This window comes from Kitasatospora sp. NPDC004723 (assembly GCF_040609255.1).
GTDB lineage: Bacteria > Actinomycetota > Actinomycetes > Streptomycetales > Streptomycetaceae > Kitasatospora.
This window is the reverse complement of sequence record NZ_JBEXJT010000023.1, coordinates 56,870-112,545: the sequence shown is the minus strand read 5'-3', so window position 1 is coordinate 112,545 and position 55,676 is coordinate 56,870. Positions and strand designations below refer to the sequence as shown.

The 55,676-nt window shown below is 73.5% G+C and carries 49 protein-coding genes and 2 tRNA genes (1 of these 51 cut by a window edge); 25 read left to right on the top strand and 26 right to left on the bottom strand.

Going from position 1 to position 55,676, the window contains the following annotated elements; all coding sequences use genetic code 11:
• The first annotated feature begins 13 nt into the window (after positions 1-13).
• Entirely contained in the window at positions 14-1,192 is a 1,179-nt protein-coding gene (locus ABZW10_RS22275) for a PP2C family protein-serine/threonine phosphatase (protein ID WP_355368595.1), read from the top strand.
• A gap of 20 nt (positions 1,193-1,212) precedes the next feature.
• Here the strand turns inward: ABZW10_RS22275 and dhaL are convergent, their stop codons facing one another.
• Together dhaL and dhaK are read right to left on the bottom strand one after the other, a co-directional pair.
• Positions 1,213-1,881, bottom strand: coding sequence for a dihydroxyacetone kinase subunit DhaL (gene dhaL, locus ABZW10_RS22270; RefSeq protein ID WP_355368593.1), 669 nt, complete (start codon positions 1,879-1,881; stop codon positions 1,213-1,215).
• Between the two features lie 23 nt (positions 1,882-1,904).
• Positions 1,905-2,900 (bottom strand): dihydroxyacetone kinase subunit DhaK, encoded by a 996-nt coding sequence (gene dhaK, locus ABZW10_RS22265; RefSeq protein ID WP_355368591.1) that lies wholly within the window; start codon positions 2,898-2,900, stop codon positions 1,905-1,907.
• Between the two features lie 126 nt (positions 2,901-3,026).
• On the opposite strand from dhaK, the gene dhaM reads away from it, so the two are divergent.
• The gene (dhaM, locus tag ABZW10_RS22260) at positions 3,027-3,419 is read left to right on the top strand and encodes a dihydroxyacetone kinase phosphoryl donor subunit DhaM (protein WP_355368589.1); all 393 of its coding nucleotides are present in this window, start codon (positions 3,027-3,029) and stop codon (positions 3,417-3,419) included.
• Between the two features lie 4 nt (positions 3,420-3,423).
• On the opposite strand, the gene ABZW10_RS22255 is transcribed toward dhaM, so the two are convergent.
• Entirely contained in the window at positions 3,424-5,139 is a 1,716-nt protein-coding gene (locus ABZW10_RS22255; RefSeq protein WP_355368587.1) for a bifunctional 3'-5' exonuclease/DNA polymerase, read from the bottom strand.
• Between the two features lie 273 nt (positions 5,140-5,412).
• Between ABZW10_RS22255 and ABZW10_RS22250 the strand changes: the two genes are divergently transcribed.
• Complete coding sequence (locus ABZW10_RS22250; protein ID WP_355368585.1) at positions 5,413-7,437, top strand: M3 family metallopeptidase; 2,025 nt, start codon at positions 5,413-5,415, stop codon at positions 7,435-7,437.
• A gap of 78 nt (positions 7,438-7,515) precedes the next feature.
• On the opposite strand, the gene ABZW10_RS22245 is transcribed toward ABZW10_RS22250, so the two are convergent.
• Both ABZW10_RS22245 and ABZW10_RS22240 read right to left on the bottom strand, forming a co-directional pair.
• Entirely contained in the window at positions 7,516-8,970 is a 1,455-nt protein-coding gene (locus tag ABZW10_RS22245; RefSeq protein WP_355368583.1) for a cellulase family glycosylhydrolase, read from the bottom strand.
• 148 nt (positions 8,971-9,118) lie between these two features.
• Positions 9,119-9,745 carry a TetR/AcrR family transcriptional regulator gene (locus ABZW10_RS22240; RefSeq protein WP_355368581.1) on the bottom strand — a complete coding sequence of 209 codons (627 nt, stop codon included), beginning with the start codon at positions 9,743-9,745 and terminating at the stop codon, positions 9,119-9,121.
• A gap of 123 nt (positions 9,746-9,868) precedes the next feature.
• On the opposite strand from ABZW10_RS22240, the gene ABZW10_RS22235 reads away from it, so the two are divergent.
• A complete protein-coding gene (locus ABZW10_RS22235; protein ID WP_355368579.1) occupies positions 9,869-11,086 on the top strand; it encodes an acyl-CoA dehydrogenase family protein in 1,218 nt (405 codons plus the stop codon).
• Positions 11,087-11,167: 81 nt separating this feature from the next.
• Here ABZW10_RS22235 and ABZW10_RS22230 read toward each other — a convergent pair whose 3' ends face one another.
• From ABZW10_RS22230 to ABZW10_RS22220, 3 genes are all read right to left on the bottom strand, one after another.
• Positions 11,168-11,755, bottom strand: coding sequence for a hypothetical protein (locus tag ABZW10_RS22230; protein ID WP_355368577.1), 588 nt, complete (start codon positions 11,753-11,755; stop codon positions 11,168-11,170).
• Positions 11,756-11,864: 109 nt separating this feature from the next.
• A complete protein-coding gene (locus ABZW10_RS22225) occupies positions 11,865-12,677 on the bottom strand; it encodes an enoyl-CoA hydratase/isomerase family protein (RefSeq protein ID WP_355368615.1) in 813 nt (270 codons plus the stop codon).
• Between the two features lie 56 nt (positions 12,678-12,733).
• Complete coding sequence (locus ABZW10_RS22220) at positions 12,734-13,414, bottom strand: TetR family transcriptional regulator (RefSeq protein WP_355368575.1); 681 nt, start codon at positions 13,412-13,414, stop codon at positions 12,734-12,736.
• Positions 13,415-13,590: 176 nt separating this feature from the next.
• On the opposite strand from ABZW10_RS22220, the gene ABZW10_RS22215 reads away from it, so the two are divergent.
• The gene (locus ABZW10_RS22215) at positions 13,591-15,069 is read left to right on the top strand and encodes an MFS transporter (RefSeq protein WP_355368573.1); all 1,479 of its coding nucleotides are present in this window, start codon (positions 13,591-13,593) and stop codon (positions 15,067-15,069) included.
• A 74-nt stretch (positions 15,070-15,143) separates the two neighbouring features.
• Here ABZW10_RS22215 and ABZW10_RS22210 read toward each other — a convergent pair whose 3' ends face one another.
• On the bottom strand, positions 15,144-15,704 hold the full coding sequence (locus tag ABZW10_RS22210; protein ID WP_355368571.1) for a GNAT family protein: 561 nt from the start codon (positions 15,702-15,704) through the stop codon (positions 15,144-15,146).
• Positions 15,705-15,837: 133 nt separating this feature from the next.
• On the opposite strand from ABZW10_RS22210, the gene ABZW10_RS22205 reads away from it, so the two are divergent.
• Complete coding sequence (locus tag ABZW10_RS22205) at positions 15,838-16,488, top strand: TetR/AcrR family transcriptional regulator (RefSeq protein WP_355368569.1); 651 nt, start codon at positions 15,838-15,840, stop codon at positions 16,486-16,488.
• A gap of 165 nt (positions 16,489-16,653) precedes the next feature.
• Here ABZW10_RS22205 and ABZW10_RS22200 read toward each other — a convergent pair.
• Positions 16,654-16,729 (bottom strand) — tRNA-Arg (locus ABZW10_RS22200).
• Positions 16,730-17,375: 646 nt separating this feature from the next.
• Here ABZW10_RS22200 and ssb point away from each other — a divergent pair.
• The 5 genes from ssb to ABZW10_RS22175 all read left to right on the top strand — a co-directional run bounded on the left by ssb (position 17,376) and on the right by ABZW10_RS22175 (position 23,011).
• Entirely contained in the window at positions 17,376-17,957 is a 582-nt protein-coding gene (ssb, locus tag ABZW10_RS22195) for a single-stranded DNA-binding protein (RefSeq protein ID WP_355368567.1), read from the top strand.
• 362 nt (positions 17,958-18,319) lie between these two features.
• Entirely contained in the window at positions 18,320-19,810 is a 1,491-nt protein-coding gene (locus ABZW10_RS22190) for a Cys-Gln thioester bond-forming surface protein (RefSeq protein ID WP_355368565.1), read from the top strand.
• 228 nt (positions 19,811-20,038) lie between these two features.
• Positions 20,039-21,703: an energy-dependent translational throttle protein EttA gene (gene ettA, locus ABZW10_RS22185; protein ID WP_355368563.1), complete on the top strand. Its 1,665-nt coding sequence runs from the start codon at positions 20,039-20,041 to the stop codon at positions 21,701-21,703.
• A gap of 113 nt (positions 21,704-21,816) precedes the next feature.
• Positions 21,817-22,257 carry a thioesterase family protein gene (locus tag ABZW10_RS22180; RefSeq protein ID WP_355368561.1) on the top strand — a complete coding sequence of 147 codons (441 nt, stop codon included), beginning with the start codon at positions 21,817-21,819 and terminating at the stop codon, positions 22,255-22,257.
• A gap of 64 nt (positions 22,258-22,321) precedes the next feature.
• The gene (locus ABZW10_RS22175) at positions 22,322-23,011 is read left to right on the top strand and encodes a hypothetical protein (RefSeq protein ID WP_355368560.1); all 690 of its coding nucleotides are present in this window, start codon (positions 22,322-22,324) and stop codon (positions 23,009-23,011) included.
• A gap of 38 nt (positions 23,012-23,049) precedes the next feature.
• Here the strand turns inward: ABZW10_RS22175 and ABZW10_RS22170 are convergent, their stop codons facing one another.
• From ABZW10_RS22170 to ABZW10_RS22125, 10 genes are all read right to left on the bottom strand, one after another.
• Positions 23,050-23,454, bottom strand: a complete 405-nt coding sequence (locus tag ABZW10_RS22170) for a globin (protein ID WP_355368559.1) — start codon at positions 23,452-23,454, stop codon at positions 23,050-23,052.
• Positions 23,455-23,543: 89 nt separating this feature from the next.
• Entirely contained in the window at positions 23,544-24,707 is a 1,164-nt protein-coding gene (locus ABZW10_RS22165; RefSeq protein WP_355368558.1) for an ABC transporter permease, read from the bottom strand.
• Positions 24,704-25,621, bottom strand: a complete 918-nt coding sequence (locus ABZW10_RS22160) for an ABC transporter ATP-binding protein (RefSeq protein ID WP_355368556.1) — start codon at positions 25,619-25,621, stop codon at positions 24,704-24,706. The genes ABZW10_RS22165 and ABZW10_RS22160 overlap by 4 nt, the downstream gene beginning before the upstream one ends.
• A 92-nt stretch (positions 25,622-25,713) precedes the next feature.
• Positions 25,714-26,919: an FHA domain-containing protein gene (locus ABZW10_RS22155; protein ID WP_355368554.1), complete on the bottom strand. Its 1,206-nt coding sequence runs from the start codon at positions 26,917-26,919 to the stop codon at positions 25,714-25,716.
• A gap of 139 nt (positions 26,920-27,058) precedes the next feature.
• Positions 27,059-28,411: a VWA domain-containing protein gene (locus ABZW10_RS22150; protein ID WP_355368552.1), complete on the bottom strand. Its 1,353-nt coding sequence runs from the start codon at positions 28,409-28,411 to the stop codon at positions 27,059-27,061.
• 130 nt (positions 28,412-28,541) lie between these two features.
• Positions 28,542-29,912, bottom strand: coding sequence for a PP2C family serine/threonine-protein phosphatase (locus ABZW10_RS22145; protein ID WP_355368550.1), 1,371 nt, complete (start codon positions 29,910-29,912; stop codon positions 28,542-28,544).
• Between the two features lie 3 nt (positions 29,913-29,915).
• Positions 29,916-32,579 carry a tetratricopeptide repeat protein gene (locus tag ABZW10_RS22140; protein WP_355368547.1) on the bottom strand — a complete coding sequence of 888 codons (2,664 nt, stop codon included), beginning with the start codon at positions 32,577-32,579 and terminating at the stop codon, positions 29,916-29,918.
• Complete coding sequence (locus ABZW10_RS22135; protein ID WP_355368544.1) at positions 32,579-33,979, bottom strand: hypothetical protein; 1,401 nt, start codon at positions 33,977-33,979, stop codon at positions 32,579-32,581. The genes ABZW10_RS22140 and ABZW10_RS22135 overlap by 1 nt, the downstream gene beginning before the upstream one ends.
• A gap of 106 nt (positions 33,980-34,085) precedes the next feature.
• Positions 34,086-35,093 carry a glutamate ABC transporter substrate-binding protein gene (locus tag ABZW10_RS22130; RefSeq protein ID WP_355368541.1) on the bottom strand — a complete coding sequence of 336 codons (1,008 nt, stop codon included), beginning with the start codon at positions 35,091-35,093 and terminating at the stop codon, positions 34,086-34,088.
• Positions 35,094-35,109: 16 nt separating this feature from the next.
• Positions 35,110-36,462 carry a hypothetical protein gene (locus tag ABZW10_RS22125; protein WP_355368538.1) on the bottom strand — a complete coding sequence of 451 codons (1,353 nt, stop codon included), beginning with the start codon at positions 36,460-36,462 and terminating at the stop codon, positions 35,110-35,112.
• 406 nt (positions 36,463-36,868) lie between these two features.
• Here ABZW10_RS22125 and ABZW10_RS22120 point away from each other — a divergent pair, with 406 nt between their 5' ends.
• The 3 genes from ABZW10_RS22120 to ABZW10_RS22110 all read left to right on the top strand — a co-directional run bounded on the left by ABZW10_RS22120 (position 36,869) and on the right by ABZW10_RS22110 (position 39,631).
• Entirely contained in the window at positions 36,869-37,444 is a 576-nt protein-coding gene (locus ABZW10_RS22120) for a nucleosidase (protein WP_355368535.1), read from the top strand.
• Between the two features lie 50 nt (positions 37,445-37,494).
• Positions 37,495-38,016 (top strand): DinB family protein, encoded by a 522-nt coding sequence (locus tag ABZW10_RS22115; RefSeq protein WP_355368532.1) that lies wholly within the window; start codon positions 37,495-37,497, stop codon positions 38,014-38,016.
• Positions 38,017-38,164: 148 nt separating this feature from the next.
• Complete coding sequence (locus tag ABZW10_RS22110; protein WP_355368529.1) at positions 38,165-39,631, top strand: hypothetical protein; 1,467 nt, start codon at positions 38,165-38,167, stop codon at positions 39,629-39,631.
• Positions 39,632-39,735: 104 nt separating this feature from the next.
• Here the strand turns inward: ABZW10_RS22110 and ABZW10_RS22105 are convergent, their stop codons facing one another.
• On the bottom strand, positions 39,736-40,359 hold the full coding sequence (locus tag ABZW10_RS22105) for a cysteine hydrolase family protein (RefSeq protein ID WP_355368526.1): 624 nt from the start codon (positions 40,357-40,359) through the stop codon (positions 39,736-39,738).
• 101 nt (positions 40,360-40,460) lie between these two features.
• Between ABZW10_RS22105 and ABZW10_RS22100 the strand changes: the two genes are divergently transcribed.
• The 3 genes from ABZW10_RS22100 to ABZW10_RS22090 all read left to right on the top strand — a co-directional run bounded on the left by ABZW10_RS22100 (position 40,461) and on the right by ABZW10_RS22090 (position 45,234).
• Positions 40,461-41,426: a helix-turn-helix domain-containing protein gene (locus ABZW10_RS22100; RefSeq protein WP_355368524.1), complete on the top strand. Its 966-nt coding sequence runs from the start codon at positions 40,461-40,463 to the stop codon at positions 41,424-41,426.
• A gap of 88 nt (positions 41,427-41,514) precedes the next feature.
• Positions 41,515-44,568, top strand: a complete 3,054-nt coding sequence (locus ABZW10_RS22095; protein ID WP_355368522.1) for an ATP-binding protein — start codon at positions 41,515-41,517, stop codon at positions 44,566-44,568.
• 12 nt (positions 44,569-44,580) lie between these two features.
• A complete protein-coding gene (locus ABZW10_RS22090) occupies positions 44,581-45,234 on the top strand; it encodes an SLATT domain-containing protein (RefSeq protein WP_355368519.1) in 654 nt (217 codons plus the stop codon).
• On the opposite strand, the gene ABZW10_RS22085 is transcribed toward ABZW10_RS22090, so the two are convergent.
• Positions 45,231-46,160 carry a GntR family transcriptional regulator gene (locus ABZW10_RS22085; RefSeq protein ID WP_355368516.1) on the bottom strand — a complete coding sequence of 310 codons (930 nt, stop codon included), beginning with the start codon at positions 46,158-46,160 and terminating at the stop codon, positions 45,231-45,233. The genes ABZW10_RS22090 and ABZW10_RS22085 overlap by 4 nt on opposite strands.
• A gap of 204 nt (positions 46,161-46,364) precedes the next feature.
• On the opposite strand from ABZW10_RS22085, the gene ABZW10_RS22080 reads away from it, so the two are divergent.
• The 3 genes from ABZW10_RS22080 (at position 46,365) to ABZW10_RS22070 (ending at position 49,690) form a co-directional block, all read left to right on the top strand.
• Complete coding sequence (locus tag ABZW10_RS22080; protein WP_355368513.1) at positions 46,365-47,468, top strand: FAD-dependent monooxygenase; 1,104 nt, start codon at positions 46,365-46,367, stop codon at positions 47,466-47,468.
• 138 nt (positions 47,469-47,606) lie between these two features.
• The gene (gltX, locus tag ABZW10_RS22075) at positions 47,607-48,980 is read left to right on the top strand and encodes a glutamate--tRNA ligase (RefSeq protein ID WP_355368613.1); all 1,374 of its coding nucleotides are present in this window, start codon (positions 47,607-47,609) and stop codon (positions 48,978-48,980) included.
• 203 nt (positions 48,981-49,183) lie between these two features.
• Positions 49,184-49,690, top strand: a complete 507-nt coding sequence (locus tag ABZW10_RS22070; protein ID WP_355368510.1) for a cupin domain-containing protein — start codon at positions 49,184-49,186, stop codon at positions 49,688-49,690.
• 54 nt (positions 49,691-49,744) lie between these two features.
• On the opposite strand, the gene ABZW10_RS22065 is transcribed toward ABZW10_RS22070, so the two are convergent.
• Complete coding sequence (locus tag ABZW10_RS22065; protein ID WP_355368507.1) at positions 49,745-50,038, bottom strand: hypothetical protein; 294 nt, start codon at positions 50,036-50,038, stop codon at positions 49,745-49,747.
• A 143-nt stretch (positions 50,039-50,181) separates the two neighbouring features.
• Positions 50,182-50,715, bottom strand: a complete 534-nt coding sequence (locus tag ABZW10_RS22060; RefSeq protein ID WP_355368504.1) for a hypothetical protein — start codon at positions 50,713-50,715, stop codon at positions 50,182-50,184.
• A gap of 124 nt (positions 50,716-50,839) precedes the next feature.
• Between ABZW10_RS22060 and ABZW10_RS22055 the strand changes: the two genes are divergently transcribed.
• Together ABZW10_RS22055 and ABZW10_RS22050 are read left to right on the top strand one after the other, a co-directional pair.
• Positions 50,840-51,823 (top strand): DJ-1/PfpI family protein, encoded by a 984-nt coding sequence (locus tag ABZW10_RS22055; protein ID WP_355368501.1) that lies wholly within the window; start codon positions 50,840-50,842, stop codon positions 51,821-51,823.
• A 166-nt stretch (positions 51,824-51,989) separates the two neighbouring features.
• A complete protein-coding gene (locus ABZW10_RS22050; protein ID WP_355368498.1) occupies positions 51,990-53,270 on the top strand; it encodes an MFS transporter in 1,281 nt (426 codons plus the stop codon).
• A gap of 184 nt (positions 53,271-53,454) precedes the next feature.
• On the opposite strand, the gene ABZW10_RS22045 is transcribed toward ABZW10_RS22050, so the two are convergent.
• On the bottom strand, positions 53,455-53,916 hold the full coding sequence (locus tag ABZW10_RS22045) for an ATP-binding protein (protein WP_355368495.1): 462 nt from the start codon (positions 53,914-53,916) through the stop codon (positions 53,455-53,457).
• A 185-nt stretch (positions 53,917-54,101) separates the two neighbouring features.
• Between ABZW10_RS22045 and ABZW10_RS22040 the strand changes: the two genes are divergently transcribed.
• The 3 genes from ABZW10_RS22040 to ABZW10_RS22030 all read left to right on the top strand — a co-directional run bounded on the left by ABZW10_RS22040 (position 54,102) and on the right by ABZW10_RS22030 (position 55,261).
• The gene (locus ABZW10_RS22040; protein WP_355368492.1) at positions 54,102-55,037 is read left to right on the top strand and encodes a helix-turn-helix transcriptional regulator; all 936 of its coding nucleotides are present in this window, start codon (positions 54,102-54,104) and stop codon (positions 55,035-55,037) included.
• On the top strand, positions 54,994-55,134 hold the full coding sequence (locus ABZW10_RS22035; protein WP_355368489.1) for a DUF397 domain-containing protein: 141 nt from the start codon (positions 54,994-54,996) through the stop codon (positions 55,132-55,134). Before ABZW10_RS22040 ends, ABZW10_RS22035 begins: the two co-directional genes overlap by 44 nt.
• A 43-nt stretch (positions 55,135-55,177) precedes the next feature.
• Positions 55,178-55,261, top strand: a tRNA-Leu gene (locus ABZW10_RS22030).
• Between the two features lie 50 nt (positions 55,262-55,311).
• On the opposite strand, the gene ABZW10_RS22025 is transcribed toward ABZW10_RS22030, so the two are convergent.
• Positions 55,312-55,676: the end of a serine hydrolase domain-containing protein gene (locus ABZW10_RS22025; RefSeq protein ID WP_355368485.1), read on the bottom strand. The gene runs 778 nt beyond the window's last position; the window shows 365 of its 1,143 coding nt (coding positions 779-1,143); its start codon lies beyond the right edge, outside the window; the stop codon is at positions 55,312-55,314.

Genomic DNA, 55,676 nt, shown 5'->3' with positions numbered 1-55,676 from the left:
TTATGTTCGATATGTGTCACCGATCCGCCGCCGCGCCCAGTCGCCGTCCGTCCCGACCGGCGTCGGGCAGCCACCGGCCAGGCGGCGCAGCGCGCTGCTCGCCGTCGACCTGCTCGGCCTCCCGTTCTGGCGCCGGGCCACTCCCGCGCTGATCGCGATCGTGCTGGTCGGGATCGCCGACCTGTACTCCGGCCAGGACCGCTACCTCGCGCCGCTGATGACCGTCGTCCCCAGCATCGCCGCCCTCACCCTGCGGCCGCTCGAACTGCTCGGCGTCTGCTCGGTCGGCCTGCTCACCGTCTTCGGCCTCAGCCACTACGACCAGGTCGACAACATCAACGACGCCCGCTTCCTGTGGGGCGCGATGGTCAGCTACCTGCTGCTCTCCGTCTTCTCCGCCTGGGTCGCCAGGATCCGGATGCGCCGGGCCGCCGCCTACGCGGCGGTCAGCTCCGTCGCGGAGGCCGCGCAGCGCGCGCTGCTGCGGCTGCCCGGACCGGTCGTCGGGCCGCTGAACCTCGCGGTGCGGTACGTCTCCGCCGCCGACGCCTCCAGGATCGGCGGGGACCTCTACTCCGTCCTGGAGACGCCGCACGGCACCCGGGTCGCGGTCGGTGACGTGCGCGGCAAGGGGCTCGGCGCGGTGCAGACCGCCGCCGTGGTGCTCGGCGCCTTCCGGGAGGCCGCGTACGACGAGGCAGGGCTGCGCGGGGTGGCCGCCCGGATCGAGGCCAGCGTCGAGCGGCACGTGCCAGACGGCGAGTTCACCACCGCGCTGTTCGCCGAGTTCCGCCGGCCCGGCGTGGTGCAGCTGCTCCAGTACGGGCACGTGCCGCCGATCCGGGTGGACCCGGACGGCCGGGTGCACGTCCTGGAGGCGCCCGACCCGTGGGTGCCGCTCGGCCTCGGCCGGCTGGCCCACGGCGAGCCGAGCACCTGGGACCAGCCGTTCGGGACCGACGACGTGCTCGTGCTCTGCACGGACGGCGTGATCGAGGCCAAACACCGGCACAGCGGCGTGTTCTACCCGCTCGCCGAGCGGGTCGGCCCGCTGGTGCGGGGCGCGGCCCGCTCCGCGGCGGAGCTGGAGGCGGCGGTCGGGCGGGTCTACGCCGACCTGCTGGCACACACCGGCGGCGAACTGCGGGACGACGCGCTGCTGCTGCTGATCACCCGCACGGACACGGCCTGAGACGCACGCCGGCCTCCGGCTCAGAGCGCCCCGGAGGCGAGTGGGCGGCCGGCGGCCTCGGCGAGGGCGCGGAAGAGCAGGGCGGTGGAGGTGGCGCCCGGGTCCTGGTGGCCGGTGCTGCGCGGGCCCAGGTAGGAGGCGCGGCCCTTGCGGGCCTGCAGCGGCACGGTCGCCAGGGCGCCCCGCTCGGCGCCCTCGGCCGCGGCCGCGGTGGCCTCCGGCAGGCCGGCGCCGGTGGCGACCGCCGCCCGGTAGGCGTCCAGGGCGGGCGTCCAGGCGTCCACGATGGTCTTGTCGCCGGGTTCGGCCTTGCCGAGCTCCCGCACCGCCCGCAGGCCGGCCGCCAGCGCCTCGCCGAGCCCGACCGCGTCGGCGGGTGCCTCGCCGGGCTGCGGCAGCGCGGCGCCGATCGCCCGGAACGCCTTGCCGTAGAGCGGGCCGGAGGCGCCGCCGACCTTGGAGATCAGCGTGGTGCCGGTCCTGGTCAGCAGTGCGCCGGGCCCGGCGGGGGCCGGGGCGTCCGGCGCGTCCAGGGCGGCCAGCACGGCGGTGAAGCCGCGCCGCAGGTTGCTGCCGTGGTCGCCGTCGCCGATCGCGGAGTCCAGCTCGGTGAGCCGCCCGTGCTCCCGCTCGACGGCGGCGGCCAGCGCGCGGACCCAGGCCTCGGCGAGGCGGGTGTCGACGTCCATGTCGGTGCTCCTGTTCGGCCGGGTCAGCCGCGCTTGAGGGCGGGGGTGTCCACCGGGGCGTCCCACAGCTCCAGCAGCGGGCCGTCGGCCTTGGTGAGGGTGAGCGAGAAGCCGGCCATGTCCAGGCTGGTCACGTAGTTGCCGACCAGGCTGCGGGCCACCGTGATGCCCTGCTCGGCCAGCCGGGCGGCGACCTCGCCGAAGACGATGTACAGCTCCATCAGCGGCGTCGCGCCCAGGCCGTTGACCAGGGCGATCACCTCGTCGCCGGCGGTCAGGTCATGGTCGGCGAGGATCGTCTCCACCACCTCGGCGACCAGTTCGCGGGCCGGGCGCAGCCGCTCCCGGCGCCGGCCGGGCTCGCCGTGGATCCCGACGCCGACCTCGATCTCGTCCTCGGCCAGCTCGAAGCCTGGCTTGCCCGCCGCCGGCACGGTCGCCGCGCTCAGCGCGATGGCGAAGGAGCGGGAGGCCGCGTTGACCCGCGCGCCGAGGGCGGCCACCTCGTCCAGCGGCGCGCCGCGCTCGGCCAGCGCGCCCGCGATCTTCTCCACCAGCACCGTCGCTCCGGTGCCGCGCCGTCCGGCCGTCCAGGTGGAGTCCTCCACGGCGACGTCGTCGTTGACCAGCACCGTGCGGACCTCGACGCCCTCCTCGGCGGCCAGCTCCGCGGCGAGTTCGAAGTTCATCACGTCGCCGGTGTAGTTCTTGACGACGAACACCACGCCCGCGCCGGAGTCCACGGCCTTGGCGGCGGCCAGCATCTGGTCCGGGACGGGGGAGGTGAACACCTCGCCGGGGCAGGCCGCGTCCAGCATGCCGGGCCCCACGAAGCCGCCGTGCAGCGGCTCGTGCCCGGACCCGCCGCCGGAGACCAGCGCCACCTTGGGCGCGGCCGGCCGCACGGCCCGGGTGATCACCCGGTTGGTGAGGTCCACCGCCAGCTCCGGATGGGCGGCGGCCACCCCGGCCAGCGCGTCCTCCAGGACGGTCTCCGCGTCGTTGATGAGCTTCTTCACGGCGTACGCGCTCCCCTCGGCAGACGGTGCTGCCCCGACGCTACGCCAGACGGGGGGCCGGGGCACGGAAACCGACACGCCGGGAGTGACTCACCCGGGTGGAGCACACGCTCTAGGGTCGGCGGTATGAGTGGACACGTGGGCATCGTTCTGGTCTCGCACAGTGCGGCGCTGGCCGGCGGGTTGAAGGACCTGCTGGCCGAGCTCGCCTCGGACGAGGTGCGGGTGGTGGTGGCCGGTGGGACCGAGGAGGGCGGGCTCGGGACCAGCTACGAGCTGATCGCGCGGGCCGTGACCGAGGCGGACGGCGGGGCGGGGGTCGCGGTGCTGCCGGACCTCGGGAGTTCGGTGCTGACGGCGGTGACCGTGCTGGAGGACGAGCCGCGCCCCGGCGTGGTGCTGGTCGACGCGCCGTTCGTGGAGGGGGCGGTGGCCGCGGCCGTGACCGCCTCGACCGGGGCCCCGCTGGCCGAGGTGGTGGCGGCGGCCGAGGAGGCGCGCGGCTTCCGCAAGCTGTGACGGCTCACTTGGCGTCGGCGTAGCACTCCACCACGGCGGTGCTGAGCGGGAACCGCACCGGGGTGTCGCCGAAGACCAGCCGGCGGGCCTCGTCCGCCGCCGCGTCGACCAGCGCCGCCACCTCGTCGGCCAGGTTGGCCGGGGTGTGCACCATCACCTCGTCGTGCTGGAAGAACACCAGGTGCGGGCGGTCGGCCGCGGTGGCCACCGGGAGCTCGGCGAGCCGGCGGCGCAGCGCGGCCAGCAGGGCGAGCGCCCAGTCGGCGGCGCTGGCCTGGATGACGAAGTTGCGGGTGAACCGGCCGCGGGCGCGGGCGGACCGGCCGCCGGCGTCGCCCGCCGTCTCGGGTGCCTCGGTGAGGTCGAGGAAGTCGGCCGAGGCGGGCGGGCAGGGGCGGCCCAGCCGGGAGGCGACCACGCCGCCGTCCTCGCCGGTGCGGGCGGCGGCCTCGACGTAGCCCATCGCGGCCGGGTAGCGGCTGCGCAGGGTGGCCAGCAGCGGGCCGATGTCGCCGCTGGTCTGGCCGTACATGGCGCCGAGCAGGCCGAGCTTGGCCTTGTCGCGGTCGCCGTGGAAGGCGGTGGCGGCCAGTGCCTCGTACAGGTCGCCGCCGGCGGCGGTACGGGCCAGCCCGGCGTCCCCGGAGAGCGCGGCGAGCACCCGCGGCTCCAGCTGGGCGGCGTCGGCGACCACCAGCAGCCAGCCCGGGTCGGCGACCACGGCGCGGCGCAGGATGCGCGGGATCTGCAGCGCGCCGCCGCCCCGGCTGGCCCAGCGGCCGGAGACCACACCGCCGACCACGTACTCGGGGCGGAACCGGCCGCCGCGGGCCCAGGCGTCCTGCCAGGCCCAGCCGTGCGCGACGTGGATCCGGGACAGCTCCTTGTAGCGGACCAGCAGCCGGGCCGCCGGGTGGTCGATCGTCTTCAGCTCCCAGGAGCGGGTGGAGCCGAGCGGGATGCCGGCGTCGGCGAAGGCGCGCAGCACCTGGCTGTGCGAGTCGGGGTTGAACGGGCGCCCGCCGAGTGCCCGCTGGAGCTCGACGGCGAGTTCGGCGAGCAGCCGGGGCTGGGTGCCGGGGACGGTGGGGCGCGGGCCGAGCAGCTCGGTGAGCAGCCGGTCGTGGACGTCGACGCTCCAGGGCAGGCCGTCGTGGGCCATCTCGGCGGCGGCGAGCGCGCCCGCCGACTCGGCGGCGGCCAGCAGCCGGAACCGGGCGCGGGCGGCCGGGTCGGTGATCGCGGCGAGCCGGCGCTGCTGTTCGGCGTGCACGGCGACCACGGCGGCCAGCGGGTCGGTGCCGGGCGGCAACTGGAGCCGGTCGGGGGCGAACAGGGTGTCCTGGCCGTCGCCGGCCTCGGCGGAGCCGGGCTCGGGCAGATCGGCGGGGACCGGCAGACCGCGCAGCCGGGCCCAGCCGGCGCCGAGCGAGCGCGGGGCGCCGAACCGGCCCTCGTGGGCGAGCAGCAGTGCCTCGACCAGCCGGAGGTCGTGGCAGCGGGCGAGCCGGTCGGGCAGCCGGGGGAGCAGTGGAGCGTACCCGGAGTCGGCGGCGGCCCACACCCATCGGGGGTGCTCGGCGGCCTCCCGGGCGGCGACGGCGGCGGCGAGGTCGGCCGTGGGTTCGGGCGGGCCGAGCGGGGCGCCGGCGTCGTCGAGCGGCTGGAGCCGGCCGCCGGGGCCGTGCGGATCGGGGGCGAGGGCGATCCGGGGTGCCATGGGGGGCTCCTCCTCCCGTGCGGGCGCTGTTCGGGCTCGGTGCGGACTGTGGGCGGGCTCTGCGTGCGGACTCCGGTGCGGACCGTGGCCCGGTCGGGCCGTCCGGGGGCGTACGGTCGGCCGGTGTCGACGGTAGCGGGAGGGTACGACAACCGGAGCCGCGCCGTCCGGAGCGGGCCGCGGGACGCCCCCCGGCGCGTGCCGCCGCGGGTGCGCCGGACGGTGCCGGAAAGGGTGTGGGCAGCGCCGATGACAGCGCGTAAGGTCGGCGAAATGACCGAGAACCCGTTCTTCAGGCCCAGCACCCTGGCCTACGAACTGCCGCCGTTCGCCGAGATCCGGCCGGAACACTACCTGCCCGCCTTCGAGCGCGGGATGGCCGAGCAGCTCGCCGAGATCGCCGCGATCACCGCCGACCCGCAGCCGCCGACGGTCGAGAACACTCTGCTCGCGCTGGAGCGCTCGGGGAGGCTGCTGCACCGGGTCAAGGTGGTCTTCGAGAACCAGTCCGCCGCCGACACCACCCCCGAGGTCGACCGGATCGACGCCGAGATCAGCCCCCGGCTGGCCGCCCACCGGGACGCGATCCACCTGGACGCCGCGCTGTTCGCCCGGATCGAGGAGCTGCACGCCGGCCGCGCCGAGGCGGACCTCGACCCGCAGACGCTGCGGCTGCTGGAGCGCCGCCACACCGCGTTCGTCCGGGCCGGTGCCCGGCTGGGCGCCGAGCAGCAGGCCCGGCTGCGCGCGATCAACACCGAACTGGCCGCCGCCTCCTCGGAGTTCCGGCAGAACGTGTCCGCCTCCTCGCAGGCCGGGGCGCTGGTGCTGGACTCCGCCGAGCAGCTGGCCGGCCTCTCGGCCGACGAGATCGCGGCCGCCGCCGAGAACGGCCGCGCGCTCGGGCACCCGGACACGTACGTGCTGAGCCTGAAGAACTTCTCCAACCAGACCGAACTCGCCTCGCTGACCGACCGCTCGGTGCGCGAGCGGCTGCTCGCCGCCTCGCTGGACCGCGCCGCCGACACCAACGGCCCGCTGGCGATCCGGATGGCCGCGCTGCGCGCCGAGCGGGCCCGGCTGCTCGGCCACGACACCCACGCCGCCTACGTGGTGGCCGACGAGACGGCCGGCACCGTCGAGGCGGTGGACGCGCTGCTCGCCCGGCTGGTGCCGCCGGCCGTGGCCAACGCCCGCCGGGAGGCCGAGGAGCTGGCCAAGGTCGCCGCCGCCGACGGTGTCGAGGAGATCGCCGCGCACGACTGGGCGTACTACTCGGAGCAGGTCCGGCAGACCTCGTACCAGGTGGACGCGGCGGCGCTGCGCCCCTACTTCGAGCTGGAGCGGGTGCTGCGGGACGGCGTGTTCTTCGCCGCCGGCCTGGCCTACGGGGTGACCTTCACCGAGCGGCCGGACCTGGTCGGCTACCACCCGGACACCCGGGTCTTCGAGGTGTTCGACGCGGACGGCTCGGCGCTGGGCCTGTTCCTCGGCGACTTCCACGCCCGGGCGTCCAAGCGCGGCGGCGCCTGGATGGACGAACTGGTCAGCCAGTCCGGTCTGCTGGGGCAGCGGCCGGTGGTCTACAACAACCTGAACATCGCCAAGCCGGCGCCCGGCGAGCCGGTGCTGCTCTCCTGGGACGAGGTCCGCACGCTGTTCCACGAGTTCGGGCACGCGCTGCACGGGCTGTTCTCGGACGTCCGCCACCCGTACGTGGCGGGCACGGCGGTGCCGCGGGACTTCGTGGAGTTCCCCTCGCAGGTCAACGAGATGTGGATGGTGTGGCCGGAGGTGCTGGCCAACTACGCCCGGCACCACGAGACGGGCGAGCCGCTGCCGGCCGAGCTGGTCGAGCGGATGGCCGCGGCGGAGTCCTTCGGACAGGGCTTCCGGACCGTCGAGTACCTGGCGGCGGCACTGCTGGACTGGGCCTGGCACACCTTGCCGGAGGGTCAGGAGATCGTGGACGCCCGGGAGTTCGAGGCGGCGGCGCTGGCGGGGGCCGGGCTCGCGGTGGCGGCGATCCCGCCGCGCTACCGGACCACCTACTTCGGGCACATCTTCGCGGGCGGGTACAGCGCGGGCTACTACGCGTACATCTGGTCGGAGGTGCTGGACGCGGACACCGTGGAGTGGTTCAAGGGCGACGGCCGGAGCGTGCGGGAGAGCGGCGAGGTGTTCCGGCGCGAGCTGCTGGCGCGCGGCGACAGCCGGGACGCGCTGGACTCCTTCCGCGCGGTGGTCGGACGCGACCCGGAGACCGGGCCGCTGCTGGCCCGTCGCGGGCTGGTCTGAGCCCGGGCGGCCGGTCCGGCTCTCGGGGGCGGGTACGGCCCGGCGGCACGGTCGGTGCCGCCGGGTCGCGCCCACGCCTCAGCGCGGCTCGACGGTGACGGTGACCGGGGCGCCCGGGCGGGCGTGCGGCAGCCGGACCCGGACCCGGCCGGCGCGCTCGCCGCTCGGCTGCCCGACCTCGGCGAGGGCGCTGTCCGGGCGGACGATGACCCTGGCCCCGGTGGGGAACCCGGCGGCGGGCAGGGCGAGTTCGGTGGACCGGCCGGTGCCGTCGGCCTGCCAGCGGACGGTGTGCCGGGTGCCGTCCGCGCCGGTGCGGACGGCGCTGCCGGCGACCGCGACGGGGTACGGGCCGAAGGCCGGTCCGTCGCCCGGGGCGGGCCGCCCGGCGGGGTCGAGCACGCAGTAGCCGCCGTTGCCCCGGCACCAGTACCACATCGTCCAGCCGGCCGCGAAGCCGTCCATCGCGTCGACCTGGCGGCGCACCAGCAGGGTGTTGCCGGGGGTGCGGGAGTCGGGCGGGCCCCACTCGCCGACCAGGACCGGCAGCCGGTGCGCGGCCGGGTAGGCGGTGACGGCGGCGGTGTAGCGCTCGACGAAGCCGCCGGACGGGTCCCAGTCGGCACCGGACTCGACGGCGGTGTCGTAGAAGTGCGGCGCGTAGCCGAGCCGGGGCGCGCCCGGGCGCGGGTCGGCGAAGCCGGGCAGCCGGGTCGGGACGCCCTGGCCGACCAGGACCGTCGGTTCGACGAACAGCCAGGCACGGGCGTCCACTCGGCGGACGGCGGCGATCAGCCGGCGGTACATGGCGGCGAGCCGGCCCTGCTCCAGTTCGGCGGCGGAGCGCGCCAGCACCTGCGGGTCGGCCGGGTCGCCGTCCACCGGGCCGAACGGTTCGTTGAACAGGTCGTAGCCCAGCAGCGAGCGGTGGCCGCGCAGTTCGCGGGCCAGCCGGGTGTAGAAGTCGGCCTGCCAGGCGCGCAGGTCGGGGTCGTCGTAGAGGTGCCGGAAGGCGGCCTGGACGGCGGGCTGGAAGTAGCCGGCGAACCAGTCGTCGGGGTCCGCCTCGAAGGGCAGGCCGTCGTCGCGGGTGGCCCAGGGCGGGACGCCGTTGGTGCCGCCGACGAACCGCGGGCCGTAGACGTCCTGGTGGAAGTCGACCAGGACGAGCACGCCGTAGCGGTCCGCCCAGCCGAGCAGCGCTTGCAGCCTTCGCAGTTCGGCGGGGTCGAGGTGGCCGCGGACGGGCTCCAGCCTGGTCCAGGAGACGGGCAGGCGGATCAGCGTGAAGCCCTGGGCCGCGATGGACCGGACGTCCCCTTCGGTGGCCTCGGCGTACTTGTCGAGGTTGAAGCCGCGCAGCCGGAGCCGGCGGCCGGCGGCGTCGGTGAGGTCGGTGCGGCCGTCCGGGGCGGTGGCCGTCCCGGTGGGGAACGCCGGTGCGGGGGAGGGGGATTGGGCCCGGGCCGGGACGGCCGGGAGGGCTAGGGCGGCGGCGAGCAGGAGGGTGGCGGCGGTGCGGCGGGGGCGCATCGGGACCTCCGGGGCGGGCGAGGGTGGGGCCCGATGATGCCGGGGCGGGCACGGCCGCCACAAGAGCGCGGTGCCGGGCGGCCGTTCGAAAAGCCCGCCCGGCGGCCCTCGGCCGGTGCCCTCGGCCGGTGCCCCTCAGTCGGTCGGCTCAGTCGGTCGGCTCCGGCGCCGGGCCGGCGGGCAGGACGGCGCTCGGCAGGTCGGCGGCGGCGGCCAGCCGGCCCCAGAGCAGGTCGGCGAGGGCCTGGACCATCCGGGTGCGCGAACAGGGCCGGGACTCCAGCCACCAGTCGCCGGCCGCCAGCACCATGCCGGTGATGGCCCGGCCCCAGGCCTCGGCGAGCAGTTCGCGGTCGGCGCCGAGGTCGATCTGGGCGGCGACGGCCCGGGTGATCTCCTCGGCGATCTGCTGGAGCGCCGGGGCGAGCGCGTTGCCCGCGCCGCTGGGGTCGCCCGGCTCGGGGTGGGTGAGCAGCCGGTAGACCTGCGGGCGGGCCTCGATCCCGGCGAGATAGGTGTCCAGCACGTGCTCGACCCGGTCGCGGCGTTCCAGCGGTTCGGCGAGCGCCGCCCGGACGGCGGCCAGCAGCCCGCCGGTGTGACGCTCGGTCAGAGCCCGGACCAGGCCGTTCCGGTCGCCGAAGTGCCGGTAGAGGATCGGCTTGGTGATGCCGGCCTCGGCGGCGATGGCGTTCATGCTGGCGCCCGGGCCCTCGCGCTGGATGACCCGGTCGGCGGCGTTGAGCAGTTGTTCCCGGCGGGGCTCTGGATCCATGCGCGGTTCCCTCGTTTCGTGCGTACGGGCGTTGACACCGGTTACCAAGCAGTAGCAGACTCCGACGATGTTACCGGCGGTAACACCCCGGTCGGTCGCACCCTTCCTCGGAGGCCCCCACCCATGAGCACCTTCTCGCTGGACCCGGGTCCGGACCAGATCGCCGTCCGCGACTGGCTGCACGGCTTCGCCGCCGACGTGCTGCGGCCCGCCGCCGCGGAGTGGGACGAGCGGGAGGAGACCCCCTGGCCGATCATCCAGGAGGCCGCCAGGATCGGCGTCTACTCGCTCGACTTCTACGCCCAGCAGTACTTCGACCCCTCCGGCGTGGGCATCCCGATCGCCATGGAGGAGCTGTTCTGGGGCGACGCCGGGCTCGGCCTGTCGATCGTCGGCACCACCCTCGCCGCCGTCGCGGTGCTCGCCAACGGCACCGACGAGCAGATCGGCACCTGGGCGCCGCAGATGTTCGGCACCCCGGACGACGTCAAGGTGGCCGCGTTCTGCTCCTCCGAGCCGGACGCCGGCTCCGACGTCTCCGCGCTGCGTACCCGGGCCCGGTACGAGGAGGCCACCGACGAGTGGGTGCTGAACGGCACCAAGACCTGGGCCACCAACGGCGGGATCGCCGCCGTGCACGTGGTCGTCGCCACCGTCGACCCGGCGCTCGGCGCGCGCGGGCAGGCCTCCTTCGTGGTTCCGCCGGGCACGCCCGGCCTCGGCCAGGGCCAGAAGTTCAAGAAGCACGGCATCCGGGCGTCGCACACCGCCGAGGTGGTGCTGGACTCCGTCCGGGTGCCCGGGCACTGCCTGCTCGGCGGCAAGGAGAAGCTGGACGAGCGGCTGGCGCGGGCCCGCGAGGGCGTCCGCAAGGGCGGGCGGAACGCCGCGATGGCCACCTTCGAGGCCTCCCGGCCGGCCGTCGGCGCGCAGGCGATCGGCATCGCCCGGGCCGCCTACGAGGTGGCGCTCGACTACGCGAGGACCCGGGTCCAGTTCGGCCGCCCGATCATCGACAACCAGGGTGTGGCCTTCCAGCTGGCCGACATGCGGACCCGGATCGACGCGGCCCGGCTGCTGGTGTGGCGGGCCTCCTGGATGGCCGCCACCCAGCAGCCGTTCACCGCGGCCGAGGGCTCGATGTCCAAGCTCTACGCGGGCGAGACGGCGAAGTGGGTCACCGCGCAGGCGATGCAGATCCTCGGCGGCAACGGCTTCACCCGGGAGTACCCGGTCGAGCGGATGCACCGGGACAGCGCGATCTACTCGGTCTTCGAGGGCACCAGTGAGATCCAGCGGCTGGTCATCGCCCGAGCGATCTCCGGACTGCCGATCCGCTGACCGCCGCCGCTCCTGCGGGCCGCCGCCGGCGGGTGACCGCTGTGGGGTGACTGCTGTCGGGTGACCGCTGTCGGGTGACCGTTATCGGGCGGCCCAGAAGGTGAGCCCGGCCGAGAGGGCGCCCACCGCCGTGCCGACGACCGTCTGCGCGACGGTGTGGTCCCGCAGCACCACCCGGGACCAGCCGATCACCGCGACCGGCGGGAGCAGCAGCAGCCACCACGGCCCGAGCGCGACGGCCAGGCAGACCACCGCGCCGCTCGCCACGGCGGTGTGCACGGAGACCTTCCACCAGGCGGTGATCACCAGGATCGGGACGAGCGAGGCGAACATCGCCAGCACCACCGCGGTGAGGTCGCGCGGCGCGTGGGCGAGGAACATCCCGGTGAGGCCGATCGCGACCGAGACCATGATGAGCGGGAAGAGCGTCAGGCGCCGGCTGCGGCTGCCGACGTGCCGGTCGTCCACGGTGCCCCGGCGCATCCCGTACTGGATGAGCAGGGTCGGGATCACGGCGGTGAAGAGGGCGGCGAACGCCGCCCAGGCGAGGCCGGTCCAGCCGTAGCGGGCCCCGCCGAGCAGGAGCAGCATCGCGATGATGACGTTCTTCGGCTCCAGTCCGTCGGTGATCCGGCGGGCCCAGGACGTCGCGGGCGTGGGGGCGGTCATCGCGTGGTGCTCCAGGGGACGGCGGTGGGTCGGTCGTATTCGATCGGGTGATCGTACCGACCTGCCCCGCGCCGCCGTCCCCCGGTGAGGGCGCGGAACGGACGAGGGTTCAGAACCGGGGCGGGCGGCGTTCGAGGAAGGCGGCGAGGCCCTCGCGGACGTCCGGCGTCTCGCGCGAGCGCCGCTCCCAGGGGGCGAGCGCGGCGGCGGCCTGCTCCGGGGGGACGGCCAGGGCGGCCTTGACGGCGCCGATGGTCTGCGGCGAGCGGGTGGTCAGCAGCCGGGCGAACTCCAGGGCCGCCGCGTCCAGTTCGGCGGCCGGCAGGACGCGTTCGGCCAGGCCCAGCGCGGCGGCCTGCGGCCCGGGCAGCAACTCCCCGGAGAACAGCAGGTACTTGGCGCGAGCCGGGCCGACCAGCCGGGCCAGCCGCAGGGTCGGCACCGCCGGGTAGACCACGCCCAGCTTGGCCGGGGTGATGCCGAGCCGGGCGTCCTCGGCGACGAACCGCAGGTCGCAGGCGAGCGCCAGCTGGCAGCCGCCGCCGACGCAGGCGCCGTGCACCACGGCGAGGGTTGGGTGCGGGAACGCCGCCAGCGCCTCCTCGGCGGCGACGTTGACCGCGTGGTAGGCGTCGGCGCGGTCCGGATCGCCGTAGACACCGGCGAGTTCGTCGATGTCCGCGCCGGCGCTGAAGGTGCCGCCGGCGCCGGTGACCAGCAGGGCGCGCACCCCCGGTTCCCCGGCGAGCCGCTTCAGCACCTCGGGCAGCGCCTGCCAGATCGCCAGGGTGACGGCGTTGCGCCGGTGCGGGCGGTCGAACTCCAGGACCGCGACGCCGTCCTCGCCGACATGGGCGTTGAGGCCGTCGGTCCCGGTGGGCAGCGGGACGCGCTCGCGGGTCAGCAGCGGCCGGGTGGCCATGGGCACCTCCGGGAGGGTGTGGGTGCGGACACTCTCGCAGAGCGCGGCGGTGCCGGTCAGGGCCGGGTGGCGCCGTAGTCGCCGAGTCCGCGCTCGACCAGCGCGAAGGCCCGGTGGGCGTCCGCGAGGGCCTCGGGCAGGACGTCCGCGGCCCGCTCGCCGGCCAGCATCCGGCGCTGGTTCTTCTCCGTCAGCATCAGCCGGATGCCGAGCAGCTGGGAGGCGGCGGCCTTGGCGGTCAGCGGGTCGTGCTCCGGGTCCTGGGCGAGCAGTTCGGCGGCGAGCTCCGCACGGGCCTTGGCGTCGAAGCCGGCGGACGCCCGCAGCGCCAGCACCGGGGTGCGGTGGATCAGCCGGATCACGTCGATCACCTGCTGCTGGTCGCTCAGCCCGGTCGCGGGGTCGAAGGCGGCGAGCGCGGCGACGTAGTGGGCGTGCAGTGCGGCCACCGCCGGGACCGCGGGGTCCTTCTCGCGCATGACCCGGGCCGGCTCGTCGATGTGCTGCTCCATCGGCCCGAGGACGAGGTCCTCCTTGGTCGCGAAGTAGTTGAAGACGGTCATCTTGGAGACCTCGGCGGCGGCGGCGATCTCGGCGACCGAGACCTCGTCGAAGCCGCGCTCGGTGAACAGCGCGATGGCGGTCCGCCAGATCCGCAGTGCGGTCTGCCGCTTCTTCCGCTCCCGCAGGCCCAGCCCGGCCTCGTCGCCGTCCCCGCCCTGCGCGCTTCTCGTCATGGGAAGACTGTACCAGGGACAAAGATGTACCGGGCTTAAGAATTGACCGAGTCAAAAAATCCTGCCATCGTGGTTCCGCGCCGCCGGACCGGCTCGGCGCCGGGCCGTCAGCTGCCCGAACTCCGCTTTTCCCGGGGGGACTTGCGATGGAAACGAGGGAGCCGGCAACGGCCTCGATGACGGAGCCCCAGCGCCGGCTGGGCATGCTGCTCTGCCTGGTCACGATCATCCTGGCGGTGCTCGACATGAACATCGTGTCGGCCGCCACCGTGCCGATCGTCCGTGACCTCGACCCGGTGCACGGCGTCGACCGGATGCCCTGGCTGGTCAGCGCGTTCGCCCTGGCCACCACCGCGCTGCTGCCGCTCTACGGCCGGCTCTGCGACGTCTACGGGGCCGGCCGGACGCTGATCGGCGCGGTCGGCACCTTCCTGCTGGGCTCGGCGCTCTGCGGGGCCGCCCAGTCGATGGGCCAGCTGATCGCCTTCCGGGTCGTTCAGGGCCTCGGCGGCGGCGGACTGATGAGCGTGACCATGGTGGTGATGGCCCAGCTCAAGGACCCGGACGAGAAGAACGGCGGCAGGGGCGGCGCGGTGGGCGGCATCGTCGCCGGCGGCGGCATGGCCGTCGGTCCGCTGATCGGCGCGCTGCTCGCGGAGCACCTGAGCTGGCGCTGGATCTTCTACGTCAACCTGCCGATCGGCCTGCTCGTCCTGGTCGGCGCCGCGCTGGTGCTGCGGCTGCCCGCCTCGGCCGGCCGCCGGGGGCTGGACTTCCCCGGCGCGGCGCTGGCCGCCGCCTTCGCCACCGGCCTGCTGCTGGTCACCGAGTGGGGCGGCAAGACGTACGGCTGGACGTCCCCGCAGCTGCTCGGCCTGGCCGCGGCGACCCTGCTGGCGCTCGGCCTCTTCCTGTGGCGGCAGGCGACGGCCGCCGAACCGGTGCTGCCGCTCTCGCTGTTCCGGATCCCGGAGATCCGGATCGGCTTCGCGGTGCAGGGCCTGGTCGGCATGGGCCTGACCGGCGCGATCATGTACGTGATGCTCTACCTGCAGGTCGCCCGGGGCGTTGCCGCGACCTCGGCCAGCCTCTTCCTGCTGCCGATGGCAGTCGGGATGACCGCGATCGGCCTGGTGGTCGGCCGGCTGACGGCGCGCGGCCGGCCGGTCCGCACGGTGCTGGCCGCCGGTTCCGGCTGCACCGCGGCGGCGCTGCTGCTGCTCGGGCTGAGCGGGCCGGGGACGTCGCTCTGGCTGGTGGGGGCCGAGCTGGCGCTGCTGGGGGTCGGGCTCGGCCAGCTGATCGGTCACCTGATCACCGTCGTCCAGCTCGCGGCGCCGCCGCACCAGTTGGGCGTGGCGACCACCGGCATCCGGTTCTTCCAGACGCTGGGCGGTGCGCTGGGGGCGGCGCTGTTCGGCACCGTGCTGGCCCGGGTGTTCGAGCGGTACGAGCCGGGCGTGCCGCTGGGGGCGGTCGGCGCCCTGAGCGGCGCGGCCCGGGAGCACGCGGTGACCGGGTTCGTGGGCGCGGTGGACGCCGTCTTCCTCTCGGCGGCCGGGGTGATGGCGCTGGCGGTGCTGCTCACGCTGCGGCTGCGGAAGCCGGCGGCGCCGGCGGAGCCGGTGTCCGGGGAGCCGGCGCCGGCCGCCTGAGCGGGGCACGGGCCGGGGGAAGCGGGGGAGCGGCGGGGTCGGGTGGGTTGTCCACCGGCCCCGCCGCCGTGCCGTCAGGAGGCCGGGGTGCCCTGCGGCTTCCACTCGTGGGTGAGCAGCGACCAGACCTCGCCGTCGTGGTGCACGCCGCCGTGCAGGTAGCTCTCCCGCATGACGCCCTCCAGCGTGAAGCCCAGGCGCTGGGCCACCGACCGGCTGCGGACGTTCTCCGGCCGGTTGTGCCACTCGATCCGGTGCATGCCCCGGACGGTGAAGGCGTAGTCGATCAGGTGCCGGACGGCGGTGGTGACCAGGCCGTGGCCCTGGCCGGCGGGCTCGGTCCAGACGCCGATCTCGCAGTTGCCGCTCTTGGCGTCGAACTGCACGAACATCACGCCGCCGACCAGTGTGCCGTCCAGCCAGATGCCGTAGAGGCGGGCGCTGTCGGCGGCCTGCCGGTCGGCGTAGCGCTGCAGCACGGCGCGGGCCGAGTCGAGGTCGGTGGCCAGGGCGGCCCAGCCGATCCAGGCGTCGATGTGGGCACGGCCGCGCTCGATGTGCTCCAGGTACTCGGGTGCCTGCCAGGGCTCCAGCGGGCGGAGCTCGGCGTTCTCGGCGAGGGGGACGGCGAACATGGGCGGGCCTTTCGCGGCGGGTCGGTGGTGCGGCGGTGGTGGTGCGGCGGTGGTGCGGTGGTCGTGGTGCGGGCGGCGGTGCGGCCGGTGCCTCGGACATCCGTAACAAACGTTTGGTACGTAAGATAACCCCATGACACCCGCCCGTGGAGATCACGAAGCCCGCCGGACCGAGGTCTCCGAGGCCGTCTGGCGGGTGCTGTCCACCCGGGGTTTCGAGGGGCTCACGCTGCGTGCGGTGGCCGCCGAGATGGGGGCCACCACCGGGCTGTTGACGCACTACTTCCCCAGCAAGAAGGCGCTGGTCGCGCATGCGCTGGAGGTACTGGACCGGCGCTCGCTGGCCCGGCCGCGGCGGCTGGCCCCGGCCGACGGGGCGGCGCCGCCGCCCGAGGGGCTGGCGCGGCTGCGGGCGGCACTGCTGGACGTGCTGCCGCTGGACGGGCCGGGCCGGGCGGGCAACCGGATCTGGGTGGGCTCCTGGGACGTCGCGCTGGCCGATCCGGAGCTGGCCGGGGCGCACGCCGCGCGGTACGCGCGGGCCCGCGGCATGCTGGCGGAGTGCGTGGAGGCCGCCCGGCGGCTCGGCGAGCTCCCGGCCGGCCCGCCGGCGGCCGAGGTCGCGGTGGCGGCGCAGGCCTTCGTCCTGGGACTGGTGGTGCAGGCGCTGTTCGCCCCGGCGGAGTTCCCGGCGCGGCGGCAGACGGAGTTGGTGGACGCCTACCTGGCGCGGCTGGCGGCGGGCGGGGACGCCGACGGGGGCGCGGGCGGTTCGTCGGCATAGCGCGCACCGGTCCGGTGTTTCCGGTACCGGAATTCCCCGCTCGGGTCTTTTCGGGGAGTGCATGACACGGATGGTCACGGGTTATGCGCGCTCGGTGCCGGGCGGAAATGCGCACGGTGCGCGAAGTGCGCGAAGTGCGCGGCGCCGTGAGGGCGCGGTGTCGGGTGGTGCCCCCAGCAGGATTCGAACCTGCGACCTACCGCTTAGAAGGCGGGTGCTCTATCCGCTGAGCTATGGGGGCGGGACGGGCGGCGCCCGGACGGGCGCGACCGTTGCCGGGATCGGGCGGTGGGCGCGTGGCGCCCGCTGTCCGTCCCCGTACCGTGAGGGTGGGGTGTGGGCGTTGGCGGGTCCCTGCCCTGTCGGGGACAGGATAAGGGTGTCCCGTTCCTCGGCCGGGTGTTGCGACACCGTCGCTGGTGTGTCGGCCTCGGTGGAGCGGTCCGATAATCGCAGGTGGAGGCCGTGAGTGCAGCGGTCTGGCGGTGTTCCGCGCCGGACGTTGTGCACTCGTTACGGGGCTGTCTGCCCACCCGTTATGGATTCGGCACGGAGAAAGCGCCGCGGCCGAGGCCGGCATCGACGCGGGTGGGGGGCCGCATTCGGGTTCGTTCGGTCGGATGACGTGCGCGGACGGTCCTCGGGGCCACCCCTGGGGGTGTCCCGGGGCGGCGGGGCGGGCCGGAGATTCTTGTCATGGCCCCGCAGGGTATGGGTGTGATGGTCGCACAAAGGCTGAAATTCACCCCTGCGGGCGACATGGGTTTTCCACAGGTCCGAGTTGTCCACAGGATTTCGGATCTCCCTGGTGCGCATTTCCCGGGAAGCGCACTCTCAACGCGCACCGGTCGATTCCGTACGGTGCATCCGAGAGAGCGGAGCGTGCTGTGAACGAGACCCAGGTGACGGTGATCGGGAATGTCGCCACCGAGGTGACGTACGCCCAGACCCCCGGCGGGGTGCCGGTCGCCAACTTCCGGCTGGCGTCGACCGAGCGGCGCTACGACCGGGCGCGGGACGGCTGGGTCGACGGCGAGACGCAGTGGGTGACGGTGACGGCCTGGCGGGCGCTGGCGGGCCATCTGATCGATTCGCTGGCGAAGGGGGACCCGGTGGTGGTGAGCGGGAGGCTGAGGGTGCGCGAGTGGTCGGAGGGGGAAGTGAAGCGGAGCCGGGTCGAGATCGACGCGCGATCGGTCGGACACGATCTGAGTCGCGGCACGGCGCGGTTCAGCTGGGCACCGGGTGCGCGGAACGGATCCGCGGCCGGATCCCCGGGCGGTTCCCCGGGGCGGGCGGCCGCGGGACCGGCCGGCGGGGCGGCGGGGTCGGAGGAGTCGTCCGGGGCGGGCGGGGCGGCGTTCGGCGAGGCGGTGCCCGGGTGGATCGTGGACGCCCTGCGCGGTCGGCGGCCGGCCGGGGCGGCCGTCGGCGCGGTGGCGGAGGGGGAAAGCGGGGGTGATGCCTAGCACTCGGCGAGATGTCGGGCGGGGCGGTATCACTGTCGACAAATATGCGAATCGAGAAGGGTGTTGCCACCCGCACGCGCAATCCCGTTCCGGTTAGCGGAATGATCCCGAATTTCTGGCTGCCCGTCAGCTTGTGGAGACACCGAGAGGGTTGATAACGATTCGGATACGGTATCGTCCTAATTTCGCATGGGGGTTTCCGGGCCTCTGACGCTTCATAGGATGCGTCTGGTTCACATCGTGAAGCAGCGCCACAGGGGGCGCGGCAGGCAAGGCGGGCTGCCCATCGGCATGGCCCGGCCCGGAGGGATCCCAAGATGTTGCAGAGGCAGGGGCGGACGCTTCCCCGTATCACTACTGTCATGCTCGCGACCAGCGTTGCGCTGGGCGGGGGCCTGTTCGCGGCCGGTGCGGCGGCTGCGGCGGACGCCCCCGGCGGGGCCGTCACGGCGGTGATCAAGCCGACTCTGATGAGCGAGGAGATCGCCATCGAGGGCAGCCACTCCATCCAGGGCGGCCTCTTCACCCTCACCACGCCCGACGGCGAGATCAAGACGTACTGCATCGACATCGACCACCCCGTCGACATCAAGAGCGGCGTCGAGTACCAGGAGTCCGACTGGAAGTCGAGCTCGCTCGGCCGCCCGGACAAGGCCGAGGACGCCTCCAAGATCCGCTGGATCCTGGAGAACTCCTACCCGCAGGTCACCGACCTCAAGAAGCTGGCCGTCGACGCGGGCGTCAAGGGCGAGCTGACCAAGGAGGACGCCGCCGCCGGCACCCAGGCCGCGATCTGGAAGTTCTCCGACGGCAAGAACGCCACCCCGGTCGACGCCGAGGCCAGGCAGCTGCGCGACTACCTCGTCAGCGAGAAGAACAAGGGCATCGCCGCCGAGCCCAAGCCCTCGCTGAGCCTCACCCCCGACTCGGCGTCCGGCAAGCCGGGCAACAAGCTCGGTCCGTTCACCATCAACTCCAGCGCCAACGAGGTGAAGCTCGCCGTCGGCGGCGACTCCGCCGACAAGGTCAAGCTGGTCGACAAGGACGGCAAGGAGGTCAACGGTCTGACCGGCCCGGTCGCCAAGGACACCCAGCTGTTCCTGGACGTGCCCGCGGGCACCCCGGACGGCACCGCCACCGTCAGCGCCTCCGCCGAGACCGTCGTGCCCAGCGGCCGGGTCTTCCTCAGCAAGGGCTACACCCCCGCCAAGCACAGCCAGACCATGATCCTGGCCGGCTCCACCAAGCTCGGCGTCAAGGACGCCACCAAGGCGACCTGGCAGGCCGGCAAGGGCCCGCTGATCGACAGCACCGCGGTCGTCGAGTGCGTCGCCAACGGCGTCAAGGTCTCGGTCGCCAACGGCGGCGACGAGGCCGCCGTGGTCTCGGTGAAGCCGGGCAAGGACCTCACCGTCCAGCCGAACAAGATCGAGGCCCTGGTCGTCAAGGTCGACGAGGACACCGCCTACGACATCACGGTGACCGGCCCGAACGGCTTCAACAAGAACTTCAAGGGCATCCTGGACTGCAAGACCGCCAGCGTGACCACGCCGAGCCCGTCCGCCACCCCGACGACCGCCAAGCCGTCGACCCCGGCGCCGACCAGCCCGGCCCCGACCACCACCACCGCCAAGCCGGTCACCCCGAGCGCCACCCCGTCGGCCTCCGCCACCACCACGGCCGCCCACCCGGCGCCGCCGGCCACCACGGCGCCCGCCGCCACCGGTGGCCTGGCCCAGACCGGTAGCAGCGACGCCACCCCGGTCATCGCCGCCGTCGCCGGCGGTCTGGTCGTGGCCGGCGGTGCCGCGGTCTTCCTGCTGCGCCGCCGCCGCGGTGGCAACGCCGCCTGAGGCACGATCCGGAGCACGGCCCGGAGCACCGCCCGGCAGGGCGTGATCCGGTGACACCCGGCCCGGCTCCCCGCACCACGCGTGCGGGGAGCCGGGCCGCGCCGTGTGCGGGACACCCCTGCGGGGCGCCGGCGGACGGGTACCCGGCGGTTCGGGGCTCCATGCCGGGTGCGGCACAATGGAAGGCTGCAAGCCGAATTACTCCCGACGACGCCGGAGCGATCTCACGTGGCGGAATACATCTACACGATGCGCAAGGTGCGCAAGGCGCACGGAGACAAGGTCATCCTTGACGACGTGACGCTCAGCTTCCTCCCCGGGGCGAAGATCGGCGTCGTGGGCCCCAACGGTGCCGGTAAGTCCACCGTGCTGAAGATGATGGCCGGCCTGGAGCAGCCCTCCAACGGCGACGCCTTCCTCTCGCCCGGCTTTACCGTCGGCATGCTCCTCCAGGAGCCGCCGCTGGACGAGTCCAAGACGGTCCTGGAGAACGTCCAGGACGGCGTCAAGGAGATCAAGGGCAAGCTCGACCGCTTCAACGAGATCGCCGAGCAGATGGCGACCGACTACTCGGACGCGCTGCTCGACGAGATGGGCAAGCTCCAGGAGGAGCTGGACCACGCCGAGGCCTGGGACCTGGACGCCCAGCTGGAGCAGGCCATGGACGCCCTGGGCTGCCCGCCCGGCGACTGGCCGGTCACCAAGCTCTCGGGTGGCGAGAAGCGCCGCGTGGCGCTCTGCAAGCTGCTGCTGGAGGCCCCCGACCTGCTGCTGCTCGACGAGCCCACCAACCACCTGGACGCCGAGTCGGTGAACTGGCTGGAGCAGCACCTGGAGAAGTACAAGGGCACCGTCGTGGCCGTCACCCACGACCGGTACTTCCTGGACAACGTCGCCGAGTGGATCCTGGAGCTCGACCGCGGCCGCGCCTACCCGTACGAGGGCAACTACTCCACCTACCTGGAGACCAAGCAGTCCCGTCTCAAGGTCGAGGGCCAGAAGGACGCCAAGCGCGCCAAGCGGCTCAAGGAAGAGCTGGAGTGGGTCCGCTCCAACGCCAAGGGCCGCCAGGCCAAGTCCAAGGCGCGTCTGGCCCGCTACGAGGAGATGGCCGCCGAGGCCGACAAGATGCGGAAGCTGGACTTCGAGGAGATCCAGATCCCGCCGGGCCCGCGCCTGGGCAGCGTCGTCATCGAGGTCGAGAACCTCAACAAGGCCTTCGGCGAGAAGGTCCTGATCGACGACCTCAGCTTCACCCTGCCGCGCAACGGCATTGTCGGCATCATCGGCCCGAACGGCGCCGGCAAGACCACCCTGTTCAAGATGCTCCAGGACCTGGAGACCCCGGACAGCGGCACGGTCAAGGTCGGCGAGACCGTCAAGATCAGCTACGTCGACCAGACCCGCTCCAACATCGACCCGAAGAAGACCCTCTGGGAGGTCGTCTCCGACGGTCTGGACTGGATCAACGTCGGCCAGGTCGAGATGCCGTCCCGCGCCTACGTCTCCGCGTTCGGCTTCAAGGGCCCGGACCAGCAGAAGCCGGCCGGCGTGCTCTCCGGCGGTGAGCGCAACCGCCTCAACCTGGCGCTCACCCTCAAGCAGGGCGGCAACCTGCTGCTCCTCGACGAGCCCACCAACGACCTCGACGTCGAGACCCTCTCCTCGCTGGAGAACGCGCTGCTGGAGTTCCCCGGCTGCGCCGTGGTCATCTCGCACGACCGCTGGTTCCTGGACCGGGTCGCCACCCACATCCTCGCCTACGAGGGCGAGAGCAAGTGGTTCTGGTTCGAGGGCAACTTCGAGTCCTACGAGAAGAACAAGATCGAGCGGCTGGGTGCGGACGCCGCCCGTCCGCACCGGGCCACCTACAAGAAGCTGACCCGCGGCTGACACCCAGTCGTGACGACGGCCCGGCAGGCCGCCCGCCCCGTGGGGGCCGGCCTGCCGGGCCGCGGCCCGACCGGCACCACCGCCGGCGGCCCACCGGACGTCGAGGAGATTCCGTGGCACGCCACATCTACGCCTGCCCGTTGCGCTGGTCCGACATGGACGCCTTCGGGCACGTCAACAACGTGGTCTTCCTGCGCTACCTGGAGGAGGCCCGGATCGACTTCATGTTCACCCAGGCCGCCGAGGCCGGCGCGGGCGAGTTCGCGGGCGGCTCGGTGGTGGCCCGTCACGAGATCGACTACAAGCGTCCGCTGGTGCACCGGCCGCAGCCGGTCACCATCGAGACCTGGGTGACCAGGATAGGCGGCGCCTCGCTGACCGTCTCCTACGAGATCAAGGACACCGCCGAGGACGGCACCGAGACCGTCTACGTCCGGGCGTCCACCGTGGTGGTGCCCTACGACCTCGCCGAGGGTCGGCCGCGCCGGATCAGCGCGGTGGAGCGGGAGTTCCTGGCACGCTTCATGGACGAGGAGCCGGCCGTCGCGGTCTGACCGCGCCCGCCCCCGCCCCGAACCCGTACACCCGATGCCCGATGCCCGGATGTGAGCCGAAGCGTTGAACAGCACCGCCGCCCTCGCCCTCGCCGACACCGGGGAGGCCGCCGACCTGGCCGCCTTCCTGGTCCGTCTGCTGCGCTTCGACAAGACGGCGTCGGTCCGGCTGCAGGGGGTGCCGCGAGCGGACGGCGGCGTCCTGGCCGTCTTCGGGCGGCTGCCGCTGGGCGGTTCGGGCGCGCTGGTGGTGCGCACCGCGCGGCTGGCCCGGCTCGACGGGCCGCTCGACCTGACGGTCTCGGCCGGGCAGCTGCTGGACGGCGTGGACACCGCGACGGACGGCCTCGCGCTGCCCGCCCCGGTCACCGGCCCGGCCTGGGCTGGGCTGCTGCCGCCGCGCACCGGCTGGCGGCCGGCCGGCACCCCGCCCGCCGCCCAGGTGCGCCTCGAAGTGGCCGCCGCCGTGCGGGAGTTCCGCGAGCGCAGCGAGGCCGTCCCGGCGCACCACCGGACCCGCGCGGCGCTCGACGCGCTGGCCGACGAGATCTGGTCCCGCCCGCTGACCGTCCTGCCCGAGCTGCCGCTGCGTGCCGCCCATGCGGCCCAGGTGATCGGCTTCCTGGCCCCGCAGGCCCCGCTGACCGTGCACCGGGCCGGCGGCTGGCTGCGGCTGTCCGCCCCGGCGGGGTCGGTGGCGGTCCGCACGGCGGCCGCGCCCGGCGCGGGGCTCGGCCTCAGCCCGCTCGGGTAGGGCCTGTCCCCGACCCGCGCCGGGGCGCAACGCCCCGGTCAGCCCTCGGTATTGACCATCGAGGCGGCGGCGTAGGTGAGGTAGTCCCAGAGCTGGCGCTCGGCGTCCTCGGGCAGGCCCAGCTCGTCCAGGGCCGTCCGCATGTGCTTCAGCCAGGCGTCGTGCGCCGCCCGGTCGACCTTGAACGGCACGTGCCGCATCCGCAGCCGCGGGTGGCCGCGCTGCTCGCTGTAGGTGCGCGGGCCGCCCCAGTACTGCATCAGGAAGAGCGCGAACCGCTCCTCGGCCGGCCCGAGGTCCTCCTCCGGGTACATCGGCCGGAGCAACTCGTCCTCGGCGACGCCCTGGTAGAACCGGTGGACCAGCCGCCGGAAGGTCGGTTCGCCGCCGACCTGCTCGAAGAAGGTCTCCTCGCTGAGCGTGCCACGCCGGATCTCGTTCACCCGACCATGGTCGCAGACGGCGGCGGGGCCGTACACCGGGACCTGGGGACCAGGACCGCAGGCGTACGACCCCGCGCGGCACCGCGTGCTCAGTCCTCCCAGCGGAACAGCTTCCAGGAGATGCCGGTCAGCACGGCGGCGAAGAGCAGCAGCCCGCCCATGGTCGGCAGCGCGTCCATCACGCCGCCGCCCCGGGAGAGCACCGACTGCGCCGAGGTGACCAGGTGCTTCAGCGGCAGCGCCTCGGAGATCGCCTTGAGCCAGCCCGGCATGTCGTCGGTCGGGAAGAACGAGCCGGACAGGAACGACATCGGCAGCACGATGATCTGCGCGAAGCCGTTGGCCGCTTCCTCGGTCTTGGCGATCGAGCCGACCAGCAGACCGATCGACATGAAGGCGATGGTCGCGCAGATCACCAGCGGGATCACCAGCCACCAGTTGCCGGTGAGCTTCAGCCCGAAGAACGGCAGGGTGGCGAGGACCAGGAAGATCGTGGTCTGGGCGAGCGCGGTCAGCACCGAGACGGCGACCCGGGAGGCGACGATCGACCCGGCGCTCACCGGGGCGAGCCGCAGCCGCCGCAGCACCTTCTTCTGCCGCCAGCCGACCAGGGTCAGCGCGGCGCTGAACACCGCGCCGGTGGCCACCGCCCAGCCGAGCAGGCCGGGGGTGAGGAACTGGATCGGCTTGAGCGAGCCGTCCTCGACCTGGCTGCTCTCCAGGGTGAACGCCGGGGGCTTGCCGGTGGCGGCCTGGTTGGCCTGCTGGACCACGGAGTCGACGATGCCCCGGACGGTGCCGGCGCGGACCTGGTCGGCGGCGCTGTAGCGGACCACGACCTTGCCGTCCGGGCCCTCCTTGATCATGGCGTCCAGGTCGCCCTTGCGGACCTTCTCCAGCGAGGCGGCCTCGTCGTCGCTCCGCGTGATGGTCAGCACCTGCTCCAGACCGGTCCGGGCCTCGCCCTGGACCGAGTCCAGCAGCCGCACCGCGCCGACCTGCTCGACCTTGGCGTGCTGGGTGGTGGCGCCCTTGAGCAGGGTGCCGAACAGCAGCAGGAACATCAGCGGGAAGAGCAGCACGAAGAACAGCGCGCTGCGGTCGCGGAGGAAGGAGACCAGCATCACCCGGGAGAGGCTGACGAAGGCGGAGACCCGCTCGCGCTCGCCGGCCGCCGGGGGCGTGCCGCCCGGTGCGGGGGAGGCGGGCGTGGGGCCGGCCGCGGGGCGGGCCGTGGTGGGCTCGGCGCTCATGCGCGGTACTCCCGTCCGGTGAGCTGGAGGAAGACGTCCTCCAGGGTGGCGCCGCGGACCTCCAGGCCGCGCAGCGCGCCCTGCTCGGCCAGCACGGAGAGCACCGGCGCCGGCAGGCGGGTGGACAGCGACAGCGAGGTGCCGTCGTCCTCCAGCGAGGTGATCTCCGCCCCGGCGGCGGTGAACAGCTCACGCGCGGTGTCGAGGGCCAGCTGGCCGGACTCCACGCTGATCCGGACGGTGTCGTCGATCTCCCGGACCAGCGCGGCGGGCGCCCCGGTCCGCAGGACCCGGCCGTGGTCCATCACCGAGACGCGGTCGCAGAGCACCTCGGCCTCGTCCAGGTAGTGGGTGGTGAGCACGACGGTGCGGCCCTCGGCGTTGATGTCGCGCAGCAGGTCCCAGAGGTTGCGGCGGGCCTGCGGGTCGAGGCCGGTGGTGGGCTCGTCGAGGAACACCAGCTCCGGGCCGTGGACCAGGGCGCAGGCGATCGAGAGGCGCTGGGCCTGGCCGCCGGACATCTTGTCGGTCATCACCCCCGCCGACTCGGTCAGGCCGACCCGTTCCAGCATGGCGTCGGCGCGCTTGGGGCCGACGCCGTAGAAGGAGCCGAAGGTGCGGATGGTCTCCCGCGCCGTGAGCTTGTTGAAGAAGGCGGAGGCCTGGAACTGGACGCCGATGCGCGGCAGCAGTTCGGTGTTGCGCGGCCAGGGCGCCAGGCCCAGCAGCTCGATCCGGCCCTCGTCGGGCTTGCGGATCCCCTCCAGGATCTCCAGCGTGGTGGTCTTCCCGGCGCCGTTCGGCCCGAGGATTCCGTAGAATTCGCCGGCTTCGACGGTGAGTGACACCCCGTCGACGGCCTGCACGTCCCCGTACCGCTGACGGATTCCGTCGGCGGATATTGCAGCAGTCATAACGACTGAGGGTAGGGGCGGCAGGCCGTCGCGGGGAGTTGTCTGAGCATCATTTGATGATCAATTTTACAACGTTGTCGAATGCCGGTGGGTCAGGCGCGGTGCACGGTGATCGTGGTCCAGGCGCCGATGTGGATCCGGTCGCCGTCGTTCAGCGGGATCGCGGTGTGTGGGGCGATCGGCTCCGCGCCGCCGTTCACCGTGGTGCCGTTGGTGGAGTCCTGGTCCACCAGCACCCAGCCGCCGTCCGGCTGCTCCGCCAGCAGGGCGTGCTGGTGCGAGGCGCCCGGGTCCTCCGGCGCGACCGAGAGGTCGATCTCCGGCACGGTGCCGCGGTGCTGGCTGCGCCGTCCGATCCGCAGCTGGCCGCGCCCGGTCAGCGGGATCCGCCGCTCGGGGCAGTACGGCGGGAAGAACAGCCCGGCCGCCTCCGGACCGCTGCGGGCCATCATGTCGGTGAAGTACTCGCGGTCGGCCGCGATCACCGCGAACCAGGTGGTCCGCACCGGCTCGGCGGGCGGGCCCTGCGGCGGTGCGGGCGGGGCCAGGTGGAACGAGGTGCCGAACTCGTCCCCGCGCCGGGCCGGTCCGGGCTGGGCGTAGACCGGGCCGGAGTCCTCGCGCGGCTGCGGTGCCCCGTACGGTCCGTCGGGCCGCGGGTTCGGCTGGGTGGGGACGGGCGGCTCGACCGGTGCCGGGGCCGGCGCCTGCTGCGCGGGGACCGGCGGCGGGTAGCCGTAGCCGGAGGGCACGGCGGGCTGCGGCGGCAGCGCCGGGGCCTCGCCCGGGTGGCCGCCGTGCTGCTGCCCGGCGAACGGGCCGGGGTAGGGGTTCGGGTGCAGGCCCTGACCCGGGTGCTGACCCTGGTGGTGGCCCGGGTGCTGACCGTGCTGCTGGTCCGGGTGCGGGGCGGCCGGGGCCTGCGGGGCACCGCCGTACGCCGCCGGGATGTTCAGCGGCGCGGGCGCGGGCGGCGGCGCGGGGGCGGCCGGGAACGGCTGCGGGGCGCGCTGCGGAGCCGAGAGGTCGTAGTCGTAGCCGCATTCCTCGCAGAACCGTCCGGTCTGCGGGCTGCGGCAGATCGGGCAGACGGCCAGGCCCTCGGTGAGGTCGGGGAAGCCCTGCGGGGCCGACGGCGGGCCGGCCGGCGGGGGCGGCGGGACGGCCCCGGGCTGCGGCAGCGCGCCCGGCGGGAGCGTGGCCCCGTAGGGCGCGCCGGGAGAGCCGTGCGCCCCCGGGTTCCCGGGCGCACCGGGGTGCGCGCCGGGCTGCGGCGGCAGTGGCTGCGGCGGTGTCATCGGAAAACCGCAGAAGTCGCACCAGTCCTCGGCCTGCGACTCATGGCCCCTCGGGCAGATCGGCATCAGGTCCCCCCTCAATTCCAGCCCGGCCGGGGCCGGCCCCGGCCGGTTCGCGGCCCGGTCGACCCTTCGGTGGTCACTTCTTCACACGGACGGTCTTGGTCGACCGGGTCTCGACGATCATCGAGTCGGCCTCGCTCACGTTCTTACGGAACCGAACGGTACCCTCCTTCGGGTCCACCACGTCCACCACCTTCTGCAGCAGCCGGTAGGTGCCCTCGTTCCCCGTCGCGTGCGCGATCCGCACGGCGGCCCCGAGCTTGGCGGTGGCCCGGTGGACGTCCCCCGCGCGGTGCGCCTCCATGCCCTCCTGGACGGCCGCGGCGAGCTCCGCCTGACCGGTGTAGTGGGCGACCTGCGGGCTGATCCGGGTGGACGAGGCGAGGTCGTCCGTCCAGACCGCCTTGACCAGGCCCTGCGACAGCACCTCGGGCGTCCCCCCGGCGATCGACGGCGGCAGGACCAGGCTCACCCGGGCGGCCAGCATCTCGTTGCCGACGGCTGCCGCCGGGACCTCCACGCAGACGTGGTAGTCGCGGCTCTCGTCGCCCCAGGATCCGGTCGGGTAGTCACCGGCCCGCGGCCCGGCCTCGGAACGGCGGTCGGTGAGGTCCTCCAGCGCGGGGGCGACCTGCTTGACGTACCTGACCACCGCGTTGGCGGGCGTCCAGATCCGCAGCGCGACGTCGGCGACCTGCTTGCCCATCGCGCCGGCCATCATCGAGCGGAAGTCCTCGGCCAGGCCGGACGGCTCGGGGACGATGTCGACGGTGCCGAGCAGCGCGGAGGAGATCCTGCGCAGCTCCTCCACCTTCCAGTCGGTGCCCACGCCCCGGCAGTCGGCGGTGAAGTGGCCGCCGACCCGGTCGAGCACGCGCTCCAGCTCGGCGGCGCTCTCGTGCTCGTTGTTGCCGTCGGTCAGCAGGATGGCGTGCCGGATCGGTATGTCGGGGCGGGTGAGGAAGAGCTGGTCGGCCTTGGTGAGCCAGGTGCCCATGGCGGTGCCGCCGGCCGCGGTCAGGCGGCGCAGCGAGTCCTTGGCCAGGTCGCGGGTCTGCGCCGAGGCGACGGCGAGGGTGCCGTCGCCGGGGAAGACCTCGCGGGCCTCGTGGGTGCCGGCGACCACGGCGAAGGCGACGCCGTCGCGGACGGTGTCGATGGCGGCGGCGGTGGCCTCGCGGGCACCGCGCAGCTTGCTCGACGGGTAGTCCATCGAACCGGAGCAGTCCACCAGGATCACCACGGCGGCGGACTGCCCGCCGCCCGGTGCGGTGTCGGCGACGCCGAGCGGCCGCCCGCCGGAGGTGCCGCCGCCGGTCGCGGTCACGGTGACGATGGCGTTCACCTCGCGGGCGCCGTCCGCGAGGTACTCGTTCTGGAAGATCTCCACGTCGAACCTGGGCAGGTTCGGCTTCGCCAGTGTTGCCATGGGCCGGTGGCTCCCGTCGGGTGGTCGGTTGGTGCGGGGGCTGCGGTGCTCGGAGGTCGGGCGGCCGTGCTGGGGCGAGCGCGGTGGGGCCCGCGCCCGGGAGGGCGCGGGCCCTGGCGGGACGGCCGGGTCAGCGGGCCGGCGGCACGGTGGGGCGGGGCGGGACGGTCGGCGGCACGACGGGCGGCGGCGGGACGGCGGGCAGCGGGGGCACCGGCGGCAGCGGGGCGGCGGCGGAGCCGATCACCGGGATGTCCGGCAGGGTCGGCTCGTACTCCTCCTCGTCCTCGTCCCCGCCCGCGGTGACCACCGGCAGGTCGAGCGCGGTGGCGGTCCGGGCGTCCTCCTCCTGGTCCTCGGCCGGCGGGGGCGGGTCGATCGGCAGCACGGCGACGGTGATGTTGTCGTGCCCGCCGGCCGCGACGGCGAACTGCACCAGGGCCTGCGCGGCGGCCAGCGGTTCGGTGCGGGCGTCCGGCCGGACGTACTGCGCCAGGTCGGTGGCGGCCTCGGCGTAGTTCCACAGCCCGTCGGTGCAGACCAGCAGCACCCCGGGGACGTGCGGGGTGAAGCCGAGGGTGTGCGGCACCACCTCCTCGGCGTCCGCGCCGAGCCAGCCGGTGATGGCGTGGGCGCGCGGGTCCGCGTACGCCTCGGCCTCGCCCATCAGCCCCGCCTCGACCATCCGGGCGGCCCAGGAGTCGTCCTGGGTGAGCCGGAACGGCTCGGCGGCGAGCCGGTCGTCGGGGATCCAGTAGGCGCGGGTGTCGCCGACCCAGCCGACGGTGATCCGGCCGCCGGCCGCGATGGCGCTGACGTAGGTGCAGGCGGGCGCGTTGACGTCGGGCCGGTTCGGCCGGGTGCCGTCGGTGGCGAGCGCGGCCACCGCGTCGGCCGCGTCGGCGATGGCCCGGCGCATCGCGGTGGTCGGGTCGGTGCCCGCCTCCAGCGAGCTGAGCAGCGACTCGGAGGCGGCGTCGACCGCGGTCTCGGAGGCCTGGTCGGGCCGGTCGGAGGAGGAGACGCCGTCGCAGACCACGGCCACCACGACCGGCTCGCCGCCGGGCAGCGAGGTGGCGGCGACGGTGAAGGAGTCCTCGTTGCGGTGGTGCCGCAGGCCGCGGTCGCTGACCCCGGCGACGCCGGCCAGCGCCTTCTCCATGTGGTCGCGGGGGCGCGGCTGGGCGCGCCCGCAGGCTTCGCAGTAGCCGTCGGCGGTCACCTGGTGGAGTCCGCAGTGCGCGCACCCGGCCGCGCCCGGCGTGCCGTGGCCGCCTTGGGCGCCGTGGCCGCCCTGACCGCCCTGAGCGGGTACGGCAGGCGTGTTGGGCAGGGTCGGCGGATGGTCCTCGTCGCCGGCCGCCGCCCGGGCGGCGGACCAGCCGGGCGGCATCGCGCCGGGGGCCGGGCGGCCGTCCCGGCTCGTGCCGCAGGAGCCGCAGAAGACGTCCTCCGGGTCCATCGGCTCGGCACAGCTCTGGCACACGGTCTGCTGCGGCATCTCTTACACCCACGTCCTGGGACGGGCCCGGTTGGCCCGTTCCACCATCTCGATCCTTGTATCGGCCCGGTCGGCCAACCGGGCGAGTACCCGGTAGGACTGCTCCAGGGCGAACCGCAGTTCCCGTTCCACCGCGGGCCGTCCCAGCACGCTGACCTCGCCGGCCGTGCGGCCGGGGCCGGATCCGGCGGAGGCGCCGGAAGCGCCGGGTCCGCCGGGTGACCCGGCGGTCACCCAGCCGAGCGCCGCGCCGAGCACCTCGACGGCGAGTTCCTCGCGGCGGCGGTCGTCCAGGCGCAGCGCGGTCAGCTGCTCGGAGCTCGCGCCGAGGTCGGCGCCGAGCGGGTCGGTTGCGGGCCGCTCGCGCAGCCGGGCCCGGACGGCGGCGATCCGGGCGGCGGTGTACTGGCTGGAGGTGGCCGGGACGGACTCCAGGACGGCGACCGCGCCGGCCCGGTCGTCGCCGGCGAGCCGGACCCGGGCCAGCCCGAAGGCGGCGCTCAGGTAGCTCTGGTCGGTGCTCCACACCAGACGGTAGAACTCGGCCGCGTCGCCGCTGTTGCCGAGGAGTTCGGCGCAGACGGCCAGGGCCAGCTTGGGGGCGGCCTCTCCGGGGAAGGCGTCGTAGACGGCGTCGAAGGCCTCGGTGGCGGCGCGCAGCGCCTGTTCGCGGGGGTTCGCCGCCGCGGCGGCGGGGTCGTTGGCGTCGGGGCCGGTGGCGTCGGGGTCGTTGGCGGCGACCAGCGAGGCCAGGCCCCGGTACCAGACCACCCGCCAGTCGTCCGGGTGGTCCTGCTCCAGTGCGGCGAGCGCCTCGGCGGCCTGCCGGCCCCGGCCGAGTTCGAGCAGCGCGCGCAGCGCCCGCAGCCGGCGCTCGAGCGAGTCGGTGGGCGCGCCGTCCAGCGCGGCGAGCGCCTCCTGCGGGTCGGTGGCCAGCAGGGTGGCGAGGAAGCCGGCGTTGGGGTCGCCCGGGTCGACCCGGGGGACGGGCAGCGCGAGCGCGGCGCCGGCCGGGTCGACGGCGGTCAGCCGCAGTTCGCCCACCTGCACCGTGGGTGCCACCAACTCGGTGTCGACGACGCGCAGTTCGGGCCCGAACAGGGTGGAGAGCGCGGGGCGGGCCCGGCCGTCCTGGAGCGCCAGCACCTCGCGCAGCACACCCGTGAGCTGGTCGGCCATCTCCTCGGCGGAGGCGAACCGGCGGGCCGGGTCGGGGTCGGTGGCGCGCACCAGCAGCCGGTAGTAGGACTCGTAGGCGGCGAAGGCCGGGACGGACTCCGGGCCGGGCAGGGTGTCCCGGTAGGTGGTGGAGTAGCCCTGGAAGTCGAAGCTGAGGACGGCGAGGGTGCGGGCCACCGTGTAGAGGTCGGAGGCGGGGGAGGGGCCGTCGGCGGCGATCTCCGGAGCCTGGTAGCCGATGGTGCCGTAGATCGGGCCGTCGTCGTCGAACCGGCGGACGGCGCCCATGTCGATGATCTTGAGGGTGTCGCCGCTCTGGATCACGTTGTCGATCTTGAAGTCGCAGTAGACCAGCCCGCGCTGGTGCAGGTAGCCCAGCGCCGGCAGCGCCTCCAGCGCGTAGGCGATGGCCTGCTCGACCGGCAGCGGGTCGCGCCGGCCGTCCGGGGTGCGGCGCTCGTTGGCGATGTCCTTGAGCGACTTGCCGCCGACGTACTCCATCACGATGTAGCCGTCGGTGGCGCCGGTCCGCAGGTCCGGGTGCTCGGCGAAGTTGATGATGCGCACGATGCCCGGGTGGTCCACCTCGGCCAGGAAGCGGCGCTCGGCGACGGCCACCGCCAGCGCGTCCTCGTCCCCGGTGTCCAGCAGGCCCTTGAGCACCACCCACTTGTCGTTGACCCGCCGGTCCACCGCCAGGTAGATCCAGCCGAGGCCGCCGTGCGCCAGGCAGCCCACCACCTCGTACTGCCCGCCGACCAGGTCGCCGCGGCGCAGCTTGGGGGTGAACGAGTACGGGGTGCCGCACTTGGTGCAGAAGCCCTCCGGGCGGCCGGGCGTGCCGCCCCGCTCCCGGCCCACCGGGGCGTCGCACTTGGAGCAGTACCGCTTGCGCTCCGGTACCTCGGGGTTCTCCAGCACCGCCTGCGCCGGGTCGGCGGCCGGGACGGTGGGCACGGTCACCAGGCCCGCGCCGAGGCGGTGCCGGTTGGCGGTGGCGCCGCCGCGGCTGCTGCGCACCGAGACCGAGCGGCCGCTGCCGGTACGGGTCGAGCGGTGCGAGCGGGAGCGGCCGGACAGCGAACGGGCCGAGCCGCTGCGGGGCGAGCCGGTGTCCGGGTCGAACGCGATCTCCACGGTGGAGGTGTGCGAGGTGGAGCGGCCCGTCGCGGAGCCGCCCGTCGCGGAGCGCGCGGCCGGGACCCCGGGCGGGGTGAGGCCGCACTCGTCGCAGTAGCCGTCGGCGTCGATCGTCCCGGCGCAGTCGCGCGGGCAGGGGTCGCCCGCGCCCGTCGGGGCCGCCGTGGCGGTGGCCGGTCCGGTGATGCCCGGTCCGGTGGCGGACCCGGTGGCGGACCCGGTGGCCGGTCCGGTGGCGGTCCGCACCGAGGAGGTGCCCTCCGGGGCGAGCCCGCACTCGTCGCAGTAGCCGTCCGCGTCGATCGTCCCGGTGCCGCCGCACTGCGGCCGCACGCACGTCTCGCCCATCACCCTCGGCCCCCCTGTCCCCGCCCGTCGACAACCTGTCCGTCGACCGGCTCCCCGCCCGCCGACGCCCCGTCCTGCCCGGTTCCGCCCTCGCCGGTGTCCGGCCCGCCCGCCGCCGGACGCAGCGCCTGCTGGAACCGGGCCACCGCGCCCGCCGCCGCCCGCAGGTCGCACGGCGCGTTCCACAGCAGCCAGCGCGCCTTCTCGTAGCGCTCCAGCACCTCCGGGTCCTCGGCCACCCGCAGCCGGGCCGCCATCGCCTTGTACGCGTCCAGCCGCCCGCGCAGCTCGGCGCGGACGGTCAGCGGCTGGGTCACCTCGGTCAGCGACTGCCGGGCCCGGGCCAGCTCCTTGGCCGCCGCGTCCTCCAGCGCGTCCAGCAGCGGCGCCAGCCGGTACCACTGCCCGCTCTGCCGCAGCTCCAGGGCCACCACGATCCGTTCGCGCAGCGCCGAGGCCGGTCCCGGCACGGCCGGCACCTCGGTGGCGGCGATCTTGGCCAGCACCTCGCCGCGCGCCCGGCGGGCCTCGGCCAGCGTGGCGTCGGCCCGCTGCAGCAGGTCCCCGACGCCCTGCAGGCGCTCCTCGGCGTCGTCGCGCAGCCGCAGCAGGTTCTCCAGCTCCAGCCGGACGTCGTCCAGCGCCCGCCCGGCCAGGTCGAAGCGCTCGGTGTCCACCACCCCGGACGGCGTGGCCAGCGCGCCGCCGTCCGGCACCGTGCCGCGCTGCGCGGGGACGCGGGCGGGCCGCCAGAGCGCCAGCGGGTCGCTGCGCACCTCGGTCCGCAGCCCGCCGAGCTCGCCGTCCAGCGCGTCCAGGTCGTCGCCGAGCGGATGGGTGCCGACGCGCACGCCGAGCGAGGCGGCCAGCGTCTGCACCCGGCGCAGCTCGGCGATCAGCAGGTCGATCCGGGCGGGCAGCGCCGTCCAGACCGCGTCGGCCGCCGAGACCACCTCCAGGACGGTGGCGTACCAGGCGTTCATCCGGTCCATCAGCCCGTCCAGGCTGACCCGCTCGACCAGCCGGGCCGGTGCGCCGAGGCGCTGCGGGCCGTCCGGCGCGCCGCCGGGCACGGTGACCGCGTCGCCGGTCAGCAGCTCGCTCAGCTCGGCGAGTTCGGGCACGCCCGGCCGGGCCTTGCGGGCCCGCACCGCGCGGGCCGAGGCGAGTGCCTCGGAGTAGCGGTCGAACAGCGCCCAGAGCAGCGGCAGGCCCTGCCCGACGACGGCCCAGCGCTCCTGGGTCCGCCCGGTCAGGCCGGCGCCGTCGAGCAGGCGCAGGCCCGGGTGGTCCTGGAGGGAGAGCAGCGCCGACTCGACCGCGTCGCGTTCCGCGCCGAGGCGCGCCAGCGCGCGGTCCACCTCCTCCCGGCTCAGCGCCGGGCCGGCCGAAGCCGCCATCGTTCCCTCCCCTCCTCCACCTGCGTCGTTCCCGCCACCGGGGACCGCTCGCGACCCCGGGCGGCCGTCGGACAGACCCTAACGCGTGCCCCCGCCCGTCCGGCCGTCACCGCGGTATCGGCCAGTGCCGGTCGGCGTCGTCCCGCAGGTACGGCTTGAGCCAGCTGTCGTACGCGCCGCGCCAGGCGCCCCTGGCGTAGTAGTCGTTGATCACCTGGTTCACCCGGGCCGTCAGATCGGTGCTCTCCTTCAGCATCCCGACGCCCATCACGCCCGGGCGCACGTCGCCGTCCAGCACCTTGACGGTCTGGTCCTGCGCCGCCTGACCGGCCGCCAGGCCGTCGTCGGTCATCGTCGCGTCGACCTTGCCCAGCTGCATCAGCACCAGGCAGTCCAGGTTGTTCTCCACCGGGACGAGCTGCTTGAGCGGCCGGGTCTTCAGCTCCTCCAGGGCGGAGGAGCCGTTGGCCGCGCACGCGGTGGTGCCGTTCAGCGCCTCGTCGAGGCTCTTCGCCGGTGAGGTCCTGGGCACCAGGACCCGTTGGCTGGTGGTGAAGTACGGCCGGGAGAAGGCGATCTCCTGGAGCCGGTCGCAGGTGATCGACATGGTGCGGACGATGATGTCGACCCGGCCCTCCTTGATGTACTTGATCCGGTCGGCGGTCGGCACCGCCTTGAACACCACCTTGTCCGGGTCGCCCATGATCGCGGTGCCGATCGCCCGCGCGAGATCGATGTCGAAGCCCTCCAGCTGGCCGGTGTTGGGGTTGCGCGAGCCCCACCGGTAGCTGTTCAGGTCGATGCCGACGACCAGGCTGCGGCGGGCCTTGATGGCCTTCACCGCCGCGCCGTCCTCGGTGCTCGGCGGGACGCTCCTGTAGAGGTCGCAGGGCTCCGCCGCCTGGCCGGACTGTTCCTGCTCCGCCTGCTGCGCCGTCAGCGGTGCTCGCGCCGGCCCGTCGGCCGTACCGTCGCCGTGCGGCCCGCCCGCGCCGAGCGCCAGCACGCCGGAGGCCAGCAGCGCCAGCGCCGCCGCCGTCCGGGCGGCCCGCAACGCCGTGGCGCGGCCCCGTCCCCGTGCCTGTCCCTCTTCCCGCTCCGTGACCGTGTCCATCCCGTCCGTCCCCCCTCTACCGGTACTCGGCCAGTCGTCGGCCGAGGCCGACCAGCGCCGCGGCGGCGGCCACCAGGCCCAGCGCCGCGACCCCCGCGGCGGCGGTGCGCAGGTCCCCGTCGACGCCCAGCGTCGCGTCCCGGAACCGGCCCTCCTCCACCACCGCGGCCCGGGCCAACTGCTGGTCGGCCGAGCCGAACGCGGCGTCGGCCGTCTTCGGCGCGTCCGCCTCCTTGGCCGTCACGGTGGCGTCCAGCGCGGCCTGGTAGTCGCCCTGGTTCTCCAGCGCGGTGGCCGCGGCGTGCCGGTCGCTCCACTGCCGGTAGTCGCTCAGCGCCTGGTCGACCGTGGACCGGGCCTCCGGCGGGGCCAGGGACTGGGCCAGCGCCAGGGTGCCGGTGGCGTCGCCGCGCTGCGGGTCGCCGGTGTACAGGTGGTCGGTGGTCGCCGACCACAGCTTGGCGTAGGTCGCGCTGGAGCCGCGCGAGACGTAGTGCAGGTTCTCCGCCAGCCGGGCGGTCAGCACGTCCACCCGGGCCGCGTTGAGCGCGCGCAGCGGCGCGGCCCCCTCGCGTTCGCCGCGTCCGAGCGCCGAGTCGGCGGCGGTCGCGCTCACGGTCAGCCAGAGCACCGCCGCCAGGACGGACGCGGTGGCGGCCAGCAGCCCGATGTTGAAGACCCGGTTGGTCCGCCGGAACAGCGCCAGCTGCACCCAGGCCAGCGCCAGCAGTGCCACCAGCCCCAGCGCGTACCCGGCCCACGGGGTGGCCCGGGCGTCCGCCAGGTCGCGGGCCAGCACCTCGTTCTGGGCGGCCGACAGCCGGGCGGCGGCCGGCAGCAGCTCGGTGCGCATCTGCTCGGAGGCGTACCGCTGGTAGGCGCCGCCGAGCGGGTAGCCCTGCCGGTTGTTGGCCCGGGCGCTCTCCACCAGTCCCGCGTACACCGGGACCTTCTGGTTGAGGGCGGAGAGCAGTTCCCCGAGGTCCGGGGAGGCGGAGGTGCGGGTGGCCGCCTCGGAGATCAGTCGGGAGGCCGTCGCGAGGTCCTGCTCGTAGCGCTGCCGGACCGCCCGCGGTTCGGCGCCCGCCAGCAGGAAGCCGCTCGCCGCGGTGGCGTCCGCGTCGGCCAGCGAACGGTTGATGTCGGCGGCGGCCTGGCTGAGCGGCTGGCTGGAGCCGAACACCCGCTGGGCCGCCGCGGCCCGGGAGTTCAGCTGGACGGCGGTCAGCGCGCCGAACGCGAGGGCCAGGGCCGCGAGCAGCACCCCGGCGAGCCGCAGCCGCCCCGGCGCCGTCCTGGTGGCCCGCCCCAGCCGGGCGACCGGACCGCGCCGCGGGACCACCGCCTCGGTGCCGCCGGACCGCGGCACGGGCGGTCCCGGCCTCTCGATACGCACCGGTGTCGCCACCAGCCTCCCCCTCCCCAGTGGCCCGCCCCCCGTCTCCGGGGCCCGGCCGTTGCCAGCAGTATGGCCGTCACTTCCGACGGCCACACCCGAGTTGCGCGGATCTTGGGCTGTGCGTCCCTGCCGTGCGGTCCCGTTGTGCGGTCCCGCTGGGTATCCCCGCCGTGCGCCCCCGCCCTGCTCCGCGGCTCCCGGCCCCCGGCCCGGGCGGCCCCGTGGCGAGGGGCGAACGGCGAACGGGTCGACGCGCGGCGGGCGGCGAACGGTTCCCGGGCGATCCGGAGGCGATGGGCCCTTTTGTGCGGTCCGCGTCCCGGCGCGGGCGGTTCGTGTGCCGGTGCGACGGCCGGGCCCTCCGTACGATGGCGGCATGCGTCTTCTGGGAACGATCTCCGCCGACCGACCGCTGCTCGTCGTCGCCGTCCGGGAGGAGGCCGCCCACCTCGGCGACCACCTGCCGGTGCTGCTCACCGGCATCGGCAAGGTCAACGCCGCCGCCGCGCTGGCCACCGTCCTCGCCGAGGGCCCGCACCCCTCCGAGGTCGTCAACCTCGGGACCGCCGGCGCCCTGCGCCCCGGCTGGGAGGGCACCCACACCGTCACCCAGGTGATCCAGCACGACATCGACACCCCGGCCCTCTACGCCCTGACCGGCCGCACCTACGGCGCCCCGCTGGTCGTCGGCAAGGGCGACGGCCCGGTGCTGGCCACCGGCGACCTCTTCGTCTCCGACCCGGCCGCCCGCGACCGCCTCGCCGAGCACGCCGACCTCGTCGACATGGAGGGCTACGCCGTCGCCACCGTCGCCCACCGCGCCGGACTGCCGGTCCGCCTGGTCAAGCACGTCAGCGACGAGGCGGGGGACGGCGCCGGCCACACCTGGCGGGAGACCGTCGACGACTGCGCCCGCCACCTCGCCGACTGGCTGCACGGCCAGGGCTGGTGACGGGGGGTCGGGCTCCGGGGCCGCTGTGCGGGCACGCCTAGGGTGGCGGCATGACCGATGACGCCACCGCCGCCGGCGGGCCCACCGACCTGCGCCCGCCGGGGATCAACGCCGACGAGCACACCACGCTGCTCTCCTTCCTCGACTACCTGCGCGACTGCGTGATCGCCAAGACCGCGGGACTCTCCGACGAGGACGCCCGGCGGCCCGGTGTCGCCTCCGGAACCAGCCTGCTCTGGCTGGTGCGCCACCTCACCGCGGTCGAACTCAACTGGTTCCTCTGGGCCTACCGGGGCGACGAGGTCGAGCTGTGGGACGACGACGCGCCCTCGCCCGGCGACGAGACGGTGGCGGGGTCGGTCGCCGAGTACCGCGCGGCGATCGCCCGCGCCAACGAGGTGATCGCCGCGGCGGCCGACCGGCTCGACCGTCCCGGCGTGCGCTCGCTGCGCCCCAACGCCGAAGCGCCGTCGATGCGTTGGCTGCTGGTGCACATGATCGAGGAGACCGGCCGGCACGCCGGTCACGCCGACATCATCCGCGAGCGGTTGGACGGCTCGGTCGGCCGCTGACGGGGGTGGGTTGGGAGGTCGCCGACGGATAGTGGAATACTCCCCCGCGCAGTACCCGGCGCCGCTTCGGCGGGGCCGGGTGTTTTTCATACAGGGGGAATAGAAGTTCATGTCATCGACTGACAGAAATGTTGGCCGCCGTCGTACTGTGCGCACCGCCAGGACGGCCCTCGGGGCCTCGGCGCTCGCGCTGACGATGCTCACCACCGCGGCCTGCGGTCCGGACAACAGCTCGGCCGACTCGGCCGTGACGGCGGCGGCGGGTTCGGCCGGGGGGCCGAACCTGGGACTGCCCGCCAACCTCGACGACCTGAAGAAGTGGAAGTTCGAGGACTGGGAGAAGTGGGCGAAGGACTACGCCCTCCCGGCCGCCGCCAAGGGCTTCTGGACGCTGGACAAGCTGCTCAAGGCCAAGCCCAACGAGCCGATCGCGCCGCCGGCGCCGCCCACGGCCGCACCGACCCAGGCCCCGGCGCAGCCGCCCACCCAGCCCGGGCAGCCCACCCAGCCAGGGCAGCCCACCCAGCCGCCGGCCCAGCCCGGCACGCCGTCCGCCCCGGCCAGCAAGCCGCCGGCGGGACAGCCGACCCAGCCGGGGCAGCCGACGCAGCCGCCCGCGGCGCCGAAGCCGTCCAACACCCAGCAGCCGGCCTCGCAGGCTCCGGCCCAGCCGCCGGCCCAGCCCGCGCAGCCGTCGCAGGCACCCGCGCAGCCGACCCAGGCCCCGGCCCAGCCCGGCCAGCCGTCGCAGGCCCCGGCGCAGCCGCCGGCCCAGCCCGAGCAGCCCGCCGACAACGGCAACGACCCGCTGCCCAAGACCGTCAACGCCCAGCCCCTCCCGCACCCGTACACCAAGCCCGGTGTGCACGGGAAGCTGTTCGCCGACAAGCCGGGCAGCGGTGCCGACGCCGCCGGCGGCCTGGGCCACTACCAGTGCTCCGCCACCGTGGTCGCCGACCCGGCCCACCCCGGCAAGAGCAACCTGGTGTGGACCGCCGGCCACTGCGTCCACCAGGGCAAGGCCGGTCAGTTCTACAGCAACATCTCCTTCATCCCGGCGTTCAACAGCACCGGTGCGCTGAGCGGCGGCAAGCAGGCCGAGGAGGCCCAGTACGCGCCGTACGGGGTCTGGAACGGCACCCAGGCGGTGACCTCCCCGCAGTGGAAGGCCGAGGGCGGCGAGAACGGCTCGCCGGCCACCCACTACGACTTCGCGATCGTCCGGGTGCAGCCCGCCGACGGCGGCAAGTCGCTGGAGGAGACGGTCGGCGGCGCGGTGCCGGTCTGGTTCAACGCCCCGCGTGACCAGCTGAGCATCACCGAGTACGGCTACCCGGCGGCCCCGCCGTTCGACGGCATGGAGCTCAACCGCTGCGAGAGCGGCAAGCCGAGCCGGGTGTCCTACGACCCGACCCGCCCGCCGATGCTCGCCCTCGGCTGCAGCATGACCGGTGGTTCCAGCGGCGGCGGCTGGCTGACGGTGAAGGACGGCAAGCCGACGCTGGTCAGCAACGTCTCGGTCGGCAAGCACACCGGTGACCCGAAGTTCCAGGCCGGCCCGTACCTGGACGACGTGGCGGCCGGCGCGTACGACTTCATCTCCAAGAAGGGCTGACGCCCGCCGCACCTGTGGAACGGCCGTCCCCGCGCACCCTTCCCGGTGCGCGGGGGCGGCCGGCCGTCGTCCCGGCGGGCGCCGTCAACCGTCACCGGACCGGGTCAGGACCAGCGAACGGTGGCCGGCTCGCCGGTCTTGGCCGCCGTGACCACCGCCTCGGTGGTCACCACCTTGGCGAACCGCATCGCGTGCAGCACCGCCCCGGTGGCGCGGGTGAGTTCGGCGGCCGGGACGGTCACGCCGTCCGGGCCGGTCAGGTCGAAGGCGTGCATGGCGTCGAGCGGGAAGATCGTGTCGTAGCCGAGGTTGCCCGCCATCCGTGCCGTGGTCTCGTTGCAGACGTTGGTGATGATCCCGGTGATCACCACCTGCCGGGCACCCCGCTCCTGGAGCCAGGCGTGCAGGTCCGGGGTGCCGTAGAAGGCGCTGTTCACGGTCTTGGTGATGTGCAGGTCCGGCGTGATCGCCGCCACGAAGTCCTTCAGCTCGTACCCGGGCGTGCCCGTCGCGAGCGGACCGGCCGGGGAGGCGTGCTGCACGGTCACGACCGGCCGTCCGGTGGCCTGCCACACCTCGATCAGCTCGCCGATCCGCCGCTCGGCCCCGGGGTTGTCGCGCTCGCCCCAGAACGTGTGGTCCTCGAAGCCCTTCTGGACGTCGATGACGACCAGGACGGCGTCGGAGTCGATGGTGAGCGGGGCGTCGAGGGCGCTGGTGTTCGTCATGCGTCCATGCTGCGGCGGGCCCGGGCTCCGCCGTGAGCGGCAGTGGAGCCACCCATCGATACGATCCTGCCACGACGGATCCTGCCACTACGATTCCGCCCATGCGGACGGTGGGATGCGTGATCTTCGACGGTGTCCGGCCCTTCGACTACGCCGTGATCGGCGAGGTCTGGGCGAACCGGGAGAGCCGCCCCGGCCTGCCCGCGTTCGAGCTGCGGATCTGCGGACCGGAGGGCGCCCGGGTCCGGTTCGCCGGCGGGCTGGAGCGCGTCCCGGACTCCGGGCTGGACGCGCTCGCCGACTGCGACCTGGTCGTCGTGCCCGGCATGCAGCGGCCCGACGAGCCCGTCGACCCCGCCGTCGTCGCCGCGCTGCGTGCCGCCCACGAGCACGGCGTCACCCTCGCCTCGCTCTGCGCGGGCTCCTTCCTGCTCGCCGAGACCGGCCTGCTGGACGGCCGCCGCGCCACCACCCACTGGGCGTTCACCGACCTCCTGGCCCGCCGCTTCCCGGCCGTGGACGTCCGCCCCGAGGTGCTGTTCACCGGCGAGGACCGGCTCTGGACCTCCGCCGGGGTGGCGGCCGGCATCGACCTCTGCCTGCACCTGGTCCGCGCCGCCCACGGCGAACGCGCGGCCGCGGCCATCGCCCGCGCCATGGTCACCGCACCCTTCCGCTCCGGCGGGCAGGCCCAGTTCATCCCCTCCCCGGTCCCGGAGCCCACGCCGGTGGGCGACGACCCGCTCGCCCGCGTCCGCACCGAGGTGCTGGCCGCCCTGGACACCCCCTGGACCGTGCGCCGGATGGCCGCCCTCGCCGTCATGTCCGAACGCACCTTCGCCCGCCACTTCGCCGCCGGCACCGGCACGACCCCGCTGCGCTGGCTCCTCGACCAGCGCATCCTCACCGCCCAGCGCCTGCTGGAGGACACCGACCTCCCCGTCGACACGGTCGCCACCCGCTGCGGCTTCTCCTCCGCCGTCTCCCTGCGCCCGCCCTTCACGGCCCGCCTGGGCGTGCCGCCGAGGGAGTACCGGCGGACGTTCCGGGGGCGTGACATGGGGTGATGAGTCCGGTCTGGTGATCCGTCAAACTCCCTACTGTTGCCGCCGGGTGGCGCTACCATTCAGCCGACCCGAAGTCCTGGGAGTTGGATTGAACGTCTTTCCTTCGGAAGCCGAACGGTACGCGAGCGAGGCCTGTGACCTGCCGGCCTTCGGCGGGCTCAGCCTGGCGCAGACCAGGAAGGACCTGGGGGAACTCCTCGGGAAGATCGGCAGCTTCGGCTTCTTCGACGAGTACACCAAGCACGACATCTCGCACATCGACGCGATGCTCGGCAAGCTCGACTGGCTGGTCACGGCGAAGACCCGCGAGGCGATGACGCCGGCGGACTGGCTGCTGGTCGTGCTCGCGGTCTACTTCCACGACCTGGGCATGCTGGTCACCAAGAGCGAGTACCAGCGCCGGGAGGAGTCGGACTTCCCGCAGTTCCGGCAGGAGGCCCTCAACGCCTCGGACCCCGACGGCCGGGACTACCTGGCGCGGCTGAACGTGCTGGGTGCGGAGGAACGGGAGAAGTTCCTCTACCAGGAGTTCGTGCGCCACCACCACGCCGCGCGGGTGCGCAAGTGGATCGAGGGGGACGTCACGCCGAACCTCGGGGTGGCGGACGCGGTGGTCAAGGAGGTGGAGAGCCTCCTGCGACAGCTCGACCCGGTGTTCCGGGAAGACCTCGGCAAGGTGTGCGAGAGCCACCACCTCGACGACCTCTACGACGTCGCCAAGTACCCCGTCGACTGGTACTACGGGTCCTCCGACCGCGAGCGGGCCAACGTCCAGTTCGCGGCGATCCTGCTCCGGTCCGTCGACCTCTTGCACATCACCAGCGACCGGACCCCGTCGGTGGCCTTCCGGGTCTTCAATCCGGCCGATCCGATCAGCCAGAACGAGTGGTCCAAGCAGGCCGCGGTCAAGGCCGTCGTCGCCAAGAAGGGGGTGGACAAGGACGGGGTCCCTTCGGACGGCGCACCGCGGGACACCATCGAGGTCTACGCCACCTTCACCGACGCGAACGGGTACTTCGCCCTGACCTCCTACCTGAAGTACGCCGCGCAGCAGCTGAGGCTGAGCCACGAATGGGCCCAGCGCTCCAACGACAGGCTGGGGTCGAAGTACCTCTTCCCCTGGCGGGCCATCGACACGACGCGGGTGGTGGCGAGGGGCTTCCTCAAGGAACCCTTCCAGTTCACCATCGACCAGCAGAAGGTGCTGGACCTCCTCACCGGCCACACGCTCTACAATGACACCAACGTCGTTCTGCGGGAGCTCCTCCAGAACTCGATCGACGCCGTGCGGCTCAAGCACGGTGCGCGGTCGCCCGAGCTCGGCAGGGTCGAGGTCCACTGGGACAGTGCCGCGCGGACCTTGGAGATCTGCGACAACGGCACGGGCATGACGCAGAGCGTCATCGAGAACAACCTGCTGCGGGCCTGCTCCAGCCTCTACCAGGACCCTGAGTTCCGGAAGCGCAACCCCGACTTCAACCCCATCAGCCGGTTCGGCATCGGTGTGCTCTCGACCTTCATGGTGGCCGACCAGGTCGAGATCATCACCTGCCACCCGGAGGAGGAGAAGGCCCGGCAGCTGTCACTGCGGTCGGTCCACGGGCAGTACCTGGTCCGCACCCTCGACAAGATCCAGGACGTGCCCGAGCGGATCCGGGCCCACGGGACCATCGTCCGGCTGACGCTCCGGCCGAGCGCCGAAATCGGAAGCGTGGTGCAGACGGCGCGGCACTTCGTGGTGCTTCCCGAGTGCGAGGTCGTCGTGCGGGAGGGGAACGGCGGGGAAGACACGGTCATCGGGCACCGGTCGATCGGCGAGGCACTGAAGGCGGCGCTCGTCCGGTCGAAACCCGCGCACGCGCTGATGCTGGACACCGATGCCATCCGGGTGGTCGAGCGCCACTACCCGAACATGTCGATCGCCTTTGCCATCCGGTGGAACGAGCACTTCCGGGAGTGGACCTTCCTGATTCCGGACTCGGAATCGGGCATCAGCCGGGACTTCCGAGAGGTTCCGATCGTCGGGGTCTGCGTGGCGGGCGTCAGGGTGGAGGACGTCACGCCGGGATTCACCGGAATCGGGCCGATCGTCGCCATGTCCAACAGTTTCGGGGCCTCGGCGCCGCGGACGGATGTCGCCCGGTCCTCCCTGGAGTCGACGCCGGAGTACGCGGACTTCATCCGGACCTGTTTCTCGGCCTACTGCGACCACGTGATCGAAGAGGTCAGGCTGTTGGAGACGGACCGCAACCATTCGATCACCTGGGCGACGCAGGAGGCGGCGTTCATCTCGAACCCGTTGATGCGGGTCAATACGCCCGTCATGACGTCCGCGCTCAGGGACGCGCTGTACGAGATCCCCTACTTCCTGGTGGAGGAGGGCGGCGTCCGGAAGTCGGCCGCCGTCGGCGACCTGCGCCTTCTCGACCGGATCGAGACCGTGGAGAGCGCGGTGACCGAGCACGTGGAGTACCTTCTGCGCGAGTTTCCCGGAGGTACCCGGGAGTCCGTCGTCGCCGCTCTCGGCATGCCGCCCAAGGCGGCGAATTCCCCGGGAACACCGGTCCTCTGCACCCGCCTCGGCGTGAACGACCAGATCGATGCGATGTTCCTGGCCGACTGGGAGATCGAATCGGTCTCCGGAGACTTCGACAACCGGGCCTGCGTGATCGGCTGGACCAGGAAGGCGGGGACGGCGAGGAGGCCGCGCTGGTCGCCGCATCACCTTACGGCGCCCCGCCTGGAGGTGATCAACCGGGAGGACGAGTGGTATCCGATCAGGCCGGCGGTGCTGGTGAGAATCCCCCTGGGCGAGGTGGCGGAGCACGGATTCCCGGCCGGGATGCGTGGTTTCATCGCGGGCACCGCTCGGTACCTGCTGCCCGGCCACCCGTGGCAGGACATGGTGGACTCGATCGATCCCGGTCAGACGGTCCGCCTTGAGCTGCTGAGCTGGCTGATCTCGCAGCGGATGCCTCGCGATTCGTTCTCCAGCCGGAAGGCGGCCTCCGTCGCGGAGCTGGAGGAGAAGCTGCAGAGGCTCGGACTGGCGGACCTGGTCGACTGGGGAAGGTTCGCCGCGATCTCGCGGTCCGGCGCGGATGCTGTCGAGTTCTTCGACACCCGGAAATGGCAGCGTTAGCAGGGGGTGGCGATGGTGAACACGGCCGGGGACCCGGCGGACGACCGGATGGCGGGGCGGCCCGACCCCCGCGTCACGGCGGCGGGGGATCTGCGGGCGGTGCGGCTGCCGGATCTGTCGAACGCGGCGGATCTGCGGGTCGGGCTGCGGGAGTTGTACCTGTGGGTGGAGGCGTACGCGGTCGAGTCGATCAACTGGTACACCAAGGAGAAGGTGTCCAAGGCGCGCTGGTCGAAGTTCCTGCGGGTGGCGGCGGTGCTCAGCATCGCCGGGGGGACGGTGACGCCGGTGGTGGCGGTGGGGATGGGGTGGGCGGGGGAGTCGATCTGGGGGTACGGGCTGATCGGGATCGGTGCGTGCTTCGTGGCGATGGACCGGGTGTACGGCTACTCGTCCGCGTGGATGCGGTACGTGTCGACGGCGATGGCGCTGAACCGGCAGCTGGTGCGGTTCCAAGCGGCCTGGCCGAGGATCGAGGCGCGCTTCGCGGCCGATCCCGGTCAGGAGGGGTTCGCGGCCGCGGCCCAGGAGCTGTCGCGGTTCGTGGACGAGTTCGCGCTGGTGGTGGAGAACGAGACGATGATGTGGGTGGCCGAATTCCAGAGCCACCTGGTGCAGTTGGAGTCGGGGGCGGTGCCGGCGCTGCCTTCGCAGACTTCGCGTTAGCGGTCGGCGGTGGCGGCGTCGATGCGGGGGGTGAGGCCGTCGAGGAGGGTGGCGAGGCCGAGTTCGAAGAGGGCGTCGAGGTCGAGGTCGTAGCCGTCGGTGAGTTCGGCCGTCAGGCGGGTGAAGACCGGAAAACGGGTGGCGGCGCCGGGGGCGGCGAAGGCGGCGAGGCGGGTGTCGGTCCACTGGTCGCCGGTGAGGCCGGTGGCGGCGCGGGCCTGGATCTCGCGTTCGAGGTTCACGGCGATGCCCTCGATGTGGCTGTAGAGCAGGACGTGGATGTCGAGCGCGGCCGTGGGGGAGAGGCCGTGGCCGTCGAGGGCGGCGAGCGCCCACTCGGCGTGGGTGAGCAGGTTGGGGAGCAGCAGCGGGCGGGTGAGCGGGCTGAGGTGGGCGAGCCAGGGGTGGCGGCGGAAGAGGGTCCACAGGGTGCGGGCGCCGAGCTCCAGGCGGGGGCGCCAGCCGGCGGGGGGATCGGCGGGGTAGCCGGCCTCGCCGAAGGCGGCGTCGGCGGCGAGGAGGACGAGTTCGTCCTTGCCGGCGACGTACCGGTACACGGACATCGCGGAGACGCCGAGCCGAGCGGCGACGGCGCGCATCGAGAGGGCGGCGAGCCCTTCGGCGTCGGCGATCTCCAGGGCGGCGTGGATCAGTCGGTCGCGGCTGAACTCCGGAGACGTGGTGGAGGGTCGGGGCGTCGATGGGGCGGTGGCGACCACGGTGCCGATCCTGGGGCGGGCCTCCACCAGGCCTTCCTGGCGCAGCACGGTGAGGGCCTTGGTGGCGGTGGCGAGCGCGACGCCCCAGTCCTGGGCGAGTCGCCGGTTGGAGGGGAGGCGGTCGCCGGGGGCTAGTTCGCCGCTGGTGATGCGGCGCCGGAGGTCGGCGGCGATGCGCCGGAACGGCGGGTCCGTCTCGGGAGCCATGGTGTCGTCCTTCTTCGCCGTCGTCGCCGTGACTGTACTAGCGCAGACGCTACCAGGGAGGATCACCGGAGACGACCCGCTGTACTAGCTCAGATAGTGCTTTGACCTGCATGTTTGTGCGTTGCAAGCACAGTCTGTACGCCGTACATTCAGAGACCTCGCGGCGTACGGGAACGCCGCGCCGACACCCCGGGGGGCCCACGCATGCAGAACGTCCTCGTCTCCGGCGGCGGCATCGCCGGTACCGTCCTCGCCCACTGGCTGGCCCGCCGCGGCTTCGCGCCGACGGTCGTCGAGCAGGCCCCCGCCCCGCGCTCCGGCGGTCAGGCGATCGACATCCGCGGCACCGCCCTCGACGTGATCGACCGGATGGGCCTCACCGAGCGGGTGCGCGCCGTCCGCACCCGGATGCGCGGCATGTCCGTGCTCGACGCCGACGGCACCGAGGTGCACCGCTCGACCGAGGCGACGTTCAGCAGCGGCCGGCTCGACAGCGCGGACGTCGAGCTGCTGCGCAGCGACCTGCTCGCTCTCCTGCACCAACACGTCCTGGACGGCGTCGAGTTCGTCCACGGCGACAGCGTCACCGCGCTGCGCGAGGACGAGCGCGGCGTGCGCGCCTCCTTCGCCCACGGGCAGCCCCGTACCTTCGACCTGGTGGTCGGCGCCGACGGCCTCCACTCGCGCGTGCGCCGGCTGGCCTTCGGCCCGGAGGAGGAGTTCCTGCGTCCGCTCGGTACCCACCTCGCGGTCTTCTCCGCCGACAACTTCCTCGGCCTGGAGGACTGGCAGCTCTGGCAGCGCGACGGCGACGCCGGCTACGGCGTCTACCCGGTGCGCGGCAACCGCGAGCTGCGGGTCTGCTTCGGCTGGGCGGACGACGCGCCCGCCGAGCGCGACCCCGCGGCGGCGCGCGAGCGGGTCGCCGAGCGGATGGGCGCGCTGCGCTGGGAGACGCCCCGCCTGCTGGACGCGCTGTACCGCTCGACCGACTTCTACGCCGACGTGATGGCCCAGGTCCACCTGGATACGTGGTCTGCCGGCCGTACCGTCCTGGTCGGCGACGCCGCCCACTGCGCCTCCCCGCTCTCCGGCCAGGGCACCAGCCTCGCCCTGGTCGGCGCCTACGTGCTCGCCGACGAGCTCGCCGGCGGGCCGGACCACCGCGCCGCCTTCGCGCGCTACGAGCGACGGATGCGCCCGTTCGTCGCCCTCAACCAGGCCCTCGCCACCGAGAACCCCGGCGGCCCGGTGGCCGAGGAGTCGGTCGAGCGGGCGAAGAACGCGATCGCCCTGGACGCCGGGTAGGCCCCCGCAGCGGGCGCGGGGCGGGCGCGGGGCGGGGGGTGCGGGTGCCGGGCACCCCGCTCCGGCCCGATACCCTTGGGTTTCATGACCGAGGTAGCCCGTCCCGTCCGCGTCCGTTTCGCTCCGAGCCCCACCGGCATGTTCCACGTCGGCGGTGCCCGCTCGGCGCTCTACAACTGGGCGACGGCACGACAGCAGGGCGGTGTCTTCGTCCTGCGGATCGAGGACACCGACGCAGCCCGCAACAAGCCCGAGTGGACCGACGGCATCATCAGTGCCCTCGCCGCGATCGGCATCCACGAGGGAGACCCGGGCTTCGAGGGCCCGTACTTCCAGTCCGCCAACGCCGACAGCCACCGTGCCGCCGCCGAGAAGCTGTACGCGGCCGGCCGGGCCTACTACTGCGACTGCACCCGCGAGCAGGCCGCCGAGCGCTCCGGCTCCGCCCAGACCGGCTACGACGGCTTCTGCCGCGAGCGGGGCCTGGAGTACGCCGAGGGCCGCGCGCTGCGCTTCCGCACCCCGGACGAGGGCACCACCGTCGTGGTGGACCTCATCCGCGGCGAGCCGGCCTTCCCGAACTCCGCGATCGAGGACTTCGTCATCGCCCGCGGCGACGGCAGCCCGGTGTTCCTGCTGGCCAACGTGGTCGACGACCTGGAGCAGGGCGTCACGGAGGTCATCCGCGGCGAGGAGCACCTGTCGAACACCCCGAAGCAGCAGCTGCTGTGGGAGGCGCTCGGCGCCGTCCCGCCGGTCTGGGCGCACCTGCCGGTGATCGTCAACGAGAAGCGGCAGAAGCTGTCCAAGCGCCGTGACAAGGTGGCGCTGGAGGACTACCTGACCGAGGGCTACCTGCCCGAGGCGATGGTGAACTACCTGATGCTGCTGGGCTGGGGCCCGAAGGACGACGTCGAGATCCGCCCGTACGCCGAGCTGGAGCAGCTGTTCCGGATCTCGGAGGTGAACGCCGCCTCCGCCTTCTTCGACGTGCAGAAGCTGCGCTCGTTCAACGGCGAGTACATCCGCGCGCTGTCGGTGGACGCGTTCATCGACGCGACCGCGCCGTACCTGGCCGCCGACCGGGCGCCGTGGCCGGCCGAGGCCTTCGACGCCGCGGCCTACGCCGAGCTGGCGCCGCTCGCGCAGTCCCGGATCGCGGTGCTGAGCGAGATCGTCGAGCAGGTCGACTTCCTGTTCCTGGCCGAGCCGGTCCAGGACGAGCAGTCGTGGGCGAAGGCGATGAAGAACAAGGACGTCGCGCTGGCCCTGCTGGGCACCGCCCGGGAGAAGCTCGCCGCGCTGGAGGCCTGGCAGGCCGCCGCGCTGAAGGAGGAGCTGGAGGCCGTGGCCGCCGAGCACGGGCTGAAGCTGGGCAAGGCGCAGGCGCCGATCCGGGTCGCGGTCACCGGCCGCACGGTGGGTCTGCCGCTGTTCGAGTCGCTGGAGGTGCTGGGCCGCGAGCGGACCCTGGCCCGCCTGGACGCGGCGGCGGAGCGCCTGGCCGCCTGACGCGTACGGCAACGCTGTCCGAGGGCCGTACTCCGCTGTTGCGGGGTGCGGCCCTCGGGCGTGCTCGGCCCCGGCCACTCAGGAAATTGACCCGTGATTTCGAGCAGAAAATGCACCTCGGGGCCAGTCGATCGAGTCCTTAGAGTGATCATCACAAGGTCGCGGCGGGGGAGCCGGGACCGCCCGAGACCGGGGAGACCACCGTGAACGCCGCATCGCCGAAGCCGCTGCTGACCCGCGCCGCCACCGCCGAGACCACCAGCGACCCGAGCAGCGTGATGACCCTGCTCGCCGACTGCGGCACCGACGGCAGCCCGATCACCAGCTACCGCTCCACCTTCGCCAAGGGCGCGGCCGGCGCCCCGGCCCACTTCCACACCCGGGCCTCCGAGTTGTTCTTCGTGATCGGCGGCTCGCTCCAGGTCCTGCTGGACGAGAAGGTCGAACTGCTCGGCGCCGGCGACTTCCTGCTCGTCCCGCCGCACACCCCGCACGCCTTCGCCGCCGCCCCCGGCTCCGAGGCCGACGTCCTGTTCGTCTTCACCCCGGGCATGCCGCGCTTCGACTACCTGCGCCTGCTCGGCCGGGTGATGCGGGGCGAGGCGAGCCCGCGGGAGATCAAGGACTCCTCCGAGCTGTACGACAATCACTACGTGGACAGCCCGCTCTGGCGCGCCACCCTGGAGGCGGCGGCCGGTGCCGGTGCGTGAGTCCGGCGCTGTTGCGCAGGAAGTCGGAGCGGCCGACTTCCTGCGCGGCGGGTCCTACTTGATGTAGACGGAGGAGCCGAACTCCTGGGTCGTGCCGCCGCCGGGGGGAACGACCGCGATCACGTTGCCGGTGCAGTTCGGACCGCTGTACACGAGGGCGAACCCGTCGGTCTCGTTGAACACGATGAGCGGAACGATCGTCGAGTTGTAGCAGCCGCTCGGGTTCGTGATGACCGTATCGGGCGCGATGACGAGTTTCCCGGTGGCGGCGAGGGCGGTGGTGGGCATGGCGAGGGCCATCGTCCCGGCCGCGGCCAGGGTGCCGAGTACAGCCGTGAGACGTCGCATGGTGACTCCTGGGGGGTGGGTTTCGGGGCGTGGATGCCCCGGAACCCAACTTCTCCGCCGGTGGGAGTGGCCGCAATCCGCGCGCGCCGAGCGGGCGATGCGGATGCGTTCGAATGGGCGCGACGGGCGCGACGTCCGGTGGGCTACGGCTGTCGGTCGAGGAGGTGGGTGTCCGGGAAGTCGGCGGGCTCGCGCAGGACGAGCGCGGACAGCACGGGCCAGTGCGCCGTCAGCCCGGCCACCACGATGCAGCCGGTCTCGTGGGGGAACCTGGGGAGGCGGGTGCCGAAGCAGTCCTGGCGGTGGTGGACGTGCACGGGGATCCGCAGGGGGCCGAGCCGCGCGTCCCGGCTGAGGTAGGGGACCCGGCCGACGGCCTCGGCCGGCCGGTCACTGTTGGCGAGGAAGGTGTGCAACTCCTCGGTCGGGTCGAGGTGTTGCGGCAGCTGCGGGTACTCGGGCGACGACCGGACGGTCGACACCGTGGCCACCGGTTCGCCGCCCGGAAGGTGGTAGCCGACGTCGATCCGGTACACGAAGCCGTTGACGCCCTGCCGTCCCACGGTGACGACCCACTCGGCGGGCGCGTCCCGCAGCACGGCCACCGGCTCACCGAACGCCAGCGCCGTCTCCCGGTCGGTGGGGATGCGGAAGCCCTTCGGCGGCCTGCCACGCAACACCATTGCCTCCTGGAGCAGTTGGGCGACCGAAGAAGTACACCACGCCTGACGGACGGCCATGTCCGAATGTGGCAGCAGACCGTCATTGCCACCACCGAATCCAGCGGGTCAGGATGGACGCATGCCCAGCATCCGCCGCGTCGTCATCGCGGTCTTCCCGGACGTCGACCTTCTCGACGTCACCGGTCCGGCCGAGGTCTTCGCGCTGACCAACCGGGAGACCGGGGGCGCCGCGGGCTACCGGGTCGAGCTCGCGGCCCGGGAGCGCGGCGAGGTGACCACGTCGGCGGGGCTGCGGCTGGTCGCGGACCGGTCCTTCGACGAGGTGGACGGGGCGTTGGACACGCTGCTGGTCCCCGGGGCGGTCGAGGCCGGCCCCGGCGGCCAGGTCGCCCGGGTGGACGGCGACGTGGTGGCGTGGGTCGCCCGGGTCGCGCCGCTGGCCCGACGGGTCGTGTCGGTGTGCACGGGGGCGCACCTGCTGGCCGCCGCCGGGCTGCTCGACGGAAGGACGGTGGCGACGCACTGGTCGACCGCGGCGCAGTTGGCGGACGCCCATCCCGAGATCACCGTCGACCCCGACCCGATCTTCGTACGCTGCGGCAACGTCTGGACCGGTGCGGGGATCAGTTCCTGCATGGACCTGGCCCTGGCGCTGGTCGCCGAGGACCTGGGTGAGGACGTCGCACTGGCGGTGGCCCGGCAACTGGTCCTGTACCTCAGGCGCCCGGGCGGCCAGAGTCAGTTCTCGGTCCCGCTGAGTCGGCCGCCCGCGACCCGCCGGGACATCGACGACCTGCGGATGTTCATCGTCGACCACTTGAGCGGCGACCTGTCCACCGCCGCTCTGGCCGCACGGATGTGCCTGAGCGAGCGCCACTTCGCGCGAGTCTTCCGCCAGGAGACCGGGACCACCCCGGGCGCCTACGTCGAGGCCGCACGGGTGGAAGCGGCCCGCCACCTCCTGGAGGGCACCGACCAGCCCTTGGAACAGGTGGCCGTCTCGTGCGGGCTCGGCTCGGTGCAGACGCTTCACCGAGCACTGCGCAAGCGGGCCGGTACGACGCCCGGAGCCTACCGGCGGCGATTCCGCATGACTGTTTGACGCCCTTCCCACTGATTCCGTGCCGCGGCCGCGGGACGGCGGTGCCCCCTGCCCGGAGACCTTCGCGGTGACGCCGGGCGGCAGACGGCCGGCAGGTGCGGCCCGTCGATTCCCCGCGGGCCTTTGACGGTTCGCGAAACTCCATCACTCTGCAAGGAGGGTTGCCATGCCGCTGCCGAACTCGTTGAGCACCCTGCGAGAGCGTCCCTACCGACTCCTGTGGACCGCGCGCAGCATCTCCGCCGTGGGCAATGCCCTGATGCCGGTGACAGTGGTCTTCGCCGTCCTGCGCTCGGGCGGCAGCACCCTGGACGTCGGGACGGTGCTGACCTGTCAGGCGGTCGGCCAGGTGGTGATGCTGCCGGTGGGAGGGGTCTGGGCGGACCGGCTGTCCCGCAAGCTCGTGCTGATGGTGGCCGACGCCGTCCAGGCGGTCTGTTACGGCCTGCTCGCCGTGATGGTGTTCCTGCATCAAGCGGCGGTCTGGCAGTTCGCCGTCACCTACACGGTCGCCGGCATGGCCTTCGCCTTCTTCACGCCGGCCTCCAGGGCCGTCGTGCCCGAGATCGTCGGTGCCGGGCAGCTGCAACCGGCGAACGCCCTGCTCGGCCTCACCGACAGCACCACCAAGGTGCTCGGCCCGGCCCTCGCCGCGCTGCTGCTCGCGGTCGCCACACCGGGTGCCGCGATCCTCGTCAACTCCCTCAGCTTCCTGCTGAGCTTCGCGCTGCTCGCCCGGATGGACCTGCGCAGGCCGGTGCAGCGGTCCGAGCGGCAGCGCTTCCTCGCGGACCTGCGCGACGGCTGGTCGGCGGTGGCCCAGCGCCGCTGGTACCTGGCCAACCTGCTCTGCTGGGGCGTGTGGAACTTCGCGATAGCGTTCTTCTTCGTCCTGGGCCCGGTCGTGATGGAGCGCGGCCACGGCGGAGCCACCGCCTGGAGCGTGATCGTGGCCACCGGCGCGGTGGGCTCCATCGTCGGCGGGCTGGCCGCGCTGCGCTACCGGCCGCGCCGCCCGTTGGTCACCGCGAACGCGGCCGCACTGCTCGGCATCCTGCCGCTGGCCCTGCTCGCTCCCCCCGCCCCGCTCTTCGCCATCGCCCTCGGCGTGGCCGTGGCCTTCGCCATGACCGCGCTCATCGGCGAGGTCCTGACGACGACGCAGCAGCAGCTCTTCCCCGAGGAGATACAGGCCCGCGTCAGCGCGCTGGACTGGATGATCTCGTTGATCGCCATGCCCGCCGGCTACGCCGCCGCCGCTCCGGCCGCCGAGTTCCTCGGGATGCGGACGACCCTGCTGGCCGCCGCCGCCCTCATCGGCACACCCTGCGTGCTGCTGAACCTGCTTCCCGGCGTGCGCTCGGTCCAGCGCCTCCCCGACGGCACCATCGGCATCGCCGGCGAGCAGCACACCGGCGCGGCCCTCGCCGGCTCACCGGCTCGCTGAACCGGCGAGGGCTGATCCGGCCGCGCGGAATCTCCGGGCGGCCGGGCCCGTCCGGTTCTGCGGGTTCAGGGCAGGGGGGTTGCCGGGGTGGTCCAGCCAGGGGCGGTGCTTCCCGGTCGTGGAAGGACGCTTGGCGGCCCCGAGGTGATGGAAGGTCGGGAGGTGTCGCTCGTTGGGGGGAACGTCAGGCCGGGACGAGCTTCGGGGTGCGGTCGAGGGTGAGGTCGGTGAAGACAGGGGCGGGGGTGATGAGGGCCCAGACGAACTTGCCGATGCCCCCGGCGCGGGGGCAGCAGCCCCAGCGCTCGGAGAGCTCGTTGACGAGGAAGAGGCCGCGGCCGTGCTCGTCGTCGGGGGCGGTGGAGGGCTGGAGGGTGGGGCGGCCGGTGCCGGCGTCGTGGACTTCGAGGCGGAGGCGGCCGGTGGTGACGGCGAACCGGATCTCGATGAGGCGGTCCGGTGGCGCGTCGCCGTGCCGGACGGCGTTGGCGAAGAGTTCGCCGAGGATCAACTTGCCGACGTCGGCGAAGCGTTGACCCTGCGGCATCCCGGCGAGATAGGCGCGGAGGACGGTACGGGCGAGGGGGGTGGATTCGAGCTGGGGGGTGAGTCGGGTGGCGAACTCGCGCGGCCGGCGACAGGGCATGGGGACCTCCGGGGAGTGAGGGGGGAGTGAAACGGGCGCGCGAATGGGCCCGAATATCACGCTGTGCACGCGAATAACTCCGTTCCGATATCAATCATCCGGTTCCGGATGTACGGTGACGACCACATCGCCGTGCGGGGCGTGTGCGGCACATGAGGGGAGCGGTGATGGCACACCGGAGGACCATGCGCGGGCCGACGGCGAGCTCGGCCGTGATGTTCGGCGAGGAGTTGCGGTTCTACCGGGAGCTGGCCGGCTACACGCAGGAGGAGTTGGCCAAGCTCCTGCACTGCGACCGCACCGTGGTGACGCGCTGTGAGAGTGGCAAGCGCCGGATGCAGCCCGAGATGGTCGAGGATGCGGACCGAGTACTCAACACCGGCGGCCTGCTGAAGCGGCTGTGGGACCGGGTGGACTGGAACGCCGAGATCGAGCATCCGGATTGGTTTCGGGACCACGCCGAGATGGAGGCCGAGGCGGTGGCCCTGCGCCTGTATCAGTACGGGTTCATGCACGGGCTGCTGCAGTGCAGGGAGTATGCCCAGGAGATGTTCACGGCCGGTAATGCGGCGGGAAATCCGAAGCTGATCGCCGAGCGGACCGCTGCTCGAATCGGTAGGCAGCGGCGCTTCCTTGATCCGGATGGTCCGTTGCTGATGGCGGTGCTCGACGAGAGTGCCATCAGGACGGAGCTGGGAGGTCCGGCGATCATGCGTCGCCAGATGCAACACCTGCTCAACGTCGCGAGGTTCCCCAATATCAGCATTCAGGTGGCGCCCTTCGCTGCACGGCGGAGGGTTGTCAAGACCTCGATGGTGTTGCTGGAGATGCCGGACGGACGGAACTGGGTCTACTCGGAGAGTCTGGACCGGGGGCATCTGAGCGATGCTCCGAACATCGTGGCGGCGCATCGCCGTGGCTATGATCTGCTGCGGGGGGAAGTGCTCTCGGTGAGGGAATCGCTGGAGCTGATCGCCGATGCGATGGAGGGCTACCGGGATGGCGAGGTCCGTGACCAACGCGGTCGTCTGGCGCAAGAGCAGCTACAGCGGGCCGGACGGGGGCGACTGTGTCGAGGTGGCCCTCGTGTCCCCTACCCCAGGCGTCGTTCCGGTGCGTGACTCCAAGGACCCCTCCGGGCCGGTCCTCCTCTTCCCCTCCGCCTCCTGGCAGTCCTTCCTCACCTCCCTCCGGGACGGCTCCCTCCCCGTTGGTTAGGACCACCCCTGGGGATGGGCTACTATTTACCCATCACCCAGTTGCGCGGGTGGCGGAATAGGCAGACGCGCTGGATTCAGGTTCCAGTGCCCGAAAGGGCGTGGGGGTTCAACTCCCCCCTCGCGCACAAATGAACGGCCGGCCGATCTTCGGATCGACCGGCCGTTCTTTTTCTTCCTACCGGCAGAGGGCCGTGTCCACGACGTCTTCGAGATGCGCCGTGACCGCCTCGTCGATGGGGATGGTGGTCACCGCGATGTTGACGGCGCGCCCGTCGTCCGTCACTCCGCCCCGGGTCTCGTAGCCCGGGATGTCGCCGCCGTGCCCCCAGTAGACCCCGCCGCACGACAGCGGGCGGCTGATCAGCCCCAGCCCGTAGCCGGCGCCGCTGTTCCCGATCGGCACGGTGGTGCGCATCTGGGCGAGCTGGGCCGCCGGGAGGAGGCGGCCGGCGAGGAGGGCGGTGAAGAACTGGTTGAGGTCGGCGTTGGTGGAGATCATCTGGCCCGCCGCCCAGGCCACCGAGGGGTCCAGTTCCGTGA

Excerpts from the sequence above, each read along its gene's own strand:
- ABZW10_RS22100 (WP_355368524.1), top strand. The coding sequence starts at position 40,461 with ATGCGGACGGTGGGATGCGTGATCTTCGACGGTGTCCGGCCCTTCGAC.
- ABZW10_RS22080 (WP_355368513.1), top strand. The coding sequence starts at position 46,365 with ATGCAGAACGTCCTCGTCTCCGGCGGCGGCATCGCCGGTACCGTCCTC.
- gltX (WP_355368613.1), top strand. The coding sequence starts at position 47,607 with ATGTTCCACGTCGGCGGTGCCCGCTCGGCGCTCTACAACTGGGCGACG.
- ABZW10_RS22160 (WP_355368556.1), bottom strand. The coding sequence starts at position 25,621 with ATGACTGCTGCAATATCCGCCGACGGAATCCGTCAGCGGTACGGGGAC.
- ABZW10_RS22190 (WP_355368565.1), top strand. The coding sequence starts at position 18,320 with ATGCTCGCGACCAGCGTTGCGCTGGGCGGGGGCCTGTTCGCGGCCGGT.
- ABZW10_RS22090 (WP_355368519.1), top strand. The coding sequence starts at position 44,581 with ATGGTGAACACGGCCGGGGACCCGGCGGACGACCGGATGGCGGGGCGG.
- ABZW10_RS22105 (WP_355368526.1), bottom strand. The coding sequence starts at position 40,359 with ATGACGAACACCAGCGCCCTCGACGCCCCGCTCACCATCGACTCCGAC.
- ABZW10_RS22230 (WP_355368577.1), bottom strand. The coding sequence starts at position 11,755 with ATGACCGCCCCCACGCCCGCGACGTCCTGGGCCCGCCGGATCACCGAC.
- ABZW10_RS22165 (WP_355368558.1), bottom strand. The coding sequence starts at position 24,707 with ATGAGCGCCGAGCCCACCACGGCCCGCCCCGCGGCCGGCCCCACGCCC.
- dhaM (WP_355368589.1), top strand. The coding sequence starts at position 3,027 with ATGAGTGGACACGTGGGCATCGTTCTGGTCTCGCACAGTGCGGCGCTG.
- ABZW10_RS22055 (WP_355368501.1), top strand. The coding sequence starts at position 50,840 with ATGCCCAGCATCCGCCGCGTCGTCATCGCGGTCTTCCCGGACGTCGAC.
- ABZW10_RS22140 (WP_355368547.1), bottom strand. The coding sequence starts at position 32,579 with ATGGGCGAGACGTGCGTGCGGCCGCAGTGCGGCGGCACCGGGACGATC.
- ABZW10_RS22155 (WP_355368554.1), bottom strand. The coding sequence starts at position 26,919 with ATGACACCGCCGCAGCCACTGCCGCCGCAGCCCGGCGCGCACCCCGGT.
- ABZW10_RS22225 (WP_355368615.1), bottom strand. The coding sequence starts at position 12,677 with ATGGCCACCCGGCCGCTGCTGACCCGCGAGCGCGTCCCGCTGCCCACC.
- ABZW10_RS22150 (WP_355368552.1), bottom strand. The coding sequence starts at position 28,411 with ATGGCAACACTGGCGAAGCCGAACCTGCCCAGGTTCGACGTGGAGATC.
- ABZW10_RS22130 (WP_355368541.1), bottom strand. The coding sequence starts at position 35,093 with ATGGACACGGTCACGGAGCGGGAAGAGGGACAGGCACGGGGACGGGGC.
- ABZW10_RS22120 (WP_355368535.1), top strand. The coding sequence starts at position 36,869 with ATGCGTCTTCTGGGAACGATCTCCGCCGACCGACCGCTGCTCGTCGTC.
- ABZW10_RS22050 (WP_355368498.1), top strand. The coding sequence starts at position 51,990 with ATGCCGCTGCCGAACTCGTTGAGCACCCTGCGAGAGCGTCCCTACCGA.
- ABZW10_RS22255 (WP_355368587.1), bottom strand. The coding sequence starts at position 5,139 with ATGGCACCCCGGATCGCCCTCGCCCCCGATCCGCACGGCCCCGGCGGC.
- ABZW10_RS22210 (WP_355368571.1), bottom strand. The coding sequence starts at position 15,704 with ATGTTCGCCGTCCCCCTCGCCGAGAACGCCGAGCTCCGCCCGCTGGAG.
- ABZW10_RS22205 (WP_355368569.1), top strand. The coding sequence starts at position 15,838 with ATGACACCCGCCCGTGGAGATCACGAAGCCCGCCGGACCGAGGTCTCC.
- ABZW10_RS22235 (WP_355368579.1), top strand. The coding sequence starts at position 9,869 with ATGAGCACCTTCTCGCTGGACCCGGGTCCGGACCAGATCGCCGTCCGC.
- ABZW10_RS22045 (WP_355368495.1), bottom strand. The coding sequence starts at position 53,916 with ATGCCCTGTCGCCGGCCGCGCGAGTTCGCCACCCGACTCACCCCCCAG.
- ABZW10_RS22085 (WP_355368516.1), bottom strand. The coding sequence starts at position 46,160 with ATGGCTCCCGAGACGGACCCGCCGTTCCGGCGCATCGCCGCCGACCTC.
- dhaL (WP_355368593.1), bottom strand. The coding sequence starts at position 1,881 with ATGGACGTCGACACCCGCCTCGCCGAGGCCTGGGTCCGCGCGCTGGCC.
- ABZW10_RS22145 (WP_355368550.1), bottom strand. The coding sequence starts at position 29,912 with ATGCCGCAGCAGACCGTGTGCCAGAGCTGTGCCGAGCCGATGGACCCG.
- ABZW10_RS22135 (WP_355368544.1), bottom strand. The coding sequence starts at position 33,979 with ATGGCGGCTTCGGCCGGCCCGGCGCTGAGCCGGGAGGAGGTGGACCGC.
- ABZW10_RS22065 (WP_355368507.1), bottom strand. The coding sequence starts at position 50,038 with ATGCGACGTCTCACGGCTGTACTCGGCACCCTGGCCGCGGCCGGGACG.
- ABZW10_RS22245 (WP_355368583.1), bottom strand. The coding sequence starts at position 8,970 with ATGCGCCCCCGCCGCACCGCCGCCACCCTCCTGCTCGCCGCCGCCCTA.
- ABZW10_RS22240 (WP_355368581.1), bottom strand. The coding sequence starts at position 9,745 with ATGGATCCAGAGCCCCGCCGGGAACAACTGCTCAACGCCGCCGACCGG.
- ABZW10_RS22040 (WP_355368492.1), top strand. The coding sequence starts at position 54,102 with ATGCGCGGGCCGACGGCGAGCTCGGCCGTGATGTTCGGCGAGGAGTTG.
- ABZW10_RS22115 (WP_355368532.1), top strand. The coding sequence starts at position 37,495 with ATGACCGATGACGCCACCGCCGCCGGCGGGCCCACCGACCTGCGCCCG.
- ABZW10_RS22215 (WP_355368573.1), top strand. The coding sequence starts at position 13,591 with ATGACGGAGCCCCAGCGCCGGCTGGGCATGCTGCTCTGCCTGGTCACG.
- ABZW10_RS22220 (WP_355368575.1), bottom strand. The coding sequence starts at position 13,414 with ATGACGAGAAGCGCGCAGGGCGGGGACGGCGACGAGGCCGGGCTGGGC.
- ABZW10_RS22250 (WP_355368585.1), top strand. The coding sequence starts at position 5,413 with ATGACCGAGAACCCGTTCTTCAGGCCCAGCACCCTGGCCTACGAACTG.